Origin of the sequence: Flavilitoribacter nigricans DSM 23189 = NBRC 102662, from assembly GCF_002646595.1 — a bacterium.
In the GTDB taxonomy this organism is placed as follows: Bacteria; Bacteroidota; Bacteroidia; order Chitinophagales; family Saprospiraceae; genus Flavilitoribacter; species Flavilitoribacter nigricans.
Window position 1 is genome coordinate 173,014 of record NZ_PDUD01000027.1, and the last position, 57,671, is coordinate 230,684.

Below are 57,671 nucleotides of genomic sequence, written 5' to 3' on the forward strand. Positions count from 1 at the left end.
AAGTTTTTTAGAGAGCAGTTTGGCGCAGGCGGGGATATTACCCACAAGCGAGAGATAATAGTTAGAATACCAACCCTTTTACCTGGGATCAGACCACCGCTGCCAAATGCGGACAGGCTGATACGAGCGAGCTAATTAATCATGGGAAAATTGGAAGATAGTAGTGCAGTAGATTCAATTACGGAGGACAAGTAGCCTTTCAAATTTAATCAAATTTTTTCATAATGTGTAAAGACAGGCTAACATTTTGTTAATGTCCATACACCGGAACTTTAATAAAAAGTTCCTTTTTTTGCCCAGAATCCTGAAAAAACACCTAAAATGAAGAAAATCTACCTTTTACCTTTTCTTTTGTTGTGCAGTATGGCCACTTTCGCCCAGATCGTCAATATCGAATCGCTGCGGATGAATGCAAAGGACAAAAAATTGAGCGGCATCGTCGATCTGGATTTTGCCATCCGGAAAAATAAAGCCGGGCAGACCGTCGTGATCGGTACGGACGTCGGTGCCCAGTGGAATCTCGGCCGGAAAAACCGGCTCATCTTTTTGTCCGGTTATCACCTTACCCAATTCAATGATACGGACGATCCGACGGCGCCGTCCCGCAATTTCAACAATCAGGCTTTCGGCCATTTTCGCTACAATATCGACCTCAGCAAAACCATTGCCCTGGAAGCCTACAGCCAGGCCCAGTGGGATGAAGTGCAGGAAATAGATATCCGCTTCCTCAACGGTGCCGGACTCCGCTTTGAACTGCTGCAGAATGATACCGCTTCCTTCTACTTCGGCCTGAGCTATATGCTGGAGTACGAAGAGACCAGCGAACGCCCCGAAGCCATTACCACCAATGAGCACCAGCGGCTGAGTACCTACGTATCCGGCCAATTAGGGCTGAACCCTTTTCTCAACTTCAACTACGTGCTGTACTTTCAGCCCCGCCCCGCGGAACTGGAAGATTTTCGCATTTCCTCCAACGTCGGATTGTCCATCCGTTTGAGTCGCAAGGTGAATTTTACGACCTCGGCCTCCCTGCTATTCGACAGTCGCCCGCCGAGTACGGTGCCTAAAACCCAGTATTTTCTGAGCAACGGCATCCGTATGGATTTTTAGGAGCTACCTTTTGTAATATAATTTTTTCACATCTGTGGAACTAAGCTTTTTCGCGCACCGTTTTGTGGATGTCGGCCTTTAACGGGCCGGTTCTATGCAAAAGAGATAAACGTACGCTTTCATAATAAAACCCGTTCTTTCTGATGAAAAACAAAAGTCTACTGCTTTTGGGCACCTAACTGTTGCTCTTACTTCCGGCCTGCCGGGATAATGCTCCGCTCGTATTGGAACCGGTCCGGACCGAACCCAGCAGCCATCTGGGCTACGGTGTCTGGGTCAGTGTCCCCTACGGATTTCGGGAAGCCAGTTCCTACAATGGCTTTCAGAACACTGCTGCTACCGCTTCCATCTCCCTGCAGGTGAATGAGATCCCTCCGGTCGCGATGAAGAAAAATTTTGATCCGGAGCTGCTGGCCCGCAGGAAAACCGAACTACTGGAAATGCGACCGGTTTACTACGGCGATTTCGACAGCGCTTTTTTCGCCGTCGTGCGGGATAAGCGCAAGAGGACCATTCGTTATCTGCTTTGCGTCAGCGACGGCACCCGGACTTATAACATTAAGGCCTTTTGCTTCGAAGATCAGGCCGGTCTTTACGGCAGTGCGTTGAAAAATGCCCTGCTTACGGCTTATATTGGCGAGTACGAGGAAGAAAAAGAAGAAAAAGATCCATTCCAGCTCGCCGGAGTGGTGGATGCACAGACCATCGTTTTCACCCGGGACGGAAAATTTCCGACGGAGGCCGAAGATCAGGCGAAACTGGAAATAGAGCGGCTGGATGAAAGTCGCAGCTTCCTGTCCAGGGAAGAGCGGTACGAACTGGTCCGCAACGAAATGGAAAAACTAACCCAAAACCGACCGCAGACGGTTCAGCACGATCCCCTGAAGAACGGGGTTTTCCTCTACGCATCGGGCTACGGCGAAGCCCAAAGTGTCTACGTGGCACTACTGGTCGATGCGGACGGCAGCTCTACAGTTATCAGGGGCACGGGCACTACTTCCAGTAGCGTCAGTGAAATAGAAGAGTTTGTCCGGGCCAGCTTTTTAAAAACCGTTATCAAATACTGATCAATATTCAGCTTATGAATTACCAGATCATCACCGATCCGGAGCAATTACACAAATTTATCGAGTGGCTCCCGGACCTGGAGGAAGACGAAAAGTATTACTGCTGCCTCTTTTCGCGCAAGAAATACACGCCGGATGGGCAGCAGCGGCACGATAAAACCCAGCTGAAAAGATTCCTCACGGATAAAACGCGACTGTATAATAAGATCCGGCAACTCGAGGTGCCGCTGGGAGCTTATGAACTGAAAAAAACGACGGCCAGCCAGGAATCCCTGGCCATGTATATCAATCCCAACCCCCGAAATCTGCGCCTGGCTGCTTTCGAGGGGATCATTGAGCTGACCCGCCTGTTGAAGAACAATGATAAACGATTCAATCCGCAGGCGGAGATCCTCAACTGTATCCAGCAAAGTCACAGTCGCAAGGTCTACCTGGATTTCGATGTGGATACCAAGGATTTTGATTTTGACCAACTGGCCAAAGTGATCAATCCTTCCTGTCTGGATATTCTGGAAACCCGGGGTGGTTTCCACGTCCTCGTGCGGATTGCAGAGATTGATCCGACTTTCAAAAAATCATTCTACAATGACATCATGGCGCTGGGTGTGGACCAATCGGGAGATCAGTTGCTGCCGGTTCCGGGTTGTGTCCAGGGTGGATTCACCCCCCGCTTTGTCCGTAAATTTTAGGGCGTATCCGGCAATTCCGCCTCTTGCTGCAAGCGGCGTAAAAAATGTCGGGCAATAAGCCACAGGACGGGAGGCAAACCCGCACTGATAATGATGGCCAATAAGGGATGCTCGATGCCGGTGTAACCGATATAGGCAAAAACGAAACCCAGGGGAATGGATCCGCAGGCCAGTGCGATCAGAAAGGGTCGCCAGCCCATACGGTTGAGGCCAGCCATACAGGCCACAATCTCCGGCAGCACCGGCAGCCAGCGGGAAATGGCCACGATCCAGCCTCCGTTCTTCCGAAAGGTTCGTTCTCCTTTTTCCAGATCTTTTTCGCCCAGTATCCAGCGGGCACCCTTTCGTCCCAGACTCCGGCTGAGCCCGAATGCCAGCAGGCCGGACAGGAAACTCCCCAGCGCCGAGAGCAGGCCGCCCCAAAGCGGGCCGTACAGATAACCCATCGCCGCCATGATAACCGTTGCGGGAAGCGGCAGGAACAGATCGCCGATCAACAGCAGGATGGCCACCAGCCAGGCCCATGTCCCGAAACTTTCCAGGATCTCCACCGAGCCGCTTTCACTGAACATCTGGGTGAACCAGTCGCCCCAGATAATAAAAGGTACTATGATAAAAATGGCCAGTACGCCAAAAACGAGCCAGTTACGCATATTTGGATTTTCCTTTTGTCAGGATAGTTTTTCGGAAATATAATTCGATATTGGCAGATCTACGGAATAAAAATTCCAATTTGCTACAGAATATTGCAACTTGCCATTTCGCCGGTACTACTGGAAGCGGTCCGAAAGGACGGTTGATATTGCCCGGCGGAAAAGGGTAGGGGAGTCGTACGGGAGCCCGCACGATGTGTATCGTCTCGTGCCAAACCCGGTTCTTCTTTGCCCGGCAAACTGGATTAAAACGTTATAAAGTCATGCCCAAACCGCAAGCCGCACCGGTAGATCCCTCCCGCTTGCCCGAACTGGCCGCCGAGGTGATTCGCAAAGCCAAATTCCCCATGCTGGCTACCGTGGACGGTGATCAGCCGCGGGTACGTCCGGTATCCCCCGTTCGGGTGGATGGTTTCACCGTTTACATCGCCAACCTGCGATCCTACCAGAAAACGGACCAGATCGCGGCCAACCCGCAAGTGGAGTTATGCTATCTGGAACCCGATCACGATCAGGTACGGATCAGCGGTCGGGCGGAGGTCGTAACGGACCGGGCCCTGATCGAAGAGATCTGGCAGGCCAACCGACTATTGGGACATTACCTCGGCTCCATGGATAATCCCGAATTCATACTCTACCGGGTCATCCCCGAGCGCGTCACGTTTATGCGGGAGTGGGCGCTGGAATACTGGGAGGTGCCATTACCATAAGTGGCGGCGGGATTCGGATACCGGAAAGGTGTACCGGCTCCCAAATACTGAATACCAAACTAAAAAATGAAAACATGTACAAACAAACGCTTCTTGTTGCACTAACAATTCTTTGCTGCGGCCTGGTCCGAATGGAAGCGCAGCGCTACGCTTCCGATGTCTTCGTCAGCGTCGATAAACAGACCTATACCTACGCTACGGTCGACGGCGAAGCACTTTATCTGGATCTCTACCGGCCACTGGGTGATACCGAACGGAACAAACCGGTGATCCTGTATGTCCACGGCGGCGGCTTTTCCGGTGGTTCGCGCGATGGTGCCGGTTTGGTGACTTTTGCGGAAGATTTTGCCAAAAAAGGCTACGCTGTGGCCTCTATTTCCTACCGCCTCCGTATGAAGGGCAAAGGTTTCGGCTGTGATATTACCGCCCAGGAAAAGATCAGAACCTTTCAGGAAGCGGCGCTGGACATCCGGCAGGCGACCAAATTCCTCCTGGATCGCCGGCAGGAGTTTGGGGTCAATCCCGATCAGATCGTACTGGCCGGCAGCAGCGCCGGCGCCGAAGCGGTCCTCCATGCGGCTTACTGGAAAACGTCCGATCTGCCCGCCAATGCGGTGGCGCTGCCGGCGGGATTCCGTTACGGCGGTGTGATCAGTATGGCCGGTGCGCTGGTCGACCCGCAATTGATCACAGAATCTTCGGCTATTCCTACGCAGCTTTTCCACGGCACCTGTGATAATCTCGTGCCCTACGCCACTGCACCGCATCACTACTGCCAGGCCGGTGACGCCGGTTACCTGATCCTGCACGGCTCCCGCTCCATTGCCGACCGCCTGCAGGAGATCGGCAAGCCTTTCTACATTTTCACTTCCTGTAATGGAAAACACGAATGGGCCGGAAAACCCCTGGCGGACTATCGGCACATTATGCTGGACTTTATGTACAATGATATCCTCCGGAAATCCTACCGGCAGATCAGTGAGGTGGTCAGTCAGGAAGGAGGCTGTGATTACCACGAAAATGGTTTCCCCTATTGCAAGTAGGGGATAGGCACGCCGGAACAGTTGGAAGACCGGGTCAGGCACCCGGCTGGGGTTAGGGGGCGGTCAGTACAGCACTGATGATTACTGCCCTGCCGGTGACAAATCGGTCTGTAATTGTAAGGCATACACTTATAATCAGGACAATAATTGGAAGATCAATCATATTTTTTTACATTTGTACGTGACTATGAACTACACTTTGAGCCTGGCGTTCTAACCATTTTCGGACAGCCAGGCTTTTTTTTGTCCAGATTTGTTTTTCCCTCACCGGTTCTCTATTTTCCCTTTTATGATACAAACTGATATCGCCATTCTCGGGGCCGGCCCCGGCGGTGCTTCTACGGCATTGAAGTTGAGTCACTTAGGCTTGCCCTGTGTACTCATTGATAAGGCGGATTTTCCGAGGGACAAGGTTTGCGGTGATGCCATCAGTGGAAAAGTAACCACCCTGCTGCACCGGCTGGATCCCGCCATTATGGCCCGTTTTCACGGGATGTCCATTCAATCCGACGTTTGGGGTATGCGTTTTTATGCCCCCAATGGGAAGCGGGTAGAGGTGCCCTTTCCAATTAAGTCCGAGGCCGGTCACGCGCCGGGTTATGTCAGTAAACGAATCGATTTTGACCAGTTCCTGATCGATGAAGTGAGACGCCGGCCGGATATTCAACTGCACCTGAATAAGGAGATCAGCTCTTTCAAACGGCAGGAAACGGGCTGGCGGCTGCAGACTGCGGACGGGGATTTTACCGTGAACTGCCGACTTCTCGTGGTAGCGGACGGCGCCCATTCCCGCTTTAGCCGGACCATTGCCGGACTGGAAAAAGACACCGCTCACCACGCCGCTGCCCTGCGGGCCTACTACCGGAATGTCGGGGACCTGAGCGAGCGGGGATTCATTGAACTTCACTTTATACACGATATCACACCGGGTTATTTCTGGATATTTCCCCTGCCGGACGGCATGGCGAATGTAGGCCTGGGCATGCGCAGCGACATACTCGCTAAAAAAGGGCTCAACCTGAAGGAGACCCTACGATGGATCATTGAAAAGCACCCCACGATCAGCGAACGCTTTAAGGATGCGGAATTGATCGGTAAAGTCCACGGGTTCGGTCTGCCGCTGGGCTCCAAACCACGACCCATTTCCGGTGATCATTACGTGCTGGTCGGAGATGCCGGGCATCTGGTGGATCCGATAACCGGCGAGGGGATCGGCAATGCCTGTTACAGCGGCTTTATTGCCGCCGAGCTGGCCGAAAAATGTGTGCAGGAAAATGATTTCTCCGCCGCCCGCCTGCAGGCCTACGACATTCGCGTGGCCCGGGTACTGGGTTCGGAGATGGCGCTGAGTTATCGTCTGCAGAAATTGCTGGCCTACCCCAGAGTGGTCAATTTTATGGCGAGGGTAGTGGCCGGGAATCAGCGCATGATGCAGGTACTCTCCCGGATGTACGCCGATTTTGACCTGCGCCTGGAACTGGCTCGTCCCTGGTTTTGGATCAAAATGTTCTTTACCGGTAAGCGCTAACTATCCGGTGTTCAGCGCTACTGGAGCCGAACACCGGATAGTGCGCAGGGGAATCAATCGTCAATCGTGATCTTCCCGTCGTAGGAAATAATGGTGATCTTCGGACTGCTATCCGTGGCACCTTTGGTTTTGCCGCGGAACTCCAGCCGGTCGTTCTTTTCTTTGTAGAACTGAGATTCCAGTCGTTCTTCCGGATAGTTGAGACGGCCGTAGGTCAGGTTGGCATCCATTTGGAATTCGCTGCCTTCGGGGAGTTTAATACTGAAATCGGTGTATTTACCTTCAAATTCGATCCCTTCCAGCGGGCCGGTCAGTTCATCCACTTCCAGTTCGTCATCGTAGGATTTTAGGAAAAGTTTATTGCGCAGTTTTTCGATCTTGAACTCCGTGTATTTGGAATCCGCCGAAAGACTGCCCAAGCGACCGATCTCGACTTTGTCGTCGTATGAACTTTCGAAAGAGAGCTGGCCGACTTCCTTGATCTTAAACTCTGTGTATTTACTTTTCACGAGCAGTTCGTTGCCTCCGTCGCTGATGAACTCACCGTCGTAAATATCGATCCGGGCGTTGTTGAAGCGGCCGACGGAAAATTCGGTGTACTTATCCTGCAGATTGAGCTCTCCTATGATCGTTCCCCACTTGATATCGTCGTCGTAGGTATCCGCCGTCAGGTCATTGAAGCTGCCCATGATCAGTTCGGAATATTTGCTTTTGAGCATAACGTTGCGGCCGTTGCCCATTTCCAGATCAGAATCATAGATCTCCAGATCGGCGTCCTCGAAATTCCCCAGCTTACCCTTGCTGTATTTTGCTTTCAGGGCCAGGCTGCCGCCGACATTGCCGACATTGATCCGGCCGCTGTAAATATCGATAGCCAGGTTGTTTTTGACGCCCGATTCGATCAGGATCTCATCGTATTTATTGCTCACGAAAAGCTTGCTGCTGGCCGGTACGGAAACGGTCGCTTCGATCTTCAGGTTGCGGAGGTTGTTGATGCGGGTGCCGTCTTCCAGTTCCAGACGGGTCACGCCGTTGCGATTGTTCCAGTTGCGTACCTTCAGGTGAGTGACCACTTCCAGATCGTTGGACGATTCGGTCAGTTCGCATTTGAAGTAGCGCTTCAGGGTCTCCAGATCTTCCTGATCGGAGGCTTCGCCGAAAAGTTTAACGGACACGCCCACCTTACCGTTAGTAGCCGGTACCACTTTCAGCGGACCGTAACGATGACTGATCCTGACATTGGCCTTGGCTGCATAAGATTCTTCGATCGTTTTGATCGGATTGCCCTGTCCGAAGAGGGGCGTCAGGCTCATCACCGCCACCGCCAGCAGTAGCAAACCGCCTTTTAGCGTGGGGGTGATGATCATTTGTAAACTTAGTGATTTATAGAAATTCATTTAAAAAGTGTTTAATCGTTAGTTGAAAATAAATTGCTGTGAAGTTTCTACGGTGGGGAAGCAGTACCCGGGGCCCCGGCTCAGCTCTCACTGTATTCGCTTCACTTTTGCTTCTGGAATTAAATGGACCGTGCCCGGCTCCGCTCTTCGACCTGTTTTTGTTTGTCGATCTCCCGGGAAAGTCGTTCCAGAATGCGCAGTTTTTGTTCGTAATAGCGCATGAGGGTACTGACCCATTCATCATTGTCGAAAACTTCCGGAAGATCCTGCATTTGCCGGCGGTGGATCTTTTCCAGTTCATCCAGTTCGTTGAAAATATCGATAAACTCCTGCCGGTTCAGACCATCCAGGTTCAGTTCAGCTTCCTTACGGGCAATCGTACGGCGGAAGGCCATTTCTTCATCGGCGATCTCCGGATAATAATCTTCCACCGAGAGATTGGCGCCGGCCATACTTTCCTGGCCCGGTGGCTGGATCAGCCAGATCGAAACTCCGATCAGCAAGAGTACCGCCGCCGCTGCGGTCAGCTGCCAGTTGCGACCGACCTGGAGTTGCCAGCCCGAACCGGATCGGGCGGGTAGCGGCCGGATCCGGGCCTCCGGTTGTTGTATTTTCTGCCAGAGCGCATCGGCATCCACGGACTCTATCCGGTCCAGCTCCGCTTGATTTTCCCTGATTTTCTTTTCTAATTGATCCATGTTGTCTGTTGATGTTTGGGGATGGTGGAAATTTGGATGTTGAGATCCCGGGTTGTTGGGAGGTCGGCGTTTTTAGAGCTTTAACTCCCAATTTCTAGCGTCCCTTTATCCCATTATCCATACTTTTTAAAATTTCCTGCAGCAGTTGCCGGCCGCGTCGGTATTGGGTTTTGGATGTCGATTCACTGATGTCCAGTATTTGCGCAATTTCCTGGTGTTGGTAGCCTTCCAGCAGATAAAGGGTCAGCACTACCCGCGATCCCGCCGGTAATTGCTTGATCGCACTGTGGATGGTCGCCATGCTCACTTCCGGAGGTTCTTCCACACTGGCCGGATGCGGTATGCCGTTTTCCGGGAGGGTATCCGTATAATCGATCCGCCTTTTTCCCCGCAGATGTTCGATCGTGGTATTGATCGCAATGCGTTTGATCCAGGCACCGATCGTGGAATCCCCTTTAAAACTGGGCAGGTAGCGAAAAACCTTGAGAAAGACTTCCTGCAGGATATCTTCGGCCAGGTGCCGGTCGGCAACCATACGAATGACCCGGTTGTACATGGCCTGTACATACCGGTCGTAGAGCACCCGCTGCGCGGCGGAGTCACCCTCCCGGCATAATTCTATTAATTGCTGGTCTTCGATATTTAAGGTGTAATGGTACAAGCCCAAAATTCAGTCTTTTAAGTGAGCAGTTTAACCCAAAAGACGGGGGCTGAAAAAAAAGGTTGGAATCCAACCAACCATTTTTAAAAAAAATTGCTCCATTAATATACGGGTTGAAATACCTCTGGCCGGAAGAAGATTCGGCCGATTTTGAAGTTTTTCCGGTGAAATGTAATCTTTTGTGAATTTCACATTTATTTAACGTCATTTTTGGAAACCTTCGCAATATTTCCCCGTTTATAATGTTATAAATGCATAAAAGTATTAAATTAACGTTGGCTTAAGTTTCATAAACTAGTGAGTGTAAAGTGAAGCTCCGCGAATTTCGGTTCGCGGAGTTTTTTTTTGTCCCGGTCTGAATTTAGCTCGACTTTAGTATTTTATGTTGCGTTGGGTAAATAGAATAGGAAAACGGACATTCCAGATCAATATATGGCCAGGGCTACGCCCTTCGATGTAAAACCCGTTACTGATCTACAAATATTTTCGCAGCTACGCCGCTGACATCGATAAGGGCATAGCCCTGTAATATTTGTAGCAGCATAATTGATATCAGGTCGGGGAAGGGCATAGCCCTGGAGATAAAATGGGATTCCTCCACCCAGTGAGACGGCGAACTCAAAGAACGATTTTAAGACATCCGGTTTGCGAGAGTACTGAATCCTATCATTGAAAATGCTAAAGTCAAGCTTAGAGCCTATCCAAAAAACATCCTTTGGTCTTAAAATAACCATCTATGGAACCTCATTTCGTCAATTCTTCCTTCCGTAGCGCTGCTACGAAACTCGAAAATTACTCCGTGAGCACCCATATCTGGTCATTTTCGACAGCAAAAACAGTTGCTGGATAGGCGCTTAACGCATCTAAAATAAGGATCTAAAGTGCCGGATTCGGTAAAAATGGCGGACGTAAATAGTGTAAAGTATCGACGCTGCGTGTAAATTTGGTGCAAATCCACTGAAGCCGGACATTATGAAACGACGCACCATTGAGGAATTCTACCAGGTAGATTCCCGTTATATTGAAGAATTATATTTTTTGCAGGTCGAATTGCTGAAACTCCAAAAGCATGTACACGAACAGGGCCTGCGCCTGGCCATCGTCTTCGAGGGCCGGGATACCGCCGGAAAAGGAGCGGCCATCTTCCGCTTTTCGCAGTTTCTCAATCCGCGTGCCTACCGGATTATCGCGCTGGGCAAACCAACCGAGCTGGAACGTAAACAATGGTATTTCCAACGCTACATCAAAGCACTTCCCAATGCGGGCGAGATCGTGTTTTTTGACCGAAGCTGGTACAACCGGGCCGTGGTGGAACCGGTAATGGGATTTTGCAGCCCGGAACAGTACGAGATGTTTATGCAACAGGTGTGCCCGCTGGAAAAAATGCTGACGGAAGACGGAATATTGCTGGTGAAATTATGGTTCTCCATCGATGCCCAGCAGCAAAAAGAACGGATCAAAGAACGCCAGGAGAATCCGCTTAAACGCTGGAAAGTAAGCCCGGTAGATCTGGCGGCTCAGGAAAAGTGGGACGAATTTACCACCTACAAAAACAGCATGTTTGAGCGTACCCATTCCGATTATGCGCCCTGGGTGGTGATCCGGGGCCGTACCCGGGAAGAAAGCCGGATCCAGGCGATGCGCCATCTGCTTTCCCTGATCGAGTTCGAAGGGCGTTCGGCCGAATTGCCGCCGCCCGATCCCGAAGTGCTCCGACTTTGGGATAAAATATGAAGAACGGGTAAGCGCCAAAGCCGGGACCAGCAGAAGGCCGGTTCCCGGTTTGACGCCAATTCTAGACTTTATCTAAACCGCTTTGGTCTGTACCCTCAGGGATACCAGATAAACTGAAGTTGTACTCCCGGCGTACCGGATGACATTTTCTGCCCGAAATACTGGTCCCACTGTCCCAACAGGGCAATCCCGAGATCCCGGAATACACGGATCTCAAAACCTCCCAGTGCCTGTGCGCCCCAACGATCTTTTTTCAGTGGATATGCCGGTTGTTCTACTACGCCATCGTAATACATACTGCCGCTGAGCTGCTGGTAGACCGCCTGCCCGCCCAGCATGGGCCGGATCCGACCGCGACCGATATAATGCACCAGTCCGGTTTGTAATTCGAATCCATCCAAGGCTGCCGTCCAACTGGGTGATGGACTTACCTCTGCGTTATTTTCACCAGGGATAACTGGCACCTGCGAGTGAGCACTCCATCGTCTGATACCTATACGGGCGGCCCAGCGGTCGTTCAGATACCCTTCGACAAAAGCGCCATGGGTAGGCCGGATGGTCCATTGTTCCAGGCAGGGAATGGGCTGCGCGGAAGGATCCTTCACGTCGGCTTCGACCGCAATCGGATGGCTGGTGGAAAGATCAGTGGACCCGCTGGTTGATCCCTGATTAGTTTGCGTAATCACCGTAATCAGATCGGTGTTGGAAGGAGTGGATCCGCTTACCGGCACTTTCGGACACCACGTATCGGAAAGATCTCCGTTCAGGCCGAAACTAAAACCCAGTCCAAAACGCTTACTTTCATCGGGAACAATTGATTTAAGATCATCGTCTTCATCCGGATCTTCCGGGGATTCGTCTTCAGTTGCTCCATCTTCCTGCGGTTCTTCTTCGGTAGTTCCTTCCTCTTGCGGTTCGTCCGCAAAATCGGGTAAAGCGCCGGTCGGATCATCAATGATTTCCTGCAAGGCTTCCTCCAGTCGTTTTTTCAGTTCTTTGCCCAGCGGCGTATCCCAGAAACCGTCGTCCCAGTCGTTCCGGATCTCCTGTTTCTTTTTCCGCAAGGCCGAACGGATCGCCTCGGCATCCTCGTGCGCTTCGCGGATGGCATCGATAATGGCTTTGAGCAGTGCTTTCAGTTCCGCATCTACCAGATCTTCCTGTTCTTTTTTAGTGTTTTCGGGCTCCTCCGGTTCACCGGCTCGGGTTTCCAGATTATGCTTATCCCGGAGTTCGTCCAACTCGTCCTGCAGGTCCTGTAGTTTCCGGAGATCGGCCAGGTGCATATCCTGGTCGGCTTCCTCCAGCTCGTCCCGGCACTGCTCATCGGCTTCGTCCAGTTTGCGTTTCAGTGCTTCGAGCTCATCAATAAGCTTTTGGAGCATATCGTAATGATGGGCTTTGGCCTCCAGTAATGCTTCTTCCGCTTTTTCCAGCGCACGGGTTAATTTTTGTCTCCGGCGCTCCGTATCCGAACCGTGTTCGGCAGGATCATCGGGGTGATCGAATTCATCAAGGGCAGCCTGCGCCCGATCCCGGACAGCCTGGGCTTCGGCTACCGCCGATTTGGCCGTTTCTACTTTCGATCTCGCTTTTTCAATAGCCCTGGCTAGTTTCCGGGCTTCTCGTACAAGATCCTGGCAATCGTCATTGGCCGACAAGGCCAAAGGGGAAAATAAGACCAGCAACAAAAGGAGTCTACGGTAATTGAACTGGAAATTTTGATACGTTTTCATGGCGTCTGAATTTTTTGGTTAAATAATGGGGCTTTGCGCAAAACGTATCGTAAAAATAGCCTTGATCCGGTCCGGAATTCAAGTTCAACTTTCCGTAGAAATCAGGCTTAAAATTGCCTTAGGGAGTGGGTTTTAAATTTAAAATATTAGATCAAACGTTTGATACACAGATTTTTATGTTTTGTTCATGGGAAGCCAGGTTTCGGGAATTAAGGCGGGGAAAATCCTCTATCTGATCAGGATCAGTCGTTTTCGATAGGTCTTTTCCCTGGATTCGATTAAAAGAAAGTAAGACCCGGCGGGAAGGTCCGGCAGATGGACGGAAAGTTGTTTAAGTGCCGGAATGTCTTGTTGCCAGCACAATTGTCCGGTAGGGTCCAATAAGCTGATGCGTTCGGCTTTGGCCGGCAAAGAGAGCTCAAAAGAACCCGTGCTCGGGTTCGGCCAGAGCCGAAGGGAGGCATTGGCATCGATATCTTTTATTCCGGAAATACGGTCCGATAAAATGATCGTATCCGGAGGCGGCAAACAGAATTCAAAACGTTCTTCCCGATCATTGATCATTAAAACGGATTCGGGGAGGATATCTATCCAGAAGGGGCGGTCTGCCGGCGAGCGAAAGATCATATCCTCCACCACGATACCGACTTTACAGATCAACAGGCTTTGCAGGAATACATTAAAACCCCGACCGGCAGCGGCAACATCTCCGCGTCCGGGCGGAACCACTTTTTCTAAGGCTACCGTCTGAGCATTGGCCGTGACGTACAGTATTTCGGCCGTAGGATCCTCGGTATTGGGGATAATCTCCGTCGCCTGATCATCAATGTTGTCCAGCGGATAGCGAAAAGCGAAAGACAGACCGAGTATCCCATCGGCCGGCGCTACCTCCTGCCCCACGGGAAACTCCAGCCAGATCTCGGCAAAAAAGGTGTCCTGTAAAAAGGCGGTATCGCGATCGAAGTAGATCTTCAGTTCCGGGCAGTAGCTCACCGGAGCGATCATTTCCGGGGCCCAGGCCGGCGGCAACTCATCCGTAATGGTACTGTCGTAATTCAGGCGAATAGCATCCATATCCGCTGCGTTGATCAGCCGGTCTCCGTTGCTGTTGATGTGCACATAATTGACCAGGGTATTGGGCAGGAATAACCCCAGCGAGTCAATAGCAAGCTTGGCGGTCCAGTCAATGTCCATATCGGCTCGGGCGTTTACCTCCCGGCCAAAGGCCAGTCCGATGGGTAGCAGATCCCGCACATTTACGATCCCGTCGTTATTGGTATCTCCCGGATAAACTTTATATTCGGTTTGGGCGCTCAATCCGGATACGATCACGAGACTCCATCCCAGCAGAAAAAAGATTGGGGATTTCATTAGGTGTTTTTTTATGATACTCGACCTTTTGGTCATGATAGCTTGAAGGGTAGACAAGGTGACAGGGAGAAGGGGGAGACCTACGAGTTTATTCTTTTCCGGATCTATCGGTCATCTTATCTCGGTCCTATTCTACCATAATGTGATTTATTTCAGGGGAAATGCACAATAGTAAATTGATCAGGAGTTTGCGCCGGCTTTCCACGCGTCAGTTATCCCGCTTCGGGGATTTTCTGGCTTCGCCGTATTTCAATAAGCAGTCAAACAATATAGCTTTTTTCGACTGGCTTCGGAAATATGCCCCCGCCTTTTCGCACCGGTATCTGGAGATGGATCATTTGCTTGAACATTGGCCCCTGGCTTCCGGGATCACCCGCAAGAAATTACATTATCTGGTAGGCGAGCTGAACGGCCTGCTGGAGCAATTCCTGGTCGTTGAGCAGCTGAACGGAGACTCTTCCGGTATTGAATTTTACCGTTTGCTACAGCAAGCTGTGGTAGAACTGGATATTGATCATCTCCAGCAAAAAGCCGATCAGAAAATAAAACAGCTAATCGATACCTTGATCTACCGGGACAGCCACTATTTGCAGCGATTGTACCAGTATCATCTGGATCAGTACCTGGCTACGGATCCTTACCAGCGGTCTTTCAATCCCCGGCTGCAAACCGTTACGGATACGCTGGACACTTACTATCTGCTCAGCCGGCTCCGGTTTGCCTGGCAAATGCACCATCTGGAGGCCGTTGCTTCCGAACCATACAACCATCGTTTCGAATCCGAGCTATTGGGTTGGGCGGCGGCCCATCCGGCTATGCGGGTACCGGCGGTTAAGGTGTACTATCTGGGCTTGCTCCTGCTGACGGAACCGGAAAAAGTGGAACACTACGATGCCTTTAAAACCGAACTGCTGGAGCACAGGGATCAATTCCCGCCCCCGGAGCGCAAGTCCCTGTACACCGGTCTGTTGAATTATTGCATCCGCAGGGGCAATCAATTCGGAGAAACGAAATTTCTGCGGGAATACCTAAAGATCAACGAGCTTTTACTCGCGGACGGACTGCTGTTGGAAAACGGAACGATCTCTCCCTGGCGATTTGTCAATCTGAAAATGGCGGCCTTGCGGGTGGATGAGATCGATTGGGCCTGGAAATTTATCCATGATTACCGGCAATATTTGCCCGAAGCCTACCGGGAAAATGTATTCCGGTACGCACTGGCCTATCTTCACTTTTACCGGCGGGAATATGCGGAAGCGCAACGTCTGCTGGCTCAGGTACAATTTGAAGACCTCCTGTTCAATACCGCCCTGCGCACCCTGTTGGTACGCGTCTATTACGAGGCCGGTGAAATAGAGTCCTTACTGATCCCCCAGCTGGAAGCGAATCGCTTGTTTTTACTACGGCATAAGGGGGAGTTCACGCCTACACTGTACGGGCAGTGGAAGAATTTCAATAAAATTTGTTCCGTGCTGGCTAAAAGTGATCCCGCGGCGGCGGAAGATCAGCAAAAACTAAGAGAATTGCTGGCTACCGACGAGCCGATCCTGCACCAGGAGTGGTTGGAGGGGATCATTGTATTGAAAAAAAATGAATGATAAGTTAGAATAGCTGTATTGCATTTGCTGGTACTGCCCGAAACCAGATAATTTTCAGTAGTTTTGTTTAGCTTTTCCATAATCTCTTTCTCGAAAAAACCAGCACTTTCCCCTTTGCGCCATTCTCAAAACGCTAACTGTGCATCCTGATGAAAAAAACAATTATACCGCTCTTTTCCTGCCTGTTTGTTTTATTACCACTGATCGCCTATACCCAGTGGCAGGTGATTCCCACCGGATATGACTCCAAACTCTATTCCATTGATTCCTACGGAGACCAGACCCTCGCATTGGGTACTGATAGAGGCATCATCGTCTCCCGAGACGGTGGGAATACCTGGACTTTTCACGATATGGATCTGGGGTTCGGCGATCTGGAACTGAGTTTTCCGGTGCTCGATCTGCATTTGATCGACGAACAGTCGGTAGTCGTTACCGGAGAAATTTCCTTCAACAACGATCAGTTGATCTACCGTTCGCTGGATAATTTTGCCACCTGGGAAATCACCCTCGATTATTCGAAACCAGAGGGAAGTTTTCACTTCTTTCAGGATCTGGAGTTTGTGACTTCACAGATTGGCTTCGCCGTCGGCCATCCACTGAATGTGATTGCAACTACGGATGGAGGAGCGAACTGGTTCTTAAGATCGGATATTCAGAATGCTACCCGGGCCATCAGCATGTACGATAATACCCACGGTATCGCCGTAGGGGACCGGCATATATTGGTCAATTCCGGGGACCTTACCTGGAACCAGATTGCCCGGCCGGAATACCTGGAGGCGGTGGTCATGGTAGATCAGCAGACGGCCTACGCGGGCGGCTATACCGGTATGTTGAAAACTACAGATGGCGGTAATACCTGGTCGGAACTGCCCGCCGCACCCAAAGATGTGATCAATCTGGTGGCCGACGGTCCGGACCTGCTGCTGGCGGGTACCACGGCGGGCATCTTCCTTTCCCGCTCGGGCGGTCAATACTGGGAATATTTCCCGGAAACGGCAGATTATGAAATAACGGGTCTGATACTGGCGAACGATGTCTGGTGGGCGTTGGACAAAAGTGGGAATTTACTGCAATCAGCGGATCTCTCCGGAGCTAAACCGCTGGCTTCTTATGCGGAGATCCATCCCGAAGAATTACAGTGCGGCACGACTACCGTGCAACTGACCAACAACGGCAGCCCGGAATGGTCCTATGAATGGTACCTTGAAGGAGAATTGTTTTCTACCGATTACAACACATCCGTTGATTTCGATACCAGCGGTGGCGTGCAGCTGGACCTGATCGCGATAACGCCCACCGGAAGAGATACCTTTACCAATACGGTCTATCAACAAGTTGGACAGATCCCGCAGGTGGAGGTCCAAACGGATTACTTCGGTTGTACCGGCGATGTTTTTCTGATCAACCTGGATGCTCCGGCATATAAGAAGGCCTACAACTACAGATGGTATTTTGAGGGCGCGACAGAGCCTTTCTCCTATGACACAGTGGCGCAGGTAAGTGTATCACAGGACCAGCGGGTGCTGCTCGTAGCTTCCAAGAACGACTGCTTGGATACCACCTATCTCAATTTCCATGTAGCCTTTGACCATCAACCCTTAAGCTGGGAAGAAATAGGGGCACCTATAGGGCCAAATTATCTGGAGGACCTGCAGTTCATTGATGATCAACTTGGTTATGCCATCACCTTCGACGGCTTTTTCCGAACACTGGATGGCGGCCAAAATTGGCAACGTACCGGTAAGGAAGAAATAGGAAACCCCGCTTCAATGTTCTTTATTAGTCCACTGGAAGGATTTGTCACGACTGGAAGAAGACTCTGGAAAACAACCGATGGGGCCGAAACCTTTTTTCGGGTACCCAGAAAGCCGGATAATCTGGATAACTATGCGATCGTAGCCGATAAGGTCTATTTTGTCAATGATACATTGGGTTTTGCAATGGAGGTTTCCTCCAACAGTAAAATACTTCGTACCCTCGATGGTGGGAAACGTTGGGAGGAAGTTTGGGCTTATCCAGAATTCGGTTATGTCAATATCAGTACGATAAGATGTTTGGAAGAGACGTGTATAGTTAGTGGCCGAAATTCGGGGATTTTCAAATCCATTGATTACGGCAAAACCTGGGCGAAAGTTGAAAACTACGATCACTGGGCCGAAGATGCATTGATCCTGGGGGATAATACCTATCTAATTGCCAGTACATTAGATCAGAAGGTGCCTACCGACCCCCAGCCGATTGCCTTGCGTAGAACTACCGATGGTGGCCAAACTTGGACTGTAAATCTCTTAGGAGTTACGGATGATGATCCGATGAGCTACAACAATGGTTTAATACCCGCTTATTTCGAACAATTGGATGCTGATAACTTTTATCTGTGGTCTTTAAAACAGTTTTACAGTACCAGGGATGGGGGAGCATGCTGGCAGGCAGAATCCAGGCTGGGCCGAAATCATAAAAGAGTAGACTTCCTGACGGAAGAAATAGGCTTTGTCGGGAGTGACCAGGAACCAACAGGTCCTCCGGGAATACACCGAACCCGGCCGGATGTATATTTCACCTTACCCTATCCGTTGTGTTTGGGCAGTACAGTACGGTTGCGTAACGAATCCCTGGAAAAAGGCTACGACGAGTTTGAATGGTATCGCAACGGCGAGCTGTTCTCCACCGCTGCCGAACCGGAATGGACGATCGATTCTCCCGGCGAATACACGTTTACCCTCACTGCCCGACAGGCGGGCAAAGAAGGGACCTTTACCCGGGAGATCATCATCGACCCGGTACCGCCACCGCTGGAGTGGCTAGATGAACCACTTTCATTTTGCAACCAGAAGGATACGCTGTGGGTAACGGACTTGGGAGAACGTTACGGCTACCAGTGGAAACTAGATCCGGCTGTGGCCGGTCACTGGAACACCGACAAGAACAGGTTCCAGGTCTACTGGTGGAACTATGGGGATCAGGCTACCGTATCGGTATTCGGTATCAGTGAGAATTTATGTACGACGGATACCTTGGAATTAAGTCTGGGCTTCCAGCAAAGGCTAAACCAGATTCCATTCCTCTCCGATAATCCGGACCTGGTATGCGTGCCGGATGGGGAGCAGCAAACCGTCCACTTCGGACTTTACGAAAATACTTTGGCCTGGGGAACTTATGACTGGCGCCTGATCGATGCCCCCGACGACTGGACGCTTACCCCGGCGGGCAATGGGGTGGATCTTTCCATTGACCACATAGGCCCTTACCGGCGGATAGGGCTGGAGGTAAAAGGGGAAACACCCTGCTTTTCCCTGACGGACACAACCTATCTGGATATCTACGGCGAGCCGGAAATCATTTCTGCACCCCACGATCTTTATCTCTTTGCCGGAGATGACATTGTACTGGAGATCGAGGCGCGTGAGATTCCGGGAGTAGAACTTCGGTACCGACTGTATAAAGACAGTTATCTGGTTGCTTCTTCCCCGTATCCAAAAATGGTATTCCAGAATTTTATTGCCGAGGAGGATGAGGGCACTTATTATATGGAAGTGGATAACGGATGTCAGGTGGCCCGGACGGAACCCTTTGTGATCGCGCTCAGCAACCACGCGCGTTTCACGGTTTTTTATGATCGGAATGAAGACGGCATACAGACCCTACCGGGCGAACCCGGCATCGGCACCGGCCAATTCCTTATCGGTGAAGATCAGATCGCCTTTCCCGGTACGACCGGCCGACTTGATTATTTTCCGGAAGACGGATTGGGCGCGCAGACGATCACCTATCAGCCGGCTCCGGACTGGAAACTCACTGCCGGAACTGACACTTACCAAGTAGATCTGAACCTGGAAGCTCCCCAGTTATTCAAACTCGGCGTCAGCCCGGTAGAGACGATCGATCGGGTAGAGGGCTTCCTCAACAGTGATCCCCTGGTCTGCAATCTGCGCGCGCAGTTTTATCTGACCATCAAGAACACGGGTACAACGCTGCAAAACGTAAATGTGGAGATCAACGCGCCGCAACTTGGCTACCAGGGTAACCAGGTGGCTAACGGGATCTGGCCGGGCGAAACCCTCAACCGCATCCTGTATATCCCCATGCAGGGAGTGGAATTGATCGGTGATACCATCAGTTTTTACCTGAAGTTATCCTATCCCGAATCGGGTGCATCCGGCGAGATCCTGACCAGTGAATATACCTACCGGGATATCCTGCTTTGTGCCTACGATCCGAATGATAAACTGGTGATGCCGACCGGCGAGGGGGAAGAGCGCGCCACCCGATTCGGGGAAGCGCTACATTACACCGTAAGGTTTCAGAATACCGGAAATTATCCGGCCCGGGATATTACGATCCGGGATACCCTGGATGAGCATCTGGACCTTTCCACCTTTGAGTTGCTTTCCACCAGCCATACGCTTTCGCGGCTGGTCATGGAAGATCGTGCACTCGAATTTATTTTCAAAGAAATTTACCTGCCGGATTCCACGAATAACGAACCGGGTTCGCACGGATATATCAGTTACCGCATCCATCCGGTGACGGATTTGCCGGAGTTTACTCCCATTGAAAATACCGCTCATATTTATTTCGACCAAAATCCGCCGATCGTTACCAACACTACCCGGAATACCCTGACGGATGGACTCATTGATGCGGTTGCCCGGCCGGAGGCAGCACAATTATCCGTTCGGATCTATCCTAATCCGACCCGGGGGGAGTTGATTATAGAAACTACGGCGTCTCCGGCGGATCGACTCTTCTGGCGACTTTTCTCACCTACCGGACAATCACTGCGGAACGGGCAGCTACAATCCCCAAAAGAGCAGTTATCCCTGGATCTGCCTTCCGGCGTCTACTGGTTGAATATTGGTAATCTCTGGCGAAAGGTGGTCTTTTTCTAAGCCGATGCACCATAATCAGTGAAGTTGTGGGGGTATCACCTAATGATCGTAATATCCCCCGTCAAAATCTTTTGCGTGCCGTCCTTGAGCCTGACTTCGATGGCATAGAGGTACACCCCGTTTTCCAGCACTTCCTGGTTTTGCTTCCCGTTCCAGGCGAATACTTCGCCTTCCGTCTGGGCGTACACCTGGCTGCCCCAGCGATCGTACACCCGCAGGGACAAGACCTGTACGAAAGATTCACTGCCGAATACCTGAAACAGGTCATTGACCCCATCGTCATTGGGCGAGAAAGCATTGGGAATAAAGACCTCGTACTCCCGGAGTTGCAGGTGGACCAGACTGTCACAACCGATCGAAGAGGTAAAGGTCAGATTGGTGGCTACGGGCGATGAAAAAGCGTAGCGGCCGATCCGGTAAGTCTCCCCTTTAAAGAAGTAGGCTTCCATGGTATCGACGGTCTCCGAGAGTACCGTCACGTCCAGCAGAACGGTGCTGTCACAACTGTTCACATCCTGAAAAGTATGGGTGTAGGAGCCGGAGGTGGAAATATTCTGATTACCGAAACGGTAGGTATCATCCGGACAAACCACTACCTGGGCTTCCCGCACGTAGGCCGGCACGGCGTGGTCAAATACATCGGATAGGATGCAGGATTCATTGATGGAGGCTAAAACCTGGTAATTTCCTTCCACCTTTCCGGGCTTAAATTCCCGATTGGTAGCCCCGACAACGGCTACTCCGTCACGGTACCACTGCAGGCTCGCCCCCGGTTTTTCGGAGGCGATGAGTTTGAATTCCGGGTCGCAGGGGTGCCCATTGGAGGATACGGTGGGGCCGAATAGTTCCGAGTTGGCCAGGATCAGATTATCCAGAAAATAGTAGGGATTGACGGTGCGGTTGAGTTCCACGCAATCCGGGCCGATCGCGATGGCGGTGATGTCTTCCCGTGGGGTAGTGGTGATCTCGAACTGGCGCCAGTTCTTGAAACCGTTGACGCCCACCTGACCCAGGAATTGCCATTCCGGATCGTTGGTCGGGCAGCCGAAAAAATCGTTTCCTACCCCGAATGGCAGGTTCTTACAATCCGTAGTCCCGTAGAGGGCAACATTCATGGGCGGAGAGATCTCCGTATCCACAAAACCGATATAGAACTGAAAGGTATAGGTGGTACCCGCTTTGAGCGGCGCCAGGAGGCAGGCCCCGGTATATTCTTTCCAGTTGGGATTAGGGTTGCGGCTAAAACGGCCGTTCCGGAAACCGATGTAGGCATCGCCATCCGGCAGCGGCAGGGGCACCGGAAATTCATCCCGGATGAAGTAGCCGCAGCGGTTGTAGTAATCAGTCGTCGCTTCGGAGGCCTGGATCCAGGTCTCGGCGCAATCGAGTTGCTGGTTGCCGGAGGGGCAGCAGTTGGTCTCCTCAAAAGAAGGATTGGGAATGAGGGATGGCGGTTCCGACTCCTGGCAGATACAATCCGGGTCGTTGAGGTCGATCAGGCCGTCTCCGTCGTCGTCCCGGGCGTTGTTACAAACCTCTTCCATCGCGAGAAGGCCGGCTGGGGAGCGATCCGTTACGGCAGTCATCAGGAACAGTAGCAAAAAAACAAAGTGAGTTTGCATCAATTAGGGATTGAGTGTGCAAAAGTTTTCAGCCGGAACAAGGTGGCAGCCGTCTCTTTTAACGTTTGGGGCGTCAGCTGTGGATCATAATGCTTTGTAAACCAATTAACTAAAAAAGATGACAAACTAATGGCAAACTGAAATTCTATATGGCTAACCGTTTGCTTTTCAGTGAATTGGCGGATCATTGTGAACTGCTGATCTGCTACAGTGCACAGCGCTGATTTAAAGATATGGATAATATTGAAAAAGTTAACGGTAATATGATCCTCCCTACATTTGCCGCTTTGCTGCAATATGCTATCTTTGCAGCGATTTGGGAAAATGGTCAGAAAGCGCCGACTATTGCCCAGACGGCCCTGACCTCTAAAAATTGTGCCGTGCAACAAAACGAACTGGAATTAAGACCTGCCTTATTATTATTGGAAGACGGTAGCCTGTTTCATGGAAAAGCAGCCGGAAAGATCGGAACCACCGCTGGCGAGATCTGCTTTAACACTGGAATGACCGGTTACCAGGAAATCTTTACTGATCCTTCCTATTTTGGTCAATTATTGGTGGCAACCAATGCCCACATTGGGAATTATGGGACCAAAAAATCCGAAACGGAATCTACTGCAATCAAAATTGCCGGATTGATCTGTAAAAATTTTACGTATCAATTTTCCCGTAAGCAGGCAGATGAATCAATTCAGGAATATTTCGAGCGTGAAAACCTCGTAGGTATCTCCGACGTGGACACCCGTGCCATCGTACGTCATATTCGTACCAAAGGTGCGATGAACGCCATCATTTCTTCCGAGATCCTCGATGTGGATGAACTGAAGAAAAAACTGGCGGACGTACCGGCGATGGAGGGGCTGGAGCTCGCTTCCAAAGTGAGTACCGACAAACCTTACGTCTACGGGAACGACAACAGCGGCTACCGCGTAGCTGCGCTCGATTTCGGGATCAAGGAAAACATCCTCCGTTGTTTTACCGATCGGGACTGTCTGGTAAAGGTTTTTCCCGCAAAAACTTCCTTCGAGGAGTTGAAGGCCTGGAGCCCGGACGGTTACTTCCTCAGTAATGGCCCCGGAGACCCCGGTGCGATGGATTATGCGGTGGAAACCACCAAAAAGATCCTGGAGGAAGGCAAACCACTGTTCGGTATCTGCCTCGGACACCAAATCCTGGCACGTGCGGTAGATATCCCTACCTACAAAATGCACCACGGACACCGCGGTATCAATCATCCGGTGAAAAACGTGATCTCCGGTAGCTGTGAGATCACCAGCCAGAATCACGGATTCGGGGTGAGCCCGGAAGCGATCCACAACAATATCGATAAGGTCGAGATCACCCACCTCAACCTGAACGATGAGACGATCGAGGGGATCCGGATCAAGGACAAGCCGGCTTTCTCGGTGCAGTACCACCCGGAAGCATCACCCGGCCCGCACGATGCCCGTTACCTGTTTGACGAGTTTATTCGCCTGATGGGGAAATCGTAACGCCGACCTCTGGTCAGCAAGCTGCCGGGCCAACTGCTGGTCGGCAAGGCAAGACATCAATTACAATTCGGTAATCCCTAAGGATTGCTCTATCTTTCAGCCGAAACTTTCCACTAGTTGAAAGTTGGCTAAAAATAAACTGCCGACCGGAAGTCGGCCCAACATCTAAAATTATGAGCGAAATTATTGATATCCGTTCCCGCGAAATTCTCGACTCCCGCGGTAACCCAACCGTAGAAGTTGAAGTATTAACTGCCGATGGTTTCGTCGGACGGGCGGCTGTTCCTTCTGGAGCATCTACCGGTAAGCACGAAGCGGTAGAGCTGCGCGACGGCGACAAAGATCGTTTCCTGGGCAAAGGGGTACTGAAAGCCTGTAAGAATGTAGAGGAGATCATCGCCGAAGAACTGTTGGGTGTTGATGTTTTCGAACAGCGCTACATCGACAACCTGATGCTGGAGATCGACGGTACCACCAACAAGGGCAAACTGGGCGCTAACGCTATCCTGGGGGTTTCTCTGGCGGTAGCCAAAGCGGCCGCTCAGGCGAGCGGACAGGAACTGTATCGCTACATCGGTGGGGTAAACGCCCATGTGATGCCGGTGCCGATGATGAACATCCTCAACGGTGGTTCCCACGCGGATAACAGTATCGATTTTCAGGAATTCATGATCATGCCGGTCGGTGCGGAGAGCTTTTCCGAAGGCCTGCGTATGGGCGTGCAGGTGTTCCACCACCTGAAAAACGTGCTTAAGAAAAACGGATACTCCACCAACGTTGGTGACGAAGGTGGTTTCGCTCCGAATATCAAGAGCAACCAGGAGGCGATCGAAACCGTGCTCCAGGCGATCGAAGTGGCCGGTTTCCGCCCCGGTGAAGATATCATGATCGCGATGGACGCGGCTGCTTCCGAGTTTTACAACGCCGACGAAAAAGTATACCACTTCAAAAAATCCACCGGAGATAAGCTGTCCGGTGCCGATATGGTAACCTACTGGAAAGAGTGGTGCGATAAATATCCTATTCTGTCCATCGAAGATGGTCTGGATGAAGATGACTGGTCTGGCTGGAAGGCCCTGACCGAAACCATCGGTAGCCGCGTGCAACTGGTAGGTGATGACCTGTTCGTGACCAATACCCAGCGCCTGCAGAAAGGTATCGATGAAGGTTGTGCCAACTCCATCCTGATCAAAGTAAATCAGATCGGTACCCTGACGGAGACCATCGAAGCGGTAAATCTGGCTAATCGCAATTCCTACACGGCGGTAATGAGCCACCGTTCCGGAGAAACCGAAGATACGACTATCGCCGACCTGGCCGTAGCGCTGAACACCGGACAGATCAAAACCGGATCTGCTTCCCGTTCGGACCGGATCGCCAAATACAACCAGTTGCTGCGTATCGAAGAGCAACTGACGGATTCTGCGATCTACCCGGGTAAGGCCCTGCTGGGATAACTCCGGATGGTCCATGGAGACGCATGGTAATGCGTCTCCATGGGAAATTTTGGGTATTTCATGGCAAACAGGAAATATATTCATAATTTGCCAGTCCGTTGATCCATGAACCCAAAACCAAAATACCATGGCTAACAATTCCTTTCAAGCGATCAAAGAGCAAATACCGGCGCCACTGCGAAACAAATACTTCCTGGTGCTGACTTTGTTTTTTGCCTGGATGGTTTTCCTGGATCGCCACGATCTGGTTACCCAGTGGCGTTTGCAGAATACGGTCAACAAACTGGAAGAGGATAAGGCCTTTTATTCCGAAAAAATAGAAGAAGCTGAGCAGGAGCGACTCGACCTGGATATCAATGACGAAAAATTCGCTCGTGAACAGTACTATATGAAGAAGTCGGACGAAGATGTCTTCATCATTGTAGATAAAGAAGATTAACAACCTAATAACCAAGCTAATATATGTCAGTTCTCGTCAATAAAGATTCCCGGATCATCGTTCAGGGGTTCACCGGGAAGGAAGGTACTTTTCACGCCGGCCAAATGATCGAGTACGGTACCAATGTGGTAGGCGGTGTTACTCCGGGCAAAGGAGGCACCACGCATCTGGACCGTCCGGTTTTTAATACGGTAGCCGATGCGGTATCGGAAGCCGGTGCGGATACGTCAGTGATCTTTGTTCCGCCCCCATTCGCCGGTGATGCCATTATGGAAGCCGCCGCTGCGGGTATCAAAGTGATCATTTGTATCACGGAAGGTATTCCGGTACAGGACATGGTAAAAGTAAAAGCCTACATCGAAGATTACGACTGCCGTCTGGTAGGTCCGAACTGCCCGGGTGTGATCACTCCGGGGGAAGCCAAGTGCGGAATTATGCCGGGCTTCATTCACCGTCAGGGTAAGATCGGGATCGTTTCCCGTTCCGGTACCCTCACTTACGAAGCGGTGGATCAGGTAACCAAAGCCGGTATGGGCCAGTCTACCTGTATCGGTATCGGCGGTGACCCCATCGTGGGCACGACGACCAAAGATGCGGTTGAGTTGCTGATGAACGATCCGGAAACCGAAGGGATCATCATGATCGGTGAGATCGGAGGTAGTATGGAAGCTGATGCTGCACACTATATCAAGGAACACGGTACCAAACCGGTGGTTGGTTTTATTGCCGGCCAGACCGCTCCGAAAGGACGTACCATGGGCCACGCCGGTGCCATCATCGGTGGTGCGGAAGATACGGCTGAAGCCAAAATGAAAATCATGGAAGCCTGCGGTATCCACGTGGTAAAATCTCCGGCGGATATCGGCACAACTATGGTTGAAGCACTGAAGAAATAAGCCATTATCGGATAGTCCGATAGTCCATTGCATAAAAAAGGGTTTACCGAACGGAAGTTTGGTAACCCCTTTTTCGTGCCGCTCCCGGCGGATCAGGAGATCAGCATGATCACGATAATGGTGATGAAGATCGCAATGAGATAGTACGTCAGGTTATTGCTCTGATATTTCTCGAAAAGGTGGCGCATCAGATCGTACCATTCCAGGCGACGTCCCAATCGTTCCACCGTCAGTACGAAGTATTTATCGGTATTTTCGGCAATGAATTTCTTCGGATTGGCGAGTAATTTGAGGATCATAAATTCGTCGTCCATGAAGGCCAGTTCGTACACATTGGTACTTTGGTAGCCGTCATCGCCGATGAACATCTTGTTGCCCACGTAGCGATACATGCCCTGCATCACCCGTCCGTCTATGGTTTTGATGTATTCGCGGTCCAGATCATCCTCGTTGGGTTTGGGACTGAAAAAGTGGAAGACCAGTTCGTGGAAGTTCTCGTTGTCCTGCACTTCCACCCAGGGCTTGTTGGTGTAAAATTCCTCTTCCCGTAGGTCTTCGCTGTTGGCGCCGACCAGGGGCAAAATTTTATCCAGATATTCCTCCATACTTTCCGCCTCGGGAAATGGGGTGTTGAAGGATTCCGCAATTCTATCCAGCAGTTTGTTTTCCAAGGCTTATCAGCTTTTAGCGCTCTAAGTTACAACTTCCCGGAAAAATTGTTGATATGTAGTCCATTGGGTAAGGTATGGATATACGAATTGCCCTTAATTCCGGACGAACCCAACCGGTACCTGCGTCATTTACGAAGCCTCCTGCTTCCACTCACTGCGCTTTCTAAAGTACTTGGGGTTGACGATCAGCAGACCGAAAGATTCGCCGTCCTCCTTTTCGCGCTTGGCGTGGTGAGCGCCGTGGGCACGCAAAATAGCACGGGAGTACTTGCTGTCCAACTGGCGGAACCATTTGAACCGTTGGTGAATGTATACGTCGTGGATCAGAAAATAGATCAGCCCGTAGATGGAAATACCCACCCCGATGAACAGCACCCAGAAATGCGGCGTTACGGAGCCGATGATGTAGGAGGCCATACTGGGTATGGCAAACACCAGGAAAAACAGATCGTTCTTTTCAAAAAAGCCATCCTTTTCGTGGTGGGGCAGGTGGTGGTCTTCGTGCCAGTCCCAGAGGAAACCGTGCATGACGTACTTGTGCGCAAACCAGGCCACGAATTCCATGAATAATACGGTAGCGATCGTTATTCCGATATATAACAAAGCGGTCATAGTTTGAAAATTCTGGTATAAAATTACAAAAAAGTAAAATCGATTTTCGACCGGATCTCTTCGTCGGCCGGAATTCATAACAATTACAATTCCGCATTGTTTGTAAAAACTGGCAGCTCTACGTAAAAAGTGGTGCCCTCCTCTTCAATGGTCTCGAAGTAGATCCGGCCACCGGCGGCATTTACGATACTTCGGGACATGGCCAGGCCGAGACCCATACCGGAATTTTTGGTCGTGAAATTGGGGAAGAATACCTTTTCCCGCAGGGATTCGGGAATACCCGATCCGTTATCCCGCACACTAAGGATAGCTTCTTCATCTTTTCTCCTTAAGGTGATTGTCACTTTTCCCGGGCGTTCGTCGGGAATAGCCTGTAGGGCATTTTTGACTAGATTGTTGATCACCCGCATCAACTGGGTCGGATCGGCAAATACCTCGATATCCGCTTCGGGCAATTCGATCGACAGTTCGGTAGCTCCGTGGTCGCCTTTGGCATAGAGATTGTAGACCGAAGAGACCAGCTTATTCAGATTGAAACGCTCGTTTTGCGCCTGGGGCATTTTGGCAAAGTTGGAAAATTCCCCGGCGATCCGCGATAATCCGTCAATCTGCTGAATGATGCTTTGAGCCACTTCCGATAACATGCTACTGGCCCGCTGCGGATCCTGCTGCTGTACCCGCAACAGGTGTTGAATGTTGAGCTTCATCGGTGTCAGCGGATTCTTGATCTCGTGGGCTACCTGCTTGGCCATTTCCCGCCAGGCACCCTCCCGTTCGGACTGCCGCAGTTTTTCGGCGCTCTCGTCCAGTTTTTTGATCATCAGGTTGTACTCGGCGATCAGCTGACCGATCTCGTCCGGACTTTTCCATTCCAGCGGCTCGTTGTGGCCCAGTTTGAACTGGCTCAGTTTCTGCCCGATCTTGGAGATAGGCTGCGTAATCGAATCCGCTACGAAGAGGGCAATGGCCCCGGCTACGAGCAGGAGAAACACATATACGTTGAGCAGGGCACTGAGGAAAGACTGCAGGTCATTCCGGAATTCGCGGTCATTGGCAAAATAGGGTAACTCGAGATAGGCAATGATCTGCTCATCTACATCCCGGATGGGTACGTAGGCCGACTGGTAGGCCAGCTCACCGATGTGCTCATCACTCCGGTAGGCCGACTGGGTCGGTAACTTGAGCACCTGCAGGGCGATCGGGTCCATCAGCGGCGCCGTCACTTCTCTTTGGAAGAGGAAATTAGCGGAAGTCAGCTCCAATTTGCCCTTCAGATCATAGATGTTGATATCCATGTTGTGAATATCGGCAATGGGTTCGATCAGCGGCGCCAGCACCAGAATGCCGGAGGTCGAATCCCGCTGGCTACTGATATTGCGTCTCAGATCGGCCAGTACGGCCTGGGCTTTCTCGTTGAGCTGTTCACTGCCAGCGCGCAGGGCATTCCGCCGGAAAAAGGCTGCCGTAACGAAACCGACGAGGATGAATGAGCCCACGATCAGCAGCAGCACCGAACGCTGGATGCGGTTGCGCAGCGAAGCGCGGTTCAGGCTGGTGAATTCAAAGGTGTAGGGCAGCGCCTGCCAGTAATAATTGAAGAACGAGAAAAAGATCACCAGCAGGACCAGCAAAATAAAGATGAACGAAATGAAGGACAGTATCTGCAGCATCCCCCGGTCCGTCCGGCTGATCAGCACCGAGAAATCCTGTTCATTCTGATAAAAGAGCGCCGAGTATTCTCCCACATTGGCGTAGTGGTAATTGCCCTTTGATACCGAGGAGAAATAAATCCGCAGACTACTGGAGATAGTCCCCGATTGTTTCAGCGGCTGGGAATTACCGTAGATCTCGTAATTGTACAGCGGCAACTGGGGAAGGTGTTTGTAGGGGATGGCCTGCAGCAGATCGCCGTATACCCGTTGTTCCTTTTGCGAACGATGGCGTATGGCCAGCAGCCAGTGCATACTGGTATCCGCCGGCAGCAGATCCAGGAGATAGTTGTAATTCAGGCGGTGGGGCCGGGGCCAGTATTGCAGATTGGGTACGCTACTGGGCCGCATGTTTTGCCTCGCTTCCAGCAGTCGCATGCTCTCTACCGGTAGTTGACCTTCCAGTAGTGGGCGACCCTCATCCCGATCGACCCCGAAGATCTCGAATTGATAATGCTGTAACAGATAAGGCTCTTCCGAAAACTGCCGTTGCAGCAGGGGAAGGACCTTATCCGTTGTGATCGGAAAACTATCCTCCGGTATGTTTTCCAGCAGCGGGCGAAAAACTGGCTCCAGCCGGGACTGAAAGCGGGCCACCGCTGCCTCCAGTATGGTATCCCGGGGATTGGCCAGGGCTTCGGCGTAGATCCTTTTGGTATCCCGATCCTGACTCTGGCGGAAACTGAAAATGATAAAGCTGGTAACAAAGGCAAAAAACAGCAACCAGAGCACCGTGATGAGCACATTAAGAGAAGGCCGGTCAACCGTCTTATCCAGCGCCATTACATAACTGAAGGATATGAGGAAGATATAGGAAACAGGTAACTTCAGATCGATCAGTGCAACCAACGGTAGCACAAGGACAATGGCTACGATGGAAGCAATGATCCGCGAGGTTTGACTGATCCCGAGGCGGGATGTCGTCTGGAATAGGCGGTGATTGAACAGAAAGATGGCCAGACTGGCGATCAGCCCGCTGGTCAGGGCAAGAATGGTCCGAAAGTCGAGTCCAAATATGAACTCGAAATCGAAGATCAGATCGGACTCCATGACCAGGCTCTGAAACAAACGCATCACCACCACCAGACTGATAATGGCCAGCATGTAGGTGATGGTCGTGAAGATCGCCGGCCAGGGAGCGGCCAGTTGGGGTTGCAGGTTGAGCCGGAATTCCCGGTGGAAGTATACCATCAGCCAGAGGAGGATGATACTGCTCACAAAGAACTCGCCCAGGGTTTGCTTAAAAAGGAAGGTGTTGGAAATGTCCTGGAAAAAGAAGGTGTCGGAAAAGGTATCCGCAAATCCCCACCAATCGGCCAGTAATCCGATCAAAAATACCAGGATGACGATGATGCCGGCGCCGAGCAGAGGATGGTATTTCCGACCGATGTAATTGGCCAGTTTATTCAGGGCCAGCAAAAAGCACAGATAGGCGATCAGGAAAAACGCCAGGGCGATGTTGTGCCAGACCGGGTCGATCATCCGGGAGCCTTCGCTGAGGTGAAAGAGCGTTGTGCCCCGGGAATCCACCACCGCTTCCTGTCCCTGCCGGTCGATGATTAGCGTATTCGGCAGCGCGCGGGTTTTCCAGGCAAAGGCCTCTTTCAAAAGAGGGCCCTCCACCGGGTACTCGTATTTGATCGGTATGGCGCTCACGACCAGCAGCGGCTGATCGTCAGCGTCCGATAATTGTCGACTTTTCAGTACGTAAAAACCGGTATTCAGTGAAACGGCGAGGGGTGTTTCCCCGCGGTAGAGCCGCTCCAGGGTATTGGCCGGTAGAACGAGTTCGTTATCGGTCCAGAAAACCGGAGTGCTGTCCCGAAAAAGCATCCAGACAATGGATGCTTCCGACCATGCCTGCAGGAAAGAAAGTTCAGCCTCACTGGGAATGGCGTACAAACGCTGAGTCTTTCGGTAGATCTGCAACCAATGATCCGTCTCGGCCAGCAGCGGCTCCAGCCGTTTTTCCTGCTGCTGATAATAAGTGCTGAGCTGTCCGGCATACTTCGGTAATAATCCCGTACTGCTGGAACGCAGGTGCGCCAGCCATCCCATTAGGCAAAATAATCCACTGATTATCAGCCACCAATATGTTTGCCTGGATAGATTCAAACTACACTTATGACTATCGATTTACGGTACATTACTGGATAATGTGAAAAAGCCTAGGTGACTGGAAGACCCGGCGAATGGTAGAACGCGTTGTGTTTCGCCCTTTCGCTAAGGCTCCGGAACTCCTCTGCTGCTCCTTTTGATACACTATACGCAGTAGTGAAGACTTTCGACCAAAACTTGCACGACGTGCTAACTTAATAGTTTATCTGCCAAGTATACGAAAAATTGGGCGTGCTTGTTGCCCGGATTGACGGGAATGCGGGAAACGGGGGGGAAGTTCCTGAGGGGTAATGGGCGTACTACTGGACAATAGAAAGACGGGGTGACCGGGAGACAGGAAGAAAGAGGAGAGGTTTTCCATGCCATTTCCCAACTTTCTATTTTCCCAATATCCGATCTTCCCAAAGTCCTACCTTCTGCGTACCTTTGCCCATCCACTACCGGCTACTCTATCGCGGTTCCGGTTTCGGCCGGAAATGAGGAAAGTCCGGACAACGTAGAGCACCGCACTACCTAACGGGTAGGCTGCATTCCGGGAACGGAATGTGGACAGCCAGTGTCACAGAAAGCTAGACCGCCCCGGCCTTCGGGTTGGGGTAAGGGTGAAAACGTGCGGGCCATTTGGCCTTAATGTAAGAGCGCACGCCGCGGCGGGGTGACCCGTCGGGGGGATAAACCTTGCGGGTTGAAATGCCACGCACATCCCGGGGCCTGCGGGCCGCTGAGTTGCTCGCTCAGTTTTTCCCTCGGGAATGCCGGGAGGGGTAGGCAGATAGATCCGGTTCGTAAGGACCGGACTAGATAAATGATAGAGGCTCCGCCTGGCGGAGAACAGAATCCGGCTTATCGGCCGGTGGTGGAGTTTTTCAATAACAATTGCAATTGCAATGTCAATACCTTCTAGTCTAATATTCTACTACTAGACACTAAAATTCCTTCTCACCGAATTCACTCTTCAGCAGATTCACCTTTTTCGAGCTCTGATTGATCTGGTAGGTAAGCCCGATCTGGAGGATATCCACTTCGTACACATAATTGGTGGTCGTATAAAAATTATCCCGCACGGTAGTGATGCGCTGCTCGTTGGAAGAAAGCAGGCCAAGGTCCAGGTTGAGCCACTGGAAACTCACCGCCAGTCGTTTATCCAGGAAAGTCTTGCGAAGGGTCAGACTGGGATTGTAAAATCTCGAATCCCTTCCCTGCGCCGTCACCCGTTCCGAAAGATAGTTGAGTCCCAGTTGCAGGTCCATGGTCGACATCAGCTTGAAATTGGAGGTCGCATTGATGGAATAAATGGTGTTGGCGGTATTGATCCGATCCCCGAATAGCTGACCTTTGATCCGATAGTTGTAAATATTGGTACCCAGGAATAAGCGCCACCAGCCGGTAGGGTAGAGGGTGGTGCCCAACTCCAGACCGTATACCTGCGCCCGCCCGGCATTGGTATAGATCCGGTTGAGAATGGTGTCGTTAAATATGGTATTCACCCGGTTGATCACATTGTTGATATTCCGAAAATAGACGGTCGCGTAGAGGGAGTTGTCCTCCCAGTTTTTGACCAGGCCGGCTTCCACCAGATCGATGTATTCGGGGAGGAGGGCCGCATCGCCCTGCTCCAGCGTTTCGGAATGTTCGCGCTCGGGGAAGGGCGTCATTTTAAACGTGGTGGTCCGTTCTATCCGTCGGCTGTAGCCGGCCTTGGCGGAGAGATTATTGCCCAGGTCATACTGCAGATTGAAGGAGGGAAAGAAGTTGAACTGATCCAGGGTGTAAAGGGTATCCGGTTCGGCAATGTCCACCTGGCGGTCAAAATACTCCAGACGTAGTCCACCCGAATATTGAAGTCGGCCCACTTCACCGGACAACTGACTGTAAACCGAATGGATCTGGCGGCGCAGCTCGATACTGTTGGTAAACAACGGATTGGTCTCCCACGTATTCGTAGCGAAATTGCGATCCAGATAAATAAAATCTCCGGGATGTTTCAGATAGCGGTACTGGTAGCCGCTTTCCCACTTGGCATCTCCCAGTTGGCCGGCGTAGTCCAGTTGCAGGCGGTAGCCGTCCAGCGGATTATCATTATCGTTGTACTGCAGCTGGAAAGTGTCGCGCAACTGCGGCCATCCCAAGCTGACGTTATCGGTGGGGCCACCCAGCAGCGTGTGTTCGTACAATCCGGAGATCTTCAGACTGGAGGTATTGGCAAACTTTACCGTATAATCCAGAGCGCCGATCAGAAAATCTCCCCGGCGGACCCGCAGGTTCTCGTTGTAAAAAGTAAACTGACTCACCTGATTACCTCCCGGAAATACCGTGCCGCTTTCGCGATAAAGATCCCAGTAGGCCTCCGGGCCGAGAAACTGCCCTTCGGTAATGCGGGTGCGCTGTTGATCCAGGTAGAGGATGTCCGCCGTTCGGTACTGGGTACGTTTTCCGGCGTAGAAACTCGCGCCGATGGATTGGCGGTCGCTGGGGGCAAAAAGCACGGACGCCCGTCCGGAATAATTTTCCCGGTCGAAACTGCGCTCCCCGTCGGAAGGGAATTCGGTAAGCACTTCGTTCAGATAGGTATTCACGTATCCTTCCCGGCGGCCCGAAACGTCATTGCGACTATAATCGAAGCCGGCCGAAAGATCCCATTTACCCTTTTTATAATTGACGGTGATATCGCCCCCAAACCGGCGGGCGGCTTCTGCATTATCGTATGGCTCAATGCTGGGCAATCCGATCAGGCCGTTGGCGATCAGTAGGAGCCCGTCGGTAACGCCCTGCCTGGTCTTGATATTGATGATCCCGGCCTTGCCGTCCGGATCGTATTTCGCCGAAGGAGCGGTGATGATCTCGATATCTTCGATGGCATTGGCGGGGATCTGACCGAGCATAACCGCAGGGTCCGACTGTACCGGTTTGCCGTTGATCATCACGATGAAGCCCGTAGCTCCCCGCACGGAGATCTCTCCGAGAGCGTTAACCGTAATGGAAGGCAGATTGCGCAGTACATCGGTGGCATTCCCTCCCTGGGCGCTCTGAAACTGTCCGGCATCGAAAACCTGTTTGTCGAGGCGGTGCAGAGAGGTGATCGCCCGCCCGGTCACCTCCACTTCCCGCAGTACGCTGGCATTTACCCCCAGACTAATGGTGCCGAGATCGGTGACTCCGTCCAGGGAGAAAACTTCCGAACGGTAGGGCTCGTAGCCCAGGAACTGGGCGATGACATAAACCGTGCTGGCTTGTAATTTTGAAAACAGGAACTGGCCGCTCTGATCGGTGACCACGCCGTTGATCAGGCTGGAATCCCCGGCGGAATGGAGCGTAACACTGGCGTATTCAATGGCTTCACCGCTGGTGGTGTCAATGATCCGTCCCCGGATCTCGATCTGGCCAAAAAGCGAGCAGGTAAGTGAGAGTAGGGTAATGCAGGATATTAGGCTTCGCATCGCAAGACAATTGGTTGAAGTGGTCGTTGGTTTTTCTATCACAATTCATCCGAGGTCCTGCCGGTCAGGCTGCTCTCCGTCGGGAATAAAGCATAGCGTAGACCGATCTCCAACAACTGATACCAAACAGAAAGCTGTACCATCCCCACCGGGTCGGTGAGGGTGGATCGTTTTGCTGTTTGGTTAAGGCTTGGTGGAAACGTTGGAATACTCTTCCCTGCTTCTCCGGGTAAAGAGGTCTGGTAACTGGCAACCTGGATTAAGAGCCTATCCAAAAACCATCCTTTGATCTTAAAATAACCATCTATGGAACCTCATTTCGTCATTTCCTCCTTCCGTAGCGCTGCTACGAAACTCGAAAATGACTTCGTGAGAACCCAAATCTGGTCATTTTCGACGTCAAAACCGGTTTCTGGATAGGCTCTATGTGAGCCACAAAATTAACGGTCAACCCTTTCGTCGTGTAGTGCTATTGGTGGTAATAATGGTATTATTGGAAGTATTGGGCTCGAAACTGCAACGGCGTTACCCGCTCGTGTCTTTTGAAAAAACGAATGAAGTAGGACGTGTCATTGAAATTGAGCAGGTGGGCGATCTCGCTCATCGACTTTTCCGTGTGGAGAATGTAACGTTTGGCTTCCAGCAGCAGTTGACCGGTAATATGGTCACTGGCGCTTTTTCCGGAATGTCTGCGGCAGACGCTGTTCAATTGCTGGCGGGTGGTCTGCAGTTCCTGGGCAAAATCGTTGACGTTGCGCAAGTCCGGACATTTTTCGGTGATCATCTTTTGAAAGCGGTCAAAAAGCAGGTTGGGAGTGGCCCGGGTGGCGTTGGTACTGGACAATTGTAGCAATTTGGAGAACAATACCCGTAAATATCCATTGATCACCTGATCCGAAAACTCGTTCCCACTGTTAAATTCCTGTATAATATCTTCGAAAATAAAAGTAAGGTCTTGCTGACCGTGCATGGAGATATTGACGACGGAGGTCAGATTTTTCATTAAATTTAGGATGGAGGCTTCGTTGATGAAGTTGAAAAACTCTTCCTTGAACAAAATGACGTACCCCCGGGGTATGGAAGTGAACTGCCAGCAATGCAATTGACCCGATTGGAGGAAATAAAGCTCCGGAGCTTCAATTTTGAACTTCTCGGTTTCTATCCAATGATAGCCTTCGCCCTGGGTCAGATAGATCAATTCGTGGTAGCCGCCGTGTTTGTGCGGCCGGGTCTTCTTGATCTTTTCCTTGAAGCGGGAAATTTTAAAGAGCTGATCTTTTCCTAACTTATTCTTGAATGGAATGGGCGCAGCATTCATATGGGTACAATTGTCGTAAAACTATGAAAATAAAGATATTACTCTGGTTCGGGCTTCTATTTTCGGGTGTCGGCGATTTGGCAGGGCAATCGGTGTCGGGTCAGATTTTAGACGCCTATTTTACGGCACTCACCCGACAACACCAAGCAAATGCCGAGATTTCGCAGGCGCTCAGACATTTATCTCCCGATCTGGAGGAAGATTACCGGCAATTACTGCAATTGACGGAGCAGGATGCCACCTTACCCTGGGCTTATTTTCGCCGGAATCTGGAACGCGTCGGCGCCGGTGCACCCCTCCTGACGCTTTGTGAGGAAGGCCGGCAACTCGATCTGATGCTCCGGCGCTATCATAATTTACGACTGGTTGATCCCTATTCGCAACTCACCGTAGATACTTCCCAGTCGATGCAGCGACTCTGCTTTTTCGCTCTGACGGAAGGGGAAAAGGTGGCGGAGATCGGGTTCGGTTACGGCTATAATCTGCATTTGCTGGCGCTGGGCTACCGGAATTTATCGATCTATGCCAATGAACTCGATGCACATCGCCTCCAGCGAATGGAGGAAACGATCACGGAAGAATATCCGGCAAGCCGGCATCAGCAGTTTCACTTCATCAACGGAGCTATCGCTTCCACTAATCTGGAAAACCTGGATCTGGACCTGATCATCATGGAAAATGTATTTCACCATCTGTCGGATCAGACGGCGTTTTTGCGGTCCATGCTCAAAAGCCTCGGGGAGAACGGGGAGATCGTCATCATCGAAGAGTTTCGGGAAGCAGATCGGCAGGGCGGAAGCTGCCCGGATCTGATAACCCGAAAACAACTACTGGATCTATTAATTGACAGTGGCCTGGAACTTCAAAGCGAGCAAAAGCTGTTATCGCAGTACAAAACCATGCTGCGTTTCGGAAAAGGCACCGGGACTAAACTGAATAAATGACCGTTTATCTCCGGGACCGTCACCGCAACTCACTTCTTAAACTCCAGCCATAATGACCCAGGAAATTGATCGCATCACTTTTGAACTGACCGTAAGGGCGGTACATTCCGGCCCCGACGATGTATGGATGCAGGGCGATCTGCATGTGCTCATCAACGGGCATCCACCCTATTCCATCAACGATATGGTAGATCCGGCTGCGTTGTTGCGCAGCCTGGCTGCGGAGGGCCGGTACTTTCTTTTCTCCTGTACCTGCGGCGCCCCCGAATGCGGCGGCTGGGAACAGGGGATAGCCGTTAGTCATCGCGATCAGCTTACCGAATGGAAAGACATAGACAAGGAAACTTCCTGGCGTTTTAAGCAGCAGGATATAGCGGAAGGGTTGCGGGAAGTGCAGACGGAAGTAGACTTCTTCAAGTCCTTTTTCCGGGTGAAAAACATCCGTTTCTACGCACCCGATCTGGAAGATCGTGGTTCTGCCACTTAAGCGGCAGAACCACGATTGGTATTAAGCGCCGGCGATGATGTCGCGGGCGGCGGCGATCGCAGCATCCAACCCATCCGGATTTTTGCCGCCGGCGGTAGCAAAGTGGGGTTGGCCACCGCCACCACCTTTGATGTGCTGAGCTACCTGGCGGATCATCTGACCGGCATTGATCTTCCCTTCATCGGCCACATCCCGGCTGATGATGATGGTCAGTAAGGCTTTGCCGTTGGCCTCCGCACCGAGTACGGCTACCAGACGATCTACGTCTTTTTCCAGTTGGAAAGCCAGGTTCTTAATCGCTCCGTTATCGTTTAGGGGCAGTTTGACCCCGATAAAGTTTACTCCGTTAATGCTTTCTGCTTTGCTGCCGAGCTGATCTTTCAGTGCACCGGCCTGCTCGTTGAGCATTTTTTCGATCTCTTTTTTCAGCGCTTTGTTCTCTTCCTGCAGGGAGTGGATACTTTTCACCACGTCTGCCGGATTTTTCATCATGGAACGTACTTCGTTCAATGCTTGCAGTTCCGAACGCAGATGCGCTTCGGCCACTTCGGCCGTAACGGCCTCGATCCGGCGGATACCCGCAGCCACTGAGCTTTCACTCAGGATCTTGAACTGACCGATCTTACCGGTAGCGCTAACGTGGGTACCTCCACAGAGTTCGCGACTGAAATCCTTATCGAAAGTGATCACCCGCACCTCATCACCGTATTTTTCGCCGAAAAGCATCATTGCTCCGGACGCTTTAGCCTGGTCGATCGGCATGTTGCGATCTTCTTCCAGTTGGATATCGGCCCGGATCTTTTCGTTGACCATAGTCTCGATCTCCTGCAATTCTTCCGGCTTGACCGCCTCGAAGTGCGAAAAGTCAAAACGCAGGCGCTGGTCGTTGACATCCTGGCCTTTCTGCAGTGCGTGTTCGCCCAGGATCTGGTGCAAAGCAGCGTGCATCAGGTGGACCGCCGAGTGATTGGCTTCCGTAGCGCGCCGCATCCGGTCGTGAACCTGCGCGTGTACGCTGCCGTCCAGCGTTTCGGGAAAACGATCGACGATGTGCACCGTCAGTTCATTTTCTTTCTGTGTGTCCAGTACTTTGATGGTCTCTCCGTCGATGGAGAGCAGCCCCTTATCACCGGCCTGACCACCGCTTTCACCGTAAAAAGGCGTTTTGTTCAGTACGATATGGTACTGGTCTTTGCCTTTGGCATTGACGGTCCGGTATTTAATGATCCGGGCGTCGTCTACGGCTAGTTGATCGTAACCGACGAATTCCACTTCCTCACCGCTGCGCAGTTCCGTCCAATCGCCTACTGCTTTAGCCGCATCGGCCCGGGCGCGGTCTTTCTGCTCCTGCAGCGCCTTTTCAAACCCTTTTTCGTCCACCCGGTAGCCTTTCTCTTCGGCCATCAGGCGGGTGAGGTCGATCGGGAAGCCGTAGGTATCGTACAGAACGAAAGCATCTTCACCGGCAATGAGGCCGTCCGTCACCTCCAGGTCTTCAAAACGGGCGATGCCGTTCTCGAGGGTATTCAAAAAGGTCTTTTCCTCTCCTTCGATGATCCGGGCCACCTGCACCTGCTGGGCCTTCAGCTCGGGGAATACTCCCTGGAAGTAATCCGCCAGTTGCGGGATCAGGGTATGCAGGAAAGGTTCCTTGATGTTCAGGAAGGAATAATAGTATCGGACAGCTCTGCGCAGGATCCGCCGGATCACATAACCGGCTCCGGAATTGCCCGGCAACTGCCCGTCGGCAATTGTAAAGGCAACCGCCCGGATGTGGTCCACGACTACGCGCATGGCGATATCGCTTTTGGCATCCTCCGCGTAGCGGTGCTGGTATTTAAGACCGGATTGCTTTTCAATATAATTAATGAACGGCATGAAGATATCCGTATCGTAGGTCGCCTTTTTCCCCTGCATGACCATCACCAGCCGTTCGAAACCCATTCCGGTATCGACGTGTTTTTCGGGCAGCGGCTCCAGTTTGCCGTCCGCTTTGCGGTTGAACTGGATGAATACGTTATTCCAGATCTCCACCACTTCGGGATCATCCATATTCACCAGCTCGTGGCCGGGTACTTTCAGCCGATCCTCGTCGGAGCGCAGATCGATATGGATCTCGGTACACGGTCCGCAGGGACCGGTATCGCCCATCTCCCAGAAGTTATCTTTTTTATTGCCGTTGATGACGTGATCCGCCGGCAGTATCTTTTCCCAGAAACCGCGGGCTTCGCTGTCTTCCGGTAATCCTTCGCCGGCATCTCCTTCGAATACGGTAGCGTAGAGACGGTCCTTGGGTAGCTTCAGCACATCGGTCAGCAGTTCCCAGGACCAGGCGATGGCTTCTTTTTTGAAATAGTCGCCAAAGGACCAGTTGCCCAACATCTCGAACATGGTATGGTGGGTACCGTCGCGGCCCACTTCTTCCAGGTCGTTGTGCTTACCGGATACCCGCAGACATTTTTGCGTATCCGCTATCCGGCGCTTATCCGGTACCTGATTGCCGAGGAAATAGTCTTTGAACTGGTTCATACCCGCGTTGGTGAACATCAGCGTAGGATCATCCTTGTTCACAATGGGCGCGGAGGGCACGATCTTGTGATCCTTTGATTTGAAAAAATCCAAAAAAGCCTGCCGTATTTCTGTTGATGTCATGCTTTACCAATTTGAGGGTGCCGGATATTTTAAGGTGACTAACGCAGCGCTTACCGATTCCGTTCCACCCCTCTGTATTCACTTTTATTTTCGAGCAGCGAAGATACCAATTTGGTGGGATTTAAAAGAAAAGAGCCCGATACGTTTGAGGATGGGTTTGGGATCGGTAGGCTTCCTATCTTTTTGGGTAGGAATGGCCGGAGGTAACGATGGGCCGACTGAGAATCACTGCCGCTCCAATGGGGAACAAAGCCGGATGGTTGGGAACAATATGGAAGCCGGTCTCCTCCGATAATGATCAGGAAGAGACCGGCGGATTGCTTTTAATTTAATCAGGAAAGCTCCAGCCAGCTATTTCCCGGGCCGATAAGTTCGTTCCTGGTGTTGTTCCACATCTGTGCGGTAGAAATAGACCGGCCGGAACTGCGCTTTGGTGAATAGCTCCGCCTGATCGGTAAAGTGCGGGCTGTCAGGGTCTCCGCTCTGTCCGCCGCTGACCACTGCCCGAGCCTGCAGCCGATCGCCGAATTCCACCACCGCCACAAAACTGTTGCCGCCACTGCCGTAACGCTTTTTGGTATTCGGATAGGTCCGCGCACCGTAGGACGCCAGGGAGCCCCAGCGGGAGGAGGCAAAACCTACGGGCAGGCTCGGTGCATCGTCGTCAAAACTTTCCCGGATCGCACCGGTCCGGCGCTGGTAGCGGTTGATCGCTCCCCAGGGTGTTTTCCAGTCGCCGAAATCTGATTCCAGGCGTCGGATCGCATTGACGAGCATGGCTAGTTTTTCTTCCGGGGTCGTATGTTGCACCATCAGTTCGTCCGTCATCAGTTCCCTGCGGGTGGCTGCATCTACTTTATCCCGGAGCAGATTCAGCATATCTTCTCCCCAGTAGACGGCCAGGCTGGTGGCAACGGAAGATTCACCGTATCCCAGGTCCCAGTCCTGCAGGATCTTGATCGCTTCATCCAGCGGCGGATAGCCCATATTGGTCACTTCCCGGTAGGCGGCCAGCAGGGCCGGTATCGGTTTTTCAAAGGCGGCCAGAAAAGGATCATTGGCCGCCCGGATCAGGCCGTCCAGATCGTAGGAATTCCGGCTTCCCAGTACCCGCACCGCGTTGATGCCCCGAAAATTTTCCCGATCCGGCGCAATGTAATTCGCATAATCATCCGGATCGGGGCTGCCCTGGCTGCCGGCCACGGTGTAGGGCGTGGAGTTGCAGTTCTGGATCCAGCCGGATGCGGGGTTGCGAACGTGGATCATTTCCTTCAGTTTGAGCAGCCGCCCCCAGTCCGTTGCCGGATTGCTGCCGTCAATCAATCCGTTGTAATCGTAATTCGGATCCCTTTTGGGAATGAAATTCCCGTGCCAGTAGCCGATATTTCCCTGCCGGTCCGCGTAAACGGTATTATTGGAGGAATTGGTCCGGATTTTCATGGTTTTGCGGAAACTCCGGTATCCTTTGGCTTTGGTGCGCAGATACGATTGGGTAAGGGCATCCAGCGGTCGGTTCATCATCCGGAAACTGATCCATTTTTCTCCTTCGGAACGAATGATGGGGCCGTGGTGGGTTTTGTAAAAGGTGAATTCCCGCTCGCCGACGGAATCGCCGTCGCGGAAGGGGATCGTCACCCGATGTTCTTCTACGGGTCTCTGTTCGTCACCGTACTGGTAGTAGAAGCGGTCTCCTTTTTTAATAATGGTTTCCTCGTACTGATCGATGGCATCAGCGTAGGTGGAGGTGTGCATCCAGCCGCAATTTTCGTTAAATCCCTGGTAAATGAAGAATTGCCCCCAGGTAGCGGCACCGTAAACCGACAAACCTTCTTCGCTGTTGACGTGCTGTTCCGAACGAAAGTAAAAGGAAGTGTGCGGGTTGATCAGGAATAGGGCATTTCCACTTTCACTTTTTTCCGGAGCGATGGCGAAACCATTGGAGCCGGTGGGTTCTTCCTCCAGCGCCCAGCGCGTATCGACGTATCCGGTGCGGTCCTGACCGTAAAAAGCTTCCAGTCCCCGCAGGGAAATGCGGGTGATATCCCCACCGATACTCCCTTCACTGAAGGTAAAGGGCATCCAGGGTTCAAAGCGGGTCAGGAATTTCGGTTCTACTTCCGGGTGGGTGTGCAGATAGTAGTTGATCCCGTCGGCAAAGCCGTTGCAGAGGGCTTTCATCCAGGCCGGACTTTGCCGGTAATAGGCCTTGGCCTCATTGGAATCCAGGAACATCCGGGCCCGCAGATCGTGGTAGATCAGGTCTTCGCCGTAGGCCATCGCCATCTGGCCGGTGGCATCCAGATAGTTTTCTTCCACCCGCTGGAAGTCATCTTCGCACTGCGCGTAGAGCATACCGAATACGGCATCCGCATCGGTTTTGGCGTAAATGTGGGGAATACCCCAGGTATCCCGGATGATCGTAATGCTCTGGGCCCGCGCTTCCCAGCGACTGATCTCCGCGGAGTTGACGGATTGACTGAAAAGGGTAGGAGCAAGGAATAAAAAGAAGCAAGCTATTCTCATAAGAACTAGTGTGAGTTAGAATGATGAAAAGTGAGCAAAAGAATGGAATTCGCAATTGGGGCCGATTCTTAAAGATAATTCAATCATTCGATGATTAAATCATTATATCATCAAACCTCACTCCGGAGCATAATCCGAAGGCAACAAAGCGGACACCCGTAGGCTCGCCCAGTAACCGTACTCTTCAATATCGGAAGGGTTGAGGATCTTGCCGTATTTGTTGACCAGGATCTTATTGGATCTGGAGCGCAGATACGAAGTAGCGTGCTGGGGGCCTTTGGCTGTGAATTGCCGGCTGGTAGAATTCAGTTCCGCTTTGGAAGGCGCCTGTAAATTGTCCTCCACCAGAATGTTCTGGTTGATCACCGTGAGAAATCCATATACACTGATCTGATAGGCCGCCTCCTCTCCCTGGGATTGGAAGTTAAGGGAGGACGGATTGACCGAGTTGAAATCCACAAAGTTCTGATCATTATCCAGTCGGGAAAATCCCATGACGTAGGTCGTGGTATCCAGTTGCTTTTGCACCAGATCGGAGAAAAAACTCCGGCTGCTCTTTTTGTAGACCGACCGGCGGTTTTTCTGGAATTCCAGTTCTTCCTGCGGCGTACCTTCCAGCGGCTGGAAGAAAGTATTGCCTTTGTAGTAGAGATCGCCGTTGTCGAACAGGCCGAAATCTTCCAGGTAGAACTGGACGGAATAGCCGAGTCGGCGATTCTCAATAACCAGCGGTTCTTTGGCCTCGGCCTCCATTTTGTCGCGGGTTTGCCGGAAAAGCAGCACTTCCGGATTGGTGATCCGGACGTACTTATCCCGGGTATCTTCGCCCAAAAAAGCTTTGGTAAATGCCTTCAGCCGCCGATCACGCAGGCGCGATCTGGATTTTTCAACCACAACGGCTTCGTTGAGTTCCACCTTGATAGGTTGCAGAAAAAAGGTGTCCCGTAGGATCCGGGCATCCGCGATCTCGATGGTTAGCAACTCGTAGTTGATATGAGAAAATACGAGAACGATCTCTTTGGTCTCCGTCAGTTCCAGTTCAAAGATGCCAGCCTCATCGGAGGCGGTACCGATGGAACTGTTGGCCAGGAAGACGAAAACATCCGGTATAACCTCCCGACTGCTGCGGTCGGCGATCACGGCTTGTACCGTTTGTCCCGAAAGGGGAGATAAGCATAGCAGAAACAGGCCCAGGGAAGGGAATAGACGAAAAAGATTATTCATACTAGTGGTGCTTTGAATTGATGGTCTGGGGCAAAAATATACCGTTTTGCCCGTTATTATCAAAAAAGCGGTGGGGAGTATTTTCAGCTGATCTTGATCTTCGCGGCCAGTTGGTGAGCTTCCCGGGTCACTTCCGGCGGGTAGCCCATGATCTCGAGGATCCGGATGGCGTTGCGGTGCCGGAGTTTACCCTTTTTGAGCTGGTAATCGAAAGTCAGCGTATCATTCTCAACGGATTCCTGGAAATAGTACAGATCGTAAGTATCTCCGAGGTATTCGGTCAGTTCAATATCGTGGGTGGAGATCAGTACCGTGGAATTGCCCCGATCCAGATGGGAAAGTACAGCCTTGGCTGCGCTCACCCGTTCGAGGGTATTGGTCCCTTTAAACATCTCGTCGACAATGAAGAGATGCGGTTGCGGTTCGCCGGCTTTTTTGATCAGCTCGCCGATGACGTTCACTTCTTCCAGATAATAACTCTTGTCTTCCTCCACATCATCCTGGATACGAATGGAAGTGCCCAGCCGGAAGAACGGAGCGCAGTAACTTTTACAAATGGGCGTAAAGATGGACTGCGCCAGGATCACATTGAGCCCCATGGCCCGGATGTAGGTCGTTTTGCCGGACATATTGGAACCGGTGAGCAGCATACTTTTGTTCCGGAGTTGCAGGTCATTGGCGACGCCGTCCAGTAAAAGCGGATGGAGCGCAGCTACCAGGCTGATCTCCCGGGCGGAGGCCGTAAATTCCGGACGAGTGTAATGAGGTAAACTCGCCCGGAGGGAAGCGATCGAAATCGCGGTATCGATGGCGCCGATCGCCTCGTAAATGAATTGGATACTACTCCGGTGCTGCTTGATCTGATCCAGCAATTTGAAAAAGAGGATAAGCTCGGAAAGCGTAATGAACTTCAACACTTCGATCAGAAACCAAAGCGGAGCGTATTCTTCCCGCTCCTGGAGTTTTTCCAGATTGATCCAGCCGATCTTATAAAGGATATTTTTGAGCGTTCGGAAATGCCGATCGATCTCTTCGGACTCTCCACTTATGTACGGCTTCAGTTGCCGGCCGGTGCGGTAGAGGAGGCTAAAGCGATTGAAAGTGACGAGGAATTTCCCGATCCGGTTTTTATTTTGATAATGCAAAAAGAGGTTGACGGGAAGCACGGCGATCAGTACCCAAAAAGCAGCCGGGTAGAAGATGGTAAAAACAATGGCCCCGACGGTGATCCCCTGCAGGAGAAAAGCCCAGTTCATCCAGCCCGGCCGTTTGGGCAGCTGGTCAAAAATGAGCATGGGAAAATAGTAGTCCCGGGCTTCGTTCAGTTCCTGGAGGTGTAACTGGGCTTCCTCCCGCTGCGCTACTTCTTCCTGGAAAAAAGTGATCCGATCTTCTAGCTTTTCCAGTTGGTCCTTCCGGTTGGTAGGGCGGCGTAGCCGATCGTAGAGGCACTGTTGACCCACGCGGCTGTTGGTGTGGTCCAGCGTTTCGAAAACACGGTCGAGGTCCAGGTCATTTGCAATGCGGTCGTCAATGACCTGGAAAGCTTCCGATCCCGATTGTTTGTCAAAATAGATCCGCACGGAGCCGATAGGAATGTATTGGTCCCGGGGCTTGCCCCAGGCGGCGCGGATAGCGGCCAGCTTCTTTTCCCTGTTTCGATTGGACATGGAGCGCAGATTGTCTTAGGATAATGAGGAAGGTCCTTCGCGGGTGCAGGCCCGGTCTTTAAAAATTTACAAAACCGAGCTTGTGTAAAACATCCGGAAGGGTTCCTGATTAACTGAATTTAAGCCAATTAGCGGTCCGGGAGATCTATTTTCTACAAAACACCTTGGATCATCCACCGATCATTCCTGTTGCGTCCAGGAGTGCCAGTTGCTACCGTCCTGGTAGAGGATCGCGGCGGCCCGGGGACGGTCCCGCCACTCGAGGCGGTAATGGTGGCCTTCATTGTGAAAGATAAAGCTGGAATCCCGATAACTCGAAGCGCCGATGCCCCGTCGCCACCACCAGTTGCCCCATTGCCGGAAGGTCACCTTCAGGTCATTGCTATCCGGTTCTACCAGCACGCCGTCGGTGGGGAACACCATATTGTACTGCACTACTTCCTCCAGCACGCCGCTGTAGGGTTGCCGCTTCACGTACTGCAAAGCGTCGGCAAAAGCGCGGTCCTTTCCCGAAAAATCCCGGAACATGGGCGCTCCCTGCAGGTTGTCGGGCAAATTCAACAGATAACAACTGTCTCGATCGTAGGCCGGAAAATCATCCAGCAAAGTCCGGTAGACCCGGGTAGACTGGGCCCAGTACAGGTTCGTACGCTGGAGTAATCCGATTGAAATGAACAGGTAAACCCCGGTCAGAAAATAATATAAGCCGCGGGGCAGCCGGCTGAGCAGCGCCACCCAGGCCGGATAAAAGAATAGGGCGGGAAGATAGCCGTAACGGTCGTTCTCGATGTGGAGTAGATAATTGAAATACAAATTCAGTACCGGTACCAGTGCAATGAAGGTGGCCAGACCGAAAGCCCAGGTCAACTGCGCCCGGCGATCCACGTGTCGAAAGCTTCGGAACATCCAGGCCAGCAGGCCAAGGCTGAGCAGAGTGAGGAGGATCAGTCCGAATGGTTGCCGCAACCAGACGGCCACGCTTTCTTTCCAGGGATGGGGCCAGTAGCGGCTGAAGGCGGCCATTTTAACGAAATACCGGCCTACATTGGCGATCATATCCCCCAGCGGGAACTGTAGATGCACTTCGCTCCCGTAGTGTCCGATCCAGCTACCCAGCAGGGCCCGGTTGCCTACGAAATACAATCCGACCAGCGAAAACTGGGGGATGGTCAGCCGGTAGAGTGCTTCTTTCAATTCACCCCGCCGGTGTTGCCACAGGATCAGGATCAGGCCGAGTATGGGTGCAATGACGGCCAGTTCGTAGGTCAGCAAAGCGGCGATCTGTAACCCCAGGATAGTCCAAAATATAGTGGCCTTTGGCGTTTCGAGCCAGCGGCTTATGTGCCAGAGCATGCCGAGCAGCAAAGTGGTAACCAGGAGATAGTGAAAACCTACCCGCCATACGATCACTTCGGTGGCGTAGGGACTGAAGAGAAACAGCAACGCTCCGGCTGCTGCCGGGAGTTGCGCCGAACGTTCCGTGCCCGATCCCAGCAGTCTCCGCACGAGGAAGAACAGTAAAGCCGCATTGATCGTATGCAGGAGCGTCATACTGAGGTGCCAGCCCCAGCCTTCAAGACTGTAGCTGTGGTAAAAGAAGTAATAAAAAACACTGGATACGGGTTGGAGGGCGGGGAAACCGAAACTACCGGGTATTCCGGCTGCGCCGTGGGTCTCGATGCGTTCGGCCAATCCGGTAAAATCCGTCACGAAACCGGCCAGCCGGGTAGGCAGATATAGCAATTGCAGGATAACCGCTGCGATTGCCAGGCCCAACCATTGCCAGTTTATGCTCTTCATGCCGGATTTTTATCGATGGGGCCCGGATGGGCCGGTCTGCAAATATCCCGCAACAAAGGTAGGTTAATGGAGGAAAGCGCAGAAATTTTTTTTCCTAACTTTGGTATGCATTACCTTTGGCTGATCCCGGAGGGCAGTGGGCGGTGGAAAGACAATGTCGATCTGCTGGTTTGCGCGCTATCCGGGAGAAACCACCAAAATTGGTGTATCCTGCAATAACATCCTAAAAAATAGCTTCATGCCAAATCGCGGTAAGATTGGTTTGCCACCCGGTAGTTTGATCTTTACGGGAGAGAAGAAAACGGAAGACACCCACCTGAAGCTGATCCAGTATAATGAGTCGATCTACAACGCTCAGCGCTTCTCCAACGCCATGCCGGATATCGGGCTGGATCCTTCTTACGTCACCTGGCTGGACGTACGCGGTTTGCACGATGTGGTACTGATCGAAGAAGTTGGTCGCTTTTTCAAGATCCACCCGCTGGCGCTGGAAGATGTACTGGATACGAGCCAGCGGCCCAAATTCGACGAATACGATAACGGGATCTTTCTCATCATCCGTTCTCTGGATTTCGATGAATCCGAACTGGAAATTGAGACGGAACAGGTAGGCATTTTTGTAGGAGAGCATTTTGCCGTTTCTTTCCAGGAGCGGGCCGAGGATCTTTTTGCCCCCATCGAATTGCGTCTGGCCGGCAGTAGTGGTAAGATCCGGAAACGCGGGAGTGATTATCTGGCCTACGCCCTCATCGATAATATGGTCGACAACTATCTGGTTACCCTCGAAAAAATAGAAAAACAGGTGGATAATCTGGAAGAGGTGATCATGGCCAATCCGGAATCCCGGACCAAAGGTCGCATTCACGAACTCCGGTTGGCGACCCTCACCATGCGCAAGGCGGTATATCCGCTACGCGAGGCCATCAATCGCTTTACGGATAGCGACCACAAGGTAAAAAGTGAAGAAACGGATATCTTTTTGCGCGACCTTTACGATCATACCATACAGGTGATGGATATGATCGAGACTTACCGGGATATGATCAACGGCCTCTATGATCTGTATCTCTCGGAGATCAGTTTCAAGATGAACAATGTGATGCAGGTGCTCACCATCATTTCCACCATCTTTATACCCTTATCCTTTCTGGCCGGCGTCTACGGGATGAACTTTCAGCATATGCCGGAACTGCAATACAAATACGGATATTTCGTGCTTTGGGCCATTATGATCACCGTGGCCGGCGGACTGATGGTATTTTTCCGCAAGAAAAAATGGCTCTGACCGACTACCGGAGGCTGTCCGGCACCATTCGGGTGGCCCGATCCGTGCCTGCCTGAGTACCTTTTAAATAAAAATTAAATTTTTTTCTATTGCTTCAGTGACCTGCCCCGACCGGCTCCGTCATAAGAGTGTTCGTTTGATAAATTTAACGATCCCGTATTACATACTATCCAAACAAAAAACATTTTCTATACACGTCATCCCTCCTATCCCCAATTTAGATAGCGGTCAAATGCCTGCATTGTCATCAATGCGGGCGTTTGTTTTTTTGGTTTTGCTCAAAGTGCCGTACCTTTCGAATTATTATCAACCTCCGAACAGGTCTCTTTATGCAAAAAAAACTGCTACTCCTTTTATTACTAGCTACCGGTTATATGCTTCGCGCCCAAACTACCGAGATCGGGGTGACGGCCGGTGCCGCCTTTTATCGCGGCGAACTGTCCAGTGATAATTTCCTGGATTTTAGCGCGATCGAGCAACCCGCACTGGGCTTTCAGGTGCGCTTTTCTCCCTTTACCCGTTTTTCCGGGCGTCTGGAAGGTTTGTACGCCAAGATCAGTTCCGCCGATGAAAACTCCGCTAATGTGCCGGGCTTAAATTTTCAAAGCACCGTCTACGATGCCCACATTCTGCTGGAATGGAATATGATCGACGCCAATTTCGGACCCAGTACGGGGCTGACACCCTACCTTTTCGGAGGGATTGGCGGTATCTACTTCGAGTCTCAAACCGAATTTCAGGGAGAACTCATCGATCTGCAACCGCTCGGAACGGAAGGGCAGGGGATCGATGGATACGACGACAAGTACAATCAGCTCAATGCGGCCATCCCTTTCGGTCTGGGTATCCGCTTCTGGCTGGGTGACCGCATTTCACTGCTCGTGGAGGGCAGTACCCGCTTCCTCTTTACCGATTATCTGGATGATGTGAGCGGCCGGTCGGTTGTGTATGAGGACATCCTGCTGGGCAACGGTCCGACGGCGGCCGCCCTCAGTAATCCCAATATTATTCCGGGCTCCGATGAAGCTACGCAACCCTATCGCCGGGGAGATTCCCGCAATGACGGTCTTTATTTCCTCAATCTGACCCTGACCTACCGGACCGACGGCGGTCGGATGGGTATCAAGGTGCGGAAAAATTGTCCGACTTTTTAGACTTGAATAATGTTGGAAGGGTGTTTACGTCTTAAAACGTTTGAACGTTAGGAAGTTGAGAGATCAAAGGTAATCTGTCATTTTCAACTTCCTAATGTTCCGAACTTCTTGAAGTCCAAATTTCCTGGACTCCAAACAGCCAAAACTTTCGATCCTCAGAACCGCTTAGTATACCGGTCCGTCGGTTCCATGCCGCGGGTGTCGCAGTATTTCTGGTGGCGGGCTTCGGCGGGCCAGAAGGTAGTAGCTTCCTGCAACTCGGTTACCGCTTCGATCCCTCTGGTCTGTAAATCTGCGATCAGTTGTTGGGCAATCCTGAACTGTTCCTCATCCGTATAGAAAATGGCCGAACGGTATTGCCCACCCTTCGCCCGACGATCGATGGATGGATCGTGGATCTCAAAAAAATACTTGGCCAGTGTAGTAAAATCCGTTTGCTCCGGATCGAAAGTCACTTCCACGGCTTCGGCGTGGCCGGTGAGTTTCCCGCAAACGGTATGGTAGGATGGATCATCGGTATGGCCTCCGGTGTATCCCACCCGGGTGGAAATAACACCAGGCAGCCGGCTGAAGGCGTATTCTTTACTCCAGAAACAGCCGGCTGCGAAGATGGCTACTGATTTTTTTTTTCCTGATGTTGTTTTTCCCATTCCGCCCGGGGGATGAATTTCATGGAAAGGGAATTCACGCAGTGACGGGTATTTTTATCGGTCAGTCTTTCCCCGATAAAGACGTGTCCAAGGTGGCCGTCGCAGTTGTTGCAAAGGATCTCGGTCCGGCGTCCGTCCGCATCGCGTTCGCGGCGCACTGCTCCGGGGATCTCATCGTCAAAACTGGGCCAGCCGCATCCGGAATCAAATTTGTCTTTTGAATCGTAAAGTGGCGCATCACAACGGCGGCAGATGAATACCCCGTCTCTTTTAAAGTCGTTGTACTCTCCGGTAAAAGGTCTTTCAGTTCCTTTGTGTTCTATGATATAGGCTTCTTCTGGGGTTAGTGGATTGTAGTCAGTCATTTTAAGTTTTATTCTGCTTTAATTAAATCGTTCTCGGCAAGTACCTTGCGTGCATGTTCCGCTTTTTCTTCTACCGTATAAAGTTTTGCTTCTCCCAGAGAGGGGATCACGGAATCCGGAGTTGTCAAAATGTGGCTTTCGATCCCATTTTGTTTCAATACGTCTTCGGCGATCTTTGCCTGATAGGTTTCGTTGGCAGTGAAAATTAATACCCAGCCTTCTTTCATGTTTATTTGGTTTTGGTGATCGTTGGTACGGATTGTCATCCAATCCTCAACAAATTTATTTGTCTTGCTATTTATATAACACGAATACGCGGCCATAGGTTAAGCCCGAATGGTAAAATTTGTGCTTTTGGTAACCATCTGTTCGCCGACGGACCAATACCCTTGGATCGCAGTCCCGGCACCGGACTGCACCCGGTATGGACATGGGCCGCAAAACGGATCGTCGCCATGCTTACCGTTTCTCACTTGGGCCGGCCCGCAATGTATCTTAACTTTGCCGGATGTCCGAAATAAAAAAATACCCGGTACAGGTAGCGGAACAGCACCTGTACCTGCATCCTTTTCGCTGTATCTACTGGCAGGAGCATGAAGCGCTGCTGATCGCCGATCTTCACCTAGGCAAAGCCCGGCATTTTCGACGCTCGGGGATCGCGGTGCCCCTGGCGGTGGCCGATGCCAATCTGGATAAGCTCATCAGCGTGATCTGGGATTTCCAGCCCAAACGGGTACTTTTTCTCGGCGATCTTTTCCACAGTGAGTTCAACCGGCAGTGGATGGAATTCTGTGAATTGCTGGACCAGTTCAGCGGCGTTTCCTTTGAGCTGATCGCCGGTAACCACGATATTCTCGATCCGTCCTTCTACGAACAGGCCGGGCTAAAAGTGCATCTCAACGGCCTGCAGCTTAAGCCTTTTTTACTGACGCACCATCCACTGGAAGATTTCTCGGGTGATGAGGGGTATAATCTGGCGGGACATATCCACCCCGGGGTGCGACTTCACGGGAACGGCCGGCAAAGGTTGAAGTTACCCTGCTTCTTTTTCGGCCGGCACCAGGGATTGCTGCCGGCATTCGGGGAATTTACCGGACTAGCAACCCTGCCGGTAGGTCCGGATGATGCGGTTTTTGTGATCGTGGAAGACGAGGTGGTGCGGATGAGCTGAATGCTTATCTTCCAAAAGGCGGTACTTCGATTATTAATCTTGCAGAGGCCAATCAAATACTGTGAGTGGCCCGTGCCTGTTCATAGCATTGCCTACAAACCACCTTGGCTGCACTAAATTTTTTAAACGGACGGCTCATCTTCTTTTTTTTCTGGAAGAAATACTCACACGCATAACACCACGCCTGCAGATCGTCCGGATCAGCATTATTTTCCATAAATCCAAGTGGGACTTTTGAGGATAAAAGGTGAGCACATAAGATAGCTGTTAATACTTTATCGTGGAGGCATTCAGGCTCAGACATTGGATCATCTGTCATATTCGAATATTCTAATTTTTCAAGGTGCAAATTTATAGCCTATCCCCAACCCGACGGAGAACGTGCCGTTTATACGGTCATAATCATAAGTATTCACCTCGATGGCCTCCGTGTAGGTATTCCTGATCTGCTCCGTATACGAGAATTGCGTTATGAAACCATATAACTGCGTATGGAGATCAAGGGTAAACCGCTTGCCCAGATGACAGGCAAGGGTAAGGCCCGTCATCACCGTAAAACCATCGTGCGCGGTGCTTGCCCTATTGCTCTGGTACGTGATCTGGAGGTGATTATTTCTATTTATTTCCTTGAGGTAAACATTCGACCTTTTGGCGTAAAATGAAGTAGCCCCGATCTGCAATTTGGGGATCAGGCTGATCTTATTGAAATCCTTTCGATAGACGACCCCCAGATATATATTGGTATTTATGTTGGGTTCTTCCCCGTATTTAAAGGGGCCGGAAGTGACCAGATAATTTTGTTCGTATCTGGCAGCTAAGGTTTGTAGCAGCCTTTCTCCATTTTTATTCGGATCCGTAAACGGGTTTCCCTGGATGGTTACACTCAGCCCCCAATTGGAAGCGAAGAAATAATTCGCAGTGATGAATTGCCAATACACATATTGATCGTCGTAGTCAATAAGCAGATCGGTTATTGCACCGGTTTTTAGTTTTGCCAGAGGAAGGGCGATGCCGGCATTGGTTTGCAATTGCCATCTTACGAATGCCGGTGGGTTGTTCTGACCGGATAAATGAACCCCCCAAATCAGCGCCAAAACCAGGAGAAGCGATTGGGTTTTCATAGCAGATCAATTATCGAGGAGCTTTTGCTAAGCACCCGGCCATCAGAAAGTTCAAGTGATACGGCGAATTGGTGAGCTCCGGTGGCCGGTGGTGGGGTCATCAGCATCAGATCAAATTTTAGAATATCGTATTCCAGGTCGTATACTTCATTCCGGAGATTAGAGATGAATTCATCAATAGAGATAAACTCGGTCGAAAGCAGCACGCTGAAATACTCGCTTACATCGCTTCCGCTTAAATGAGTATCATCAAAATCCCGCAAAGTGGTTATCTGGATAGTAAGTATGCTGTCCAGAGGTTGGAATACGGTTTCCGGCGGGCATTCACAGCTGAAAGCAAAAGCAGAGGTCACGAACAGCGGTGTGGATCTCTGGTGACAAAGGTCCTGTTTGCGTTCTACGTTTACCCTCAGCCCGAAGGCCTCCTTCAGGATCATCTTGTTGGAACTTACCTCCGGCTGAAGTCGGGAATTGTCGAGTTCCTCAACGGAGATCGAGCAATTGGTATAATCGAAAAACATGCTTTCGAGGCATTCGCAACAACTGGACAGGATATTGACGGCCACTGGAATCAGTAAGACCACGAGCACTTTATTCCATTTCATAAACTACACTTGAATGGTGAGAGAGATGAGGGTTGCGCGCAGGGAAACCGCAAGCGTAGAAGCGGGATCAAAGGTACCGTTTTACCGCTGACAGGACTGCCATGGCCCCATGTTCGTAAGACACTACCTACGGTAAGCATCCTACCTATCTATAACGAAATGGAAAGCAAGATTTCACCAAAAAAACCAAACCTTAACACACTAACATTCACACATTTCCACCTTCATACGTTTCAACACTCAGGGACCACAATCGGAATATTCGCCGCCAGCCCACCCTGCGAGGTCTCCTTGTATTTGGTATGCATATCCTGGGCAGTTTCCCACATGGTCTTGATGACATTATCCAGTGGGACCTTGGCCTTATCCGGATCGCTTTCCAGTGCAATGTTAGCGGCGGTAATGGCTTTAACGGCCCCCATACTGTTGCGTTCGATGCAGGGTACCTGGACCAGGCCACCTACCGGATCGCAGGTGAGGCCGAGGTGGTGTTCCATCGCGATCTCGGCGGCCATCAGCGCCTGCCCGACAGTGCCGCCGAGTCCTTCGGTCAGGGCCGCGGCCGCCATTGCGGCGGACACCCCGATCTCGGCCTGGCAGCCACCCATGGCAGCGGAAATGGTCGATCCCTTTTTGAAGATACTGCCGATCTCCCCGGCGGTCAGCAGGAACTTGACAATATCGTCATCGCTCACTTTGACGTCCGCAAAGCAGATGTAGTAGAACAGTACGGCCGGGATCACACCCGCCGAACCATTGGTGGGGGCGGTGACCACCCGACTGAAGCTGGCATTCTCTTCGTTGACGGCCATGGCGAAACAACCGATCCACTTCACGATCTGCTGGAATTTGTAAGGCCGGGAAGCCAGCAGGCGAAGGAATTCATCGGCATTTTCGTAGGTCGGTACCCCGAGCAGCGTTTGCCGGATACCGGCGGCCCGGCGGCTAACGCCCAGGCCTCCGGGTAGTTCGCCCTTTTTGTGGCAGCCTTCGAAAACGCAATCGCGCATCACTTCCCAGATCTGCAGCAGGCCCTTTTTGATGGCCAGGCCGTTGCGCCAGCATTTCTCGTTCATCAGGACGACCTCCCAGATATTGGCATTTTCGTTGAGGCAGTACCGGCGCAGTTCGGTAGCGGTGGAGATCGGAAAGGGAAGCTCCACGTAGGGCTCCTCGCCGATGGTCTCTCCTTCCTTCAGTACAAAGCCGCCGCCGATGGAAAAGTAGGTGTCCGTATGCAGGATTTGCCCACTTTCGTCCCAGGCGTGCAGTTTCATGCCGTTGGCGTGCTGAGCGAGGCATTTGTCGAAATGGAAGACGAGGTCCTGCTCCAGCGTAAAGGGAATGAGATGCGTACCGTACAGGTGGATCTGCTTTTCCTGACGGACCGCCTGGGGGATGCGCTGCACTTCGTCCAGTGGAATGGTTTCGGGATCCTGACCGCTGAGACCCAGCAGAATAGCGAGATCAGTGCCGTGTCCTTCACCGGTGAGTGCAAGGGAGCCGAACAGTTCTACCTGTACCCGGGCCACCGTGGAGGGATCACTCTTTTTGGCGAGGGCCGCCAGGAAACGCTGTGCGGCTCTCCAGGGGCCAAGCGTGTGTGAGCTGGAAGGGCCAACCCCTATTTTGAACATGTCGAATACACTGATCGGTTCCATTGGTCTGGTCTTTTAGGGTGGAAAGTTAGGAAGAAAAAAAGCAAATCTCCGGTAATGCGGAGAACAAGAATTCCGAAGTGAAAAGATTTCGAAACAAATAGAAATAATTATAATTTTTCGGAACAAAGCGCATCAATTTCCGTAAACCCATAGCGCTGGATAATGTGATCACATTATCCAGTGAACCGTTTTCCCTCCCATCGTGGTTCCGCCATTCCCTCCCCGCGGACCCGGTTCCTCAGTAAGCACTAAATAACGACACTTAAACTGTTTGAAGATGAATAAAGCTTTGCTTTTTCTTACCCTCTTTTTTAGCTCATTTTCCCTGCTAAAAGGAAATATCTCCACGGACACTGTTCTGCTCGAAAGAAGCATTATTACCCAAAAAGCCATTAAAGCAGTTGATTTTTCCAGAGATGGCCTCTTCCTGGTAACGGGAGGGTTCGGAAAAACGCTCGATATCTGGAATGCCTTTAATGGCCGGATCATTTACTCCCTCGAAGGACACGAAGATGATATCCTGGCGGTGCGTTGTTCTCCCGACGGCCGGATCATCGCCAGTGGGGGAGTGGATAAAAAAGTAATGCTCTGGGATATCATTACCGGCCGGCGGATCGCACTGCTGGAAGGACACAACGATGATGTCAGTGATCTCAGCTTCAGTCCGGACGGCCGATTCGTTTGTAGTGCCAGTTTCGATCGCACGGCCGTGATCTGGGATGTGATCACGGGTATTCGCATCCAGACGCTCAGCGGGCATCCCGATGATGTGACCTCCGTTGCGTTCAGCAAGGACGGCAAACGACTGGTGACTTCCTGCGCCGATCACAAGATCCGGATCTGGTCCGTGACTACGGGAGAACTGATCCGCACCCTGGAAGGACACGACGATGAAGTCTGGGACGTAAAATGGTCGCACAGCGCCAGACTGGTAGCCAGCGGCGGGACGGATAATATGGCCGGCCTGTGGAACCCGGAAACCGGTGAACTGGTCAGAAAATTCGAAGGTCACTCTTCCGATGTGTGGACCGTTTCTTTTGACCAGGAAGGCCTGATGATGGCTACCGGCAGTGCCGACCGCAGTATCAAACTCTGGGACCTGGCCACCGGCGACCTCATCATGAACATTTCCAGCGAGGTGCATACCTCGGATGTTGAAGAACTGGTCTTTAGTCCGGAAGGAGACCGTTTGGTCAGTGTCAGTCGCGACGGTTCGATCCGTTTCTGGGAGATCCCCAGCCTCGGCCGGCGGATCCGGATGATCGTGAGTAACCGGATCGAGCTCTGGTCGGCCCGTCAGCCCTACGAAAAATCAAGGGAATACGATAAGCGGATGCAGGAGCGTGAAGGATTGATCCAGGAGATGAAGGAGGATATTGTCGAAAAAATGCTGGATTACTACGTCGAAAATGTCAGCTGGAATACCGGGATTACCCTGGGAGACTACAATCCGGATAGCGAATACTATCACCTGTTCTCACCCATACTGGGCGATCTGAAAATGTACGTTTCCATCAATCAGGCACCGCTGATGGCGGAGTATTTTGACCAGGTAACTTTTGAAGATCTGCGCATGGAGTATATCAACGGACGGCTGCGGCTGCATTCCATGGATGGTTTCCTGTCCGGCATCAATAAAAAATTCAAGGTCATGCCGTAGACCGGCAGTACCTGCAAAATGCAAAGAGAACGGCAGC

The 57,671-nt window shown here is 51.5% G+C and carries 43 protein-coding genes and 1 other RNA gene; 20 read left to right on the plus strand and 24 right to left on the minus strand.

Features of this window, described 5'->3' with window-relative positions; genetic code table 11:
- Positions 1–321: 321 nt before the first annotated feature.
- From CRP01_RS23390 to CRP01_RS23400, 3 genes are all read left to right on the plus strand, one after another.
- Positions 322–1,110 carry a DUF481 domain-containing protein gene (locus CRP01_RS23390; RefSeq protein ID WP_099152534.1) on the plus strand — a complete coding sequence of 263 codons (789 nt, stop codon included), beginning with the start codon at positions 322–324 and terminating at the stop codon, positions 1,108–1,110.
- Positions 1,111–1,292: 182 nt separating this feature from the next.
- Positions 1,293–2,177 carry a hypothetical protein gene (locus CRP01_RS23395; protein WP_099152535.1) on the plus strand — a complete coding sequence of 295 codons (885 nt, stop codon included), beginning with the start codon at positions 1,293–1,295 and terminating at the stop codon, positions 2,175–2,177.
- 14 nt (positions 2,178–2,191) lie between these two features.
- Positions 2,192–2,866 (plus strand): hypothetical protein, encoded by a 675-nt coding sequence (locus tag CRP01_RS23400; RefSeq protein ID WP_099152536.1) that lies wholly within the window; start codon positions 2,192–2,194, stop codon positions 2,864–2,866.
- On the opposite strand, the gene CRP01_RS23405 is transcribed toward CRP01_RS23400, so the two are convergent.
- Complete coding sequence (locus tag CRP01_RS23405; protein WP_099152537.1) at positions 2,863–3,519, minus strand: TVP38/TMEM64 family protein; 657 nt, start codon at positions 3,517–3,519, stop codon at positions 2,863–2,865. The genes CRP01_RS23400 and CRP01_RS23405 overlap by 4 nt on opposite strands.
- A 263-nt stretch (positions 3,520–3,782) precedes the next feature.
- On the opposite strand from CRP01_RS23405, the gene CRP01_RS23410 reads away from it, so the two are divergent.
- From CRP01_RS23410 to CRP01_RS23420, 3 genes are all read left to right on the plus strand, one after another.
- Positions 3,783–4,229 carry a pyridoxamine 5'-phosphate oxidase family protein gene (locus CRP01_RS23410; protein WP_099152538.1) on the plus strand — a complete coding sequence of 149 codons (447 nt, stop codon included), beginning with the start codon at positions 3,783–3,785 and terminating at the stop codon, positions 4,227–4,229.
- Positions 4,230–4,303: 74 nt separating this feature from the next.
- Complete coding sequence (locus tag CRP01_RS23415; protein ID WP_099152539.1) at positions 4,304–5,272, plus strand: alpha/beta hydrolase; 969 nt, start codon at positions 4,304–4,306, stop codon at positions 5,270–5,272.
- 289 nt (positions 5,273–5,561) lie between these two features.
- Positions 5,562–6,800 carry an NAD(P)/FAD-dependent oxidoreductase gene (locus CRP01_RS23420; RefSeq protein ID WP_099152540.1) on the plus strand — a complete coding sequence of 413 codons (1,239 nt, stop codon included), beginning with the start codon at positions 5,562–5,564 and terminating at the stop codon, positions 6,798–6,800.
- A gap of 53 nt (positions 6,801–6,853) precedes the next feature.
- Here CRP01_RS23420 and CRP01_RS23425 read toward each other — a convergent pair whose 3' ends face one another.
- The 3 genes from CRP01_RS23425 to CRP01_RS23435 all read right to left on the minus strand — a co-directional run bounded on the left by CRP01_RS23425 (position 6,854) and on the right by CRP01_RS23435 (position 9,562).
- Positions 6,854–8,197 carry a hypothetical protein gene (locus CRP01_RS23425; protein WP_143473509.1) on the minus strand — a complete coding sequence of 448 codons (1,344 nt, stop codon included), beginning with the start codon at positions 8,195–8,197 and terminating at the stop codon, positions 6,854–6,856.
- A 119-nt stretch (positions 8,198–8,316) separates the two neighbouring features.
- Positions 8,317–8,895: a hypothetical protein gene (locus tag CRP01_RS23430; protein WP_099152542.1), complete on the minus strand. Its 579-nt coding sequence runs from the start codon at positions 8,893–8,895 to the stop codon at positions 8,317–8,319.
- A 94-nt stretch (positions 8,896–8,989) separates the two neighbouring features.
- On the minus strand, positions 8,990–9,562 hold the full coding sequence (locus tag CRP01_RS23435; protein ID WP_222845799.1) for an RNA polymerase sigma factor: 573 nt from the start codon (positions 9,560–9,562) through the stop codon (positions 8,990–8,992).
- Positions 9,563–10,528: 966 nt separating this feature from the next.
- Here CRP01_RS23435 and ppk2 point away from each other — a divergent pair.
- Positions 10,529–11,290, plus strand: coding sequence for a polyphosphate kinase 2 (ppk2, locus tag CRP01_RS23440; RefSeq protein ID WP_099152543.1), 762 nt, complete (start codon positions 10,529–10,531; stop codon positions 11,288–11,290).
- A 95-nt stretch (positions 11,291–11,385) separates the two neighbouring features.
- On the opposite strand, the gene CRP01_RS23445 is transcribed toward ppk2, so the two are convergent.
- Positions 11,386–13,026 (minus strand): coiled-coil domain-containing protein, encoded by a 1,641-nt coding sequence (locus CRP01_RS23445; RefSeq protein ID WP_099152544.1) that lies wholly within the window; start codon positions 13,024–13,026, stop codon positions 11,386–11,388.
- A 228-nt stretch (positions 13,027–13,254) separates the two neighbouring features.
- On the minus strand, positions 13,255–14,397 hold the full coding sequence (locus CRP01_RS23450; protein ID WP_170110508.1) for a T9SS type A sorting domain-containing protein: 1,143 nt from the start codon (positions 14,395–14,397) through the stop codon (positions 13,255–13,257).
- A 161-nt stretch (positions 14,398–14,558) separates the two neighbouring features.
- Here CRP01_RS23450 and CRP01_RS23455 point away from each other — a divergent pair, with 161 nt between their 5' ends.
- Positions 14,559–15,995: a hypothetical protein gene (locus CRP01_RS23455; protein ID WP_143473511.1), complete on the plus strand. Its 1,437-nt coding sequence runs from the start codon at positions 14,559–14,561 to the stop codon at positions 15,993–15,995.
- 149 nt (positions 15,996–16,144) lie between these two features.
- Positions 16,145–20,890 carry a DUF7619 domain-containing protein gene (locus CRP01_RS23460; RefSeq protein ID WP_099152547.1) on the plus strand — a complete coding sequence of 1,582 codons (4,746 nt, stop codon included), beginning with the start codon at positions 16,145–16,147 and terminating at the stop codon, positions 20,888–20,890.
- 35 nt (positions 20,891–20,925) lie between these two features.
- On the opposite strand, the gene CRP01_RS23465 is transcribed toward CRP01_RS23460, so the two are convergent.
- Positions 20,926–22,512 (minus strand): gliding motility-associated C-terminal domain-containing protein, encoded by a 1,587-nt coding sequence (locus tag CRP01_RS23465; protein ID WP_099152548.1) that lies wholly within the window; start codon positions 22,510–22,512, stop codon positions 20,926–20,928.
- Positions 22,513–22,775: 263 nt separating this feature from the next.
- Here CRP01_RS23465 and carA point away from each other — a divergent pair, with 263 nt between their 5' ends.
- From carA to sucD, 4 genes are all read left to right on the plus strand, one after another.
- Positions 22,776–24,005: a glutamine-hydrolyzing carbamoyl-phosphate synthase small subunit gene (carA, locus tag CRP01_RS23470; protein WP_099152583.1), complete on the plus strand. Its 1,230-nt coding sequence runs from the start codon at positions 22,776–22,778 to the stop codon at positions 24,003–24,005.
- A gap of 173 nt (positions 24,006–24,178) precedes the next feature.
- Positions 24,179–25,462 carry a phosphopyruvate hydratase gene (eno, locus tag CRP01_RS23475; protein WP_099152549.1) on the plus strand — a complete coding sequence of 428 codons (1,284 nt, stop codon included), beginning with the start codon at positions 24,179–24,181 and terminating at the stop codon, positions 25,460–25,462.
- 127 nt (positions 25,463–25,589) lie between these two features.
- Positions 25,590–25,901, plus strand: a complete 312-nt coding sequence (locus CRP01_RS23480) for an FtsB family cell division protein (RefSeq protein ID WP_099152550.1) — start codon at positions 25,590–25,592, stop codon at positions 25,899–25,901.
- Between the two features lie 23 nt (positions 25,902–25,924).
- Entirely contained in the window at positions 25,925–26,797 is an 873-nt protein-coding gene (sucD, locus tag CRP01_RS23485; protein WP_099152551.1) for a succinate--CoA ligase subunit alpha, read from the plus strand.
- Between the two features lie 92 nt (positions 26,798–26,889).
- Here sucD and CRP01_RS23490 read toward each other — a convergent pair whose 3' ends face one another.
- From CRP01_RS23490 to CRP01_RS23500, 3 genes are all read right to left on the minus strand, one after another.
- The gene (locus CRP01_RS23490; RefSeq protein WP_099152552.1) at positions 26,890–27,468 is read right to left on the minus strand and encodes a hypothetical protein; all 579 of its coding nucleotides are present in this window, start codon (positions 27,466–27,468) and stop codon (positions 26,890–26,892) included.
- Positions 27,469–27,597: 129 nt separating this feature from the next.
- Entirely contained in the window at positions 27,598–28,080 is a 483-nt protein-coding gene (locus CRP01_RS23495; protein ID WP_099152584.1) for a sterol desaturase family protein, read from the minus strand.
- Between the two features lie 83 nt (positions 28,081–28,163).
- Entirely contained in the window at positions 28,164–31,847 is a 3,684-nt protein-coding gene (locus CRP01_RS23500; RefSeq protein ID WP_099152553.1) for a sensor histidine kinase, read from the minus strand.
- Between the two features lie 496 nt (positions 31,848–32,343).
- Here CRP01_RS23500 and rnpB point away from each other — a divergent pair.
- An RNA gene (rnpB, locus tag CRP01_RS23505) (RNase P RNA component class A) lies at positions 32,344–32,769 on the plus strand.
- Positions 32,770–32,833: 64 nt separating this feature from the next.
- Here the strand turns inward: rnpB and CRP01_RS23510 are convergent.
- Positions 32,834–35,344 carry a TonB-dependent receptor domain-containing protein gene (locus tag CRP01_RS23510; protein ID WP_099152554.1) on the minus strand — a complete coding sequence of 837 codons (2,511 nt, stop codon included), beginning with the start codon at positions 35,342–35,344 and terminating at the stop codon, positions 32,834–32,836.
- Between the two features lie 490 nt (positions 35,345–35,834).
- Positions 35,835–36,662 carry an AraC family transcriptional regulator gene (locus CRP01_RS23520; RefSeq protein WP_099152556.1) on the minus strand — a complete coding sequence of 276 codons (828 nt, stop codon included), beginning with the start codon at positions 36,660–36,662 and terminating at the stop codon, positions 35,835–35,837.
- A gap of 23 nt (positions 36,663–36,685) precedes the next feature.
- Between CRP01_RS23520 and CRP01_RS23525 the strand changes: the two genes are divergently transcribed.
- Both CRP01_RS23525 and CRP01_RS23530 read left to right on the plus strand, forming a co-directional pair.
- Positions 36,686–37,606 carry a class I SAM-dependent methyltransferase gene (locus CRP01_RS23525; RefSeq protein WP_170110509.1) on the plus strand — a complete coding sequence of 307 codons (921 nt, stop codon included), beginning with the start codon at positions 36,686–36,688 and terminating at the stop codon, positions 37,604–37,606.
- A gap of 52 nt (positions 37,607–37,658) precedes the next feature.
- Positions 37,659–38,093, plus strand: a complete 435-nt coding sequence (locus tag CRP01_RS23530) for a hypothetical protein (RefSeq protein ID WP_099152558.1) — start codon at positions 37,659–37,661, stop codon at positions 38,091–38,093.
- A gap of 21 nt (positions 38,094–38,114) precedes the next feature.
- Here the strand turns inward: CRP01_RS23530 and alaS are convergent, their stop codons facing one another.
- From alaS to CRP01_RS23560, 5 genes are all read right to left on the minus strand, one after another.
- Positions 38,115–40,745, minus strand: a complete 2,631-nt coding sequence (gene alaS, locus CRP01_RS23535; protein WP_099152559.1) for an alanine--tRNA ligase — start codon at positions 40,743–40,745, stop codon at positions 38,115–38,117.
- Positions 40,746–41,096: 351 nt separating this feature from the next.
- Entirely contained in the window at positions 41,097–43,268 is a 2,172-nt protein-coding gene (locus tag CRP01_RS23545; protein WP_099152561.1) for a penicillin acylase family protein, read from the minus strand.
- 117 nt (positions 43,269–43,385) lie between these two features.
- Positions 43,386–44,492 carry a carboxypeptidase-like regulatory domain-containing protein gene (locus tag CRP01_RS23550; protein ID WP_099152562.1) on the minus strand — a complete coding sequence of 369 codons (1,107 nt, stop codon included), beginning with the start codon at positions 44,490–44,492 and terminating at the stop codon, positions 43,386–43,388.
- Positions 44,493–44,575: 83 nt separating this feature from the next.
- Positions 44,576–46,162 carry a MutS-related protein gene (locus tag CRP01_RS23555; RefSeq protein ID WP_099152563.1) on the minus strand — a complete coding sequence of 529 codons (1,587 nt, stop codon included), beginning with the start codon at positions 46,160–46,162 and terminating at the stop codon, positions 44,576–44,578.
- Between the two features lie 180 nt (positions 46,163–46,342).
- The gene (locus tag CRP01_RS23560) at positions 46,343–47,962 is read right to left on the minus strand and encodes a hypothetical protein (protein ID WP_099152564.1); all 1,620 of its coding nucleotides are present in this window, start codon (positions 47,960–47,962) and stop codon (positions 46,343–46,345) included.
- A 238-nt stretch (positions 47,963–48,200) separates the two neighbouring features.
- Here CRP01_RS23560 and corA point away from each other — a divergent pair, with 238 nt between their 5' ends.
- Positions 48,201–49,247 (plus strand): magnesium/cobalt transporter CorA, encoded by a 1,047-nt coding sequence (gene corA / locus CRP01_RS23565; protein ID WP_170110510.1) that lies wholly within the window; start codon positions 48,201–48,203, stop codon positions 49,245–49,247.
- 329 nt (positions 49,248–49,576) lie between these two features.
- Positions 49,577–50,401, plus strand: a complete 825-nt coding sequence (locus CRP01_RS23570; RefSeq protein WP_099152566.1) for a DUF6089 family protein — start codon at positions 49,577–49,579, stop codon at positions 50,399–50,401.
- A gap of 155 nt (positions 50,402–50,556) precedes the next feature.
- Here the strand turns inward: CRP01_RS23570 and msrA are convergent, their stop codons facing one another.
- Genes msrA through CRP01_RS23585 form a run of 3 tightly spaced genes read right to left on the minus strand, consistent with a single transcriptional unit; the run spans position 50,557 to position 51,643 of the window.
- Positions 50,557–51,051 carry a peptide-methionine (S)-S-oxide reductase MsrA gene (msrA, locus tag CRP01_RS23575; RefSeq protein ID WP_099152567.1) on the minus strand — a complete coding sequence of 165 codons (495 nt, stop codon included), beginning with the start codon at positions 51,049–51,051 and terminating at the stop codon, positions 50,557–50,559.
- Positions 51,015–51,416, minus strand: coding sequence for a methionine-R-sulfoxide reductase (locus CRP01_RS23580; RefSeq protein WP_099152568.1), 402 nt, complete (start codon positions 51,414–51,416; stop codon positions 51,015–51,017). Before CRP01_RS23580 ends, msrA begins: the two co-directional genes overlap by 37 nt.
- A gap of 8 nt (positions 51,417–51,424) precedes the next feature.
- Positions 51,425–51,643 carry a putative signal transducing protein gene (locus tag CRP01_RS23585; protein WP_099152569.1) on the minus strand — a complete coding sequence of 73 codons (219 nt, stop codon included), beginning with the start codon at positions 51,641–51,643 and terminating at the stop codon, positions 51,425–51,427.
- 281 nt (positions 51,644–51,924) lie between these two features.
- On the opposite strand from CRP01_RS23585, the gene pdeM reads away from it, so the two are divergent.
- Entirely contained in the window at positions 51,925–52,587 is a 663-nt protein-coding gene (gene pdeM, locus CRP01_RS23590; RefSeq protein ID WP_099152570.1) for a ligase-associated DNA damage response endonuclease PdeM, read from the plus strand.
- A gap of 52 nt (positions 52,588–52,639) precedes the next feature.
- On the opposite strand, the gene CRP01_RS23595 is transcribed toward pdeM, so the two are convergent.
- The 4 genes from CRP01_RS23595 to CRP01_RS23610 all read right to left on the minus strand — a co-directional run bounded on the left by CRP01_RS23595 (position 52,640) and on the right by CRP01_RS23610 (position 55,974).
- Positions 52,640–52,906 carry a hypothetical protein gene (locus CRP01_RS23595; RefSeq protein ID WP_099152571.1) on the minus strand — a complete coding sequence of 89 codons (267 nt, stop codon included), beginning with the start codon at positions 52,904–52,906 and terminating at the stop codon, positions 52,640–52,642.
- A gap of 19 nt (positions 52,907–52,925) precedes the next feature.
- The gene (locus tag CRP01_RS23600) at positions 52,926–53,708 is read right to left on the minus strand and encodes a hypothetical protein (protein ID WP_099152572.1); all 783 of its coding nucleotides are present in this window, start codon (positions 53,706–53,708) and stop codon (positions 52,926–52,928) included.
- Positions 53,705–54,313 carry a DUF5034 domain-containing protein gene (locus tag CRP01_RS23605; RefSeq protein ID WP_099152573.1) on the minus strand — a complete coding sequence of 203 codons (609 nt, stop codon included), beginning with the start codon at positions 54,311–54,313 and terminating at the stop codon, positions 53,705–53,707. The genes CRP01_RS23600 and CRP01_RS23605 overlap by 4 nt, the downstream gene beginning before the upstream one ends.
- 233 nt (positions 54,314–54,546) lie before the next feature.
- On the minus strand, positions 54,547–55,974 hold the full coding sequence (locus tag CRP01_RS23610) for an L-serine ammonia-lyase (protein WP_099152574.1): 1,428 nt from the start codon (positions 55,972–55,974) through the stop codon (positions 54,547–54,549).
- 277 nt (positions 55,975–56,251) lie between these two features.
- Here CRP01_RS23610 and CRP01_RS23615 point away from each other — a divergent pair, with 277 nt between their 5' ends.
- Complete coding sequence (locus tag CRP01_RS23615; RefSeq protein WP_099152575.1) at positions 56,252–57,634, plus strand: WD40 repeat domain-containing protein; 1,383 nt, start codon at positions 56,252–56,254, stop codon at positions 57,632–57,634.
- The last annotated feature ends 37 nt before the right edge of the window (positions 57,635–57,671 follow it).

Coding starts and splice junctions, on each gene's coding strand:
- CRP01_RS23390 (WP_099152534.1), top strand. CDS start 322: ATGAAGAAAATCTACCTTTTACCTTTTCTTTTGTTGTGCAGTATGGCC.
- CRP01_RS23400 (WP_099152536.1), top strand. CDS start 2,192: ATGAATTACCAGATCATCACCGATCCGGAGCAATTACACAAATTTATC.
- CRP01_RS23405 (WP_099152537.1), bottom strand. CDS start 3,519: ATGCGTAACTGGCTCGTTTTTGGCGTACTGGCCATTTTTATCATAGTA.
- CRP01_RS23410 (WP_099152538.1), top strand. CDS start 3,783: ATGCCCAAACCGCAAGCCGCACCGGTAGATCCCTCCCGCTTGCCCGAA.
- CRP01_RS23415 (WP_099152539.1), top strand. CDS start 4,304: ATGTACAAACAAACGCTTCTTGTTGCACTAACAATTCTTTGCTGCGGC.
- CRP01_RS23420 (WP_099152540.1), top strand. CDS start 5,562: ATGATACAAACTGATATCGCCATTCTCGGGGCCGGCCCCGGCGGTGCT.
- CRP01_RS23425 (WP_143473509.1), bottom strand. CDS start 8,197: ATGAATTTCTATAAATCACTAAGTTTACAAATGATCATCACCCCCACG.
- CRP01_RS23430 (WP_099152542.1), bottom strand. CDS start 8,895: ATGGATCAATTAGAAAAGAAAATCAGGGAAAATCAAGCGGAGCTGGAC.
- ppk2 (WP_099152543.1), top strand. CDS start 10,529: ATGAAACGACGCACCATTGAGGAATTCTACCAGGTAGATTCCCGTTAT.
- CRP01_RS23445 (WP_099152544.1), bottom strand. CDS start 13,026: ATGAAAACGTATCAAAATTTCCAGTTCAATTACCGTAGACTCCTTTTG.
- CRP01_RS23450 (WP_170110508.1), bottom strand. CDS start 14,397: ATGAAATCCCCAATCTTTTTTCTGCTGGGATGGAGTCTCGTGATCGTA.
- CRP01_RS23455 (WP_143473511.1), top strand. CDS start 14,559: ATGCACAATAGTAAATTGATCAGGAGTTTGCGCCGGCTTTCCACGCGT.
- CRP01_RS23460 (WP_099152547.1), top strand. CDS start 16,145: ATGAAAAAAACAATTATACCGCTCTTTTCCTGCCTGTTTGTTTTATTA.
- CRP01_RS23465 (WP_099152548.1), bottom strand. CDS start 22,512: ATGCAAACTCACTTTGTTTTTTTGCTACTGTTCCTGATGACTGCCGTA.
- carA (WP_099152583.1), top strand. CDS start 22,776: ATGATCCTCCCTACATTTGCCGCTTTGCTGCAATATGCTATCTTTGCA.
- eno (WP_099152549.1), top strand. CDS start 24,179: ATGAGCGAAATTATTGATATCCGTTCCCGCGAAATTCTCGACTCCCGC.
- CRP01_RS23480 (WP_099152550.1), top strand. CDS start 25,590: ATGGCTAACAATTCCTTTCAAGCGATCAAAGAGCAAATACCGGCGCCA.
- sucD (WP_099152551.1), top strand. CDS start 25,925: ATGTCAGTTCTCGTCAATAAAGATTCCCGGATCATCGTTCAGGGGTTC.
- CRP01_RS23495 (WP_099152584.1), bottom strand. CDS start 28,080: ATGACCGCTTTGTTATATATCGGAATAACGATCGCTACCGTATTATTC.
- CRP01_RS23500 (WP_099152553.1), bottom strand. CDS start 31,847: ATGGGATGGCTGGCGCACCTGCGTTCCAGCAGTACGGGATTATTACCG.
- CRP01_RS23510 (WP_099152554.1), bottom strand. CDS start 35,344: ATGCGAAGCCTAATATCCTGCATTACCCTACTCTCACTTACCTGCTCG.
- CRP01_RS23520 (WP_099152556.1), bottom strand. CDS start 36,662: ATGAATGCTGCGCCCATTCCATTCAAGAATAAGTTAGGAAAAGATCAG.
- CRP01_RS23525 (WP_170110509.1), top strand. CDS start 36,686: ATGAAAATAAAGATATTACTCTGGTTCGGGCTTCTATTTTCGGGTGTC.
- CRP01_RS23530 (WP_099152558.1), top strand. CDS start 37,659: ATGACCCAGGAAATTGATCGCATCACTTTTGAACTGACCGTAAGGGCG.
- alaS (WP_099152559.1), bottom strand. CDS start 40,745: ATGACATCAACAGAAATACGGCAGGCTTTTTTGGATTTTTTCAAATCA.
- CRP01_RS23545 (WP_099152561.1), bottom strand. CDS start 43,268: ATGAGAATAGCTTGCTTCTTTTTATTCCTTGCTCCTACCCTTTTCAGT.
- CRP01_RS23550 (WP_099152562.1), bottom strand. CDS start 44,492: ATGAATAATCTTTTTCGTCTATTCCCTTCCCTGGGCCTGTTTCTGCTA.
- CRP01_RS23555 (WP_099152563.1), bottom strand. CDS start 46,162: ATGTCCAATCGAAACAGGGAAAAGAAGCTGGCCGCTATCCGCGCCGCC.
- CRP01_RS23560 (WP_099152564.1), bottom strand. CDS start 47,962: ATGAAGAGCATAAACTGGCAATGGTTGGGCCTGGCAATCGCAGCGGTT.
- corA (WP_170110510.1), top strand. CDS start 48,201: ATGCCAAATCGCGGTAAGATTGGTTTGCCACCCGGTAGTTTGATCTTT.
- CRP01_RS23570 (WP_099152566.1), top strand. CDS start 49,577: ATGCAAAAAAAACTGCTACTCCTTTTATTACTAGCTACCGGTTATATG.
- msrA (WP_099152567.1), bottom strand. CDS start 51,051: ATGGGAAAAACAACATCAGGAAAAAAAAAATCAGTAGCCATCTTCGCA.
- CRP01_RS23580 (WP_099152568.1), bottom strand. CDS start 51,416: ATGACTGACTACAATCCACTAACCCCAGAAGAAGCCTATATCATAGAA.
- CRP01_RS23585 (WP_099152569.1), bottom strand. CDS start 51,643: ATGAAAGAAGGCTGGGTATTAATTTTCACTGCCAACGAAACCTATCAG.
- pdeM (WP_099152570.1), top strand. CDS start 51,925: ATGTCCGAAATAAAAAAATACCCGGTACAGGTAGCGGAACAGCACCTG.
- CRP01_RS23595 (WP_099152571.1), bottom strand. CDS start 52,906: ATGACAGATGATCCAATGTCTGAGCCTGAATGCCTCCACGATAAAGTA.
- CRP01_RS23600 (WP_099152572.1), bottom strand. CDS start 53,708: ATGAAAACCCAATCGCTTCTCCTGGTTTTGGCGCTGATTTGGGGGGTT.
- CRP01_RS23605 (WP_099152573.1), bottom strand. CDS start 54,313: ATGAAATGGAATAAAGTGCTCGTGGTCTTACTGATTCCAGTGGCCGTC.
- CRP01_RS23610 (WP_099152574.1), bottom strand. CDS start 55,974: ATGGAACCGATCAGTGTATTCGACATGTTCAAAATAGGGGTTGGCCCT.
- CRP01_RS23615 (WP_099152575.1), top strand. CDS start 56,252: ATGAATAAAGCTTTGCTTTTTCTTACCCTCTTTTTTAGCTCATTTTCC.